We start from the raw sequence: 57671 nt of genomic DNA, 5'->3' as shown, positions 1-57671 counted from the left end.
CAAAAATTCAACAAAAAAATAGCGAATTGCCTTTTTCAAAATTGCGAACTGCAATGTCAGCACTTTACCCAAGTGAACAAAACGAACTTAATGAACAAAGTGCCGAACAGCGCATGAGCAGTTTAGCAACTATAGATCAAAATAACGGTCCTGTTTTTATGCGCAGTTATAGTAATTTGATTCCTGCAACCTGTAGTGAAGTCAGTGTGGCTAGATTAGAGAAAGCACTCGTTGAATTAACGAGTTTATCCGCTAGCACCCAACGTAGCTTATTGATAAAGAATCAAGAGGATAAGCGTTGTTTGATGATTAAGAATAATTTATCACGGTAACTAGCACGCATAAAGACTAGAACGCGTTATACTAAAAGACTGAACAAGATGCTTGTTCAGTCTTTTTTATATCAATAGGAATGCTGATGAAAAAAACACGCCAATTTTCCATACTATTCATGACATCTCTTAGTATTACAGCCTGTGCGAATTCAACGACAAACAAATTAGATAATGACGCTGTTCGATGGGATTTTGATCACCAAATTCAATTCAGGCAAACTGAGTTAACAAAAAATAGCTACCGGCTTGAAATAATTCCTAATAACAGAGTCAACTTTACCCGTATGTCTGCTTTTTTATTACGTCAATCCTACTTACTTTGTCGCCAATACCCTTATCAGTTAGAGATATTACAAGGTATTGAAGGTTATGATGATAAACGAGCAATGCCAAACTATATTGCTCGATCATTAATCGCTAAAGTAAAATGCTAGCGTACCTTCAACTGGCCTAATCTATATTGAATTAGGTTAATCGGATATTGATAACACACTAATTGACGCTATTAAATGGGTGTTACTCTTAAGTAGCTGAAGTCATTTTACACTGCGTTAAAGCACCTTATCAAAATACCGCTTATTAACACGGCGAGTTAAGCCACAGAATAAGGCATAAGCAATAGTTTCAGAACATTTAGCAACATTATTTGCTAAAATATTATCTCCCCAAAGCTCTACATCAAAACCAATACAGTTTTGTTTGTCAAACATCGATAGATCAACCATCATCATATCCATCGATACCCTGCCTAATATTTGACTTTTCTTACCATTAATATACACCGGAGTGCCATTAGCAGCATGTCTAGGGTAACCATCTGCATAACCAATTGACACTGTGCCTACTTGTGTTGTTTTTTTCGCTTTCCATAGAGCGTTATAACCAACACTTTCTCCTTCAGTAATAGTACGTTGTGAAATAACTTTAGTTATAAAGGTCATCGCAGGTATTAGCGTTTGTGTAAACGTCTCATTATCAATAGGAGATGCGCCATACAGCATAATGCCAGGACGAGTCCATTGTTGTCGCGCAACTGCTTTCGTTAGAATTGCCGATGAGTTAGCTAAACTAATATCTCCGGGTAAACCACTAATAGCCTCTAGAAATAACGCCTGCTGCTGTTTGGTCGTTGGCGAATTTAGCTCATCTGCCGACGAAAAATGACTCATATGGACAATATTTTCAACTTGACTCATTTTGGATAATTGTTGCCACGCATCAAGATACTTTTCAGGCAAAAAACCTAAGCGGTGCATACCCGTGTCCATTTTTAACCAAGCTGTAATTGGTTTTGTCAGTTTTGTTCTTTGAAGTGCTTCGAGCTGAAATTGACTATGTATGACACACCATAAATTATTTTCATTGATATACTCTAATTCGTCAGTACTAAAAAAGCCCTCAAGTAATAAAATTGGTTGTTTAATTCCTATATCGCGTAATTCTTTTGCTTCTTCAAGGCAAGCGACGCCAAATGCATCAGCTACATCGGCTAATGCCTTGGCCACTTCTATCGCGCCATGACCATAAGCATTTGCTTTAATGATTGCTATCGCTTTCGCGGGTTTTGAGAGTGATTTTGCATACAGGTAATTTTGTTTAATCGCATTTAAGGTAATAATTGCTGTTGCTGCTCTAGCCATGTTATATCCCCTTAATGCGTGTAGCGATCAATAGACAAACCAAGATCATCAATATCTGGCGGTTTACAACTAATAATATCGCTAACAAATTTTGCCGATCCTAAAGACATTGTCCAACCTAGCGTACCGTGACCTGTATTAAGGAATAAGTTATCAATCTTTGGTTTTGCCTAAAATTGGTGTACCGTCTGGTGTCATTGGTCGTAAACCTGTCCAAAATTCGGCTTTGCCCAAATCAGCGGCATGAGGGAATAAATCTGCAATTGAAAATTCTATATTTTTACGGCGCTTTTCTAATAATGCTAAATTATAAGCACTAATCTCTGCTGTGCCACCGACTCTTATTTTATCTCCTAAACGAGTAATCGCCACTTTGTAGGTTTCATCCATAACGGTTGACTCGGGAGCTGCGGTAAAATCATCAATAGGAATTGTAAGAGAATAACCTTTAACAGGGTAAACAGGCACTCTAATGCCAATATTGGCAAGCATGTGCGTAGAGTATGAACCTAGCGCCATTAAATAAGCATCTGCAGTGAATTCACCTTTACTGGTAGAAACACTGACAATCTCGTTACCTTGTTCATTTAATTGCTGAATAGTGGTGTCCATAACAAATTTAACACCTAGATTTTCACATTCTTTTGCTAATTTAGTCACAAAAGTATGGCAATTACCTGTTTCATCATTAGGTAATTGAAGACCACCAACAATTTTATGAATAGTATGATGAAGTGCTTGGCTCATAGGCTAAACAATCATCTGGCGTAAGTACTTTATGGTCTATACCACATTCATTTAATACTTGAATGTCTTTTTTAGCGCTTTTAACTTGGCTTTGGGTACGAAATAATTGCAATGTACCTTGTGTTCTATGATCATATTCAATATTTATTTCTGCTCGAAGCGCCTGCAAACAGTAGCGACTATATTCGGCTACTCTCATCATTCTTGACTTATTAATATGATAATCTTTGCCATTGCAATTAGCGACCAATTTAGTCATCCACACCAATGTTTCAGCGTCTAAATCTTTCATATTGATTTTTAAAGGGGCAAGTTCTTGCACAAGCCACTTCATTGCTTTTATTGGAATACCCGGTGCTGCCCAAGGTGCAGAATAACCTGGAGATATTTGCCCAAGATTAGCAAAGCTTGTTTCATTAGCAACAGTTGATTGCCTATCAACTACCGTTACATCATGACCAGACTTAGCTAAATACCAAGCACTTGTCACCCCAATAACACCAGAGCCTAAAACTAAAACCTTCATTTTTCACCTCAAAATAAATTTACATTTTAAAAGGCTATAATAGATGACATTTGTAATTATTAAAGATTGTATTTATGAGTGTTGCAGAATAAAAAACTAGAACTAAATAAAGAATCAGCACTTTATACCATCTATTAATTTATTTTTCACTCAGCGAGAAATATTGAATAGAATTAATAGTATTAGTGAGAGTAGTATCAGCAATAATAACGCGCTAATGAAAATAAAAAAGGGCCACTTTTTAGTTGACTGTAAGTTTCACCTCACGTAAACAAAAAAGTAACCCTTCAAATTTTATTGTTTTTTCATCTTTTTATCTGATAAAAATGACAAATTTCACTTACTATTATACCACGTTAATAGGTACTGCTTGAGCAGTGTACTTAGTCGTCATTTCTTGTGTAGGTGGAGCAAAACGAGTTAAATCGATGCCTTCTACTGCTGACTTATACTCTTCAAGTGTTGGAAAACGACCAAGCATTGTTGAAAGTACAACTAACGGTGTAGAGCCAAGGAGTGATTCACCTTTTTTCTCAGTTGTATCGGCAACAACACGACCTTGGAATAAACGCGTTGACGTTGCAATAACCGTGTCACCAGGTTCTGCTTTTTCTTGGTTACCCATACATAAATTACAGCCTGGGCGTTCAAGATACATAATATTTTCGTATTTAGTACGTGCAGTGTTTTTAGGTACCGCATCATCAAATTCAAAACCTGAGTATTTTTGTAAAATTTCCCAGTCACCTTCAGCTTTAAGCTCATCAACAATGTTATATGTTGGTGGCGCAATAACTAATGGTGCTTTGAACGATATGCTACCGTTTTGTTTTTCAATATTACGGAACATTTGTGCAATGATTTGCATATCACCTTTGTGAACCATACATGAACCAATAAAGCCTAAATCTACTGACTTGCCATCGTAGTATGAAACAGGGCGAATAACATCATGGGTGTAACGTTTAGACGCGTCTTCGTTGTTTACATCTGGATCGGCAATCATTGGCTCACTAATCGCGTCTAGGTCTACTACTACTTCTGCATAGTATTTAGCATTATCATCCGGTGCTAAAGCAGGGTTAGTGCCAGACTTAATTTCTTCAATACGCTTATCAGCTAAGGCGATTAAACCATTTAATGTTTTCGCTTCGTTTTCCATACCCTTGTTGATCATGATTTGGATACGGCTCTTAGCAAGTTCAAGTGATTGAATTAACGTTTCATCTTGCGAAATACAGATTGAAGCCTTAGCTTTCATTTCTGCAGTCCAGTCAGTGAATGTGAAGGCTTGGTCAGCTAATAAAGTACCGATATGTACCTCAATTATACGACCTTGGAATACATTTTCACCACCAAATTGTTTAAGCATTTGCGCTTGAGTTGAGTGAACAACGTCACGGAAATCCATGTAGCTTTTCATGTTACCTTTAAAGGTAACTTTAACTGATTCAGGAATGGGCATGGCAGATTCACCAGTCGCTAGTGCAATGGCAACCGTACCAGAATCGGCACCGAATGCGACGCCTTTAGACATACGTGTATGAGAGTCACCACCAATAATAATAGCACGATCATCCACCGTAATATCATTCAATACTTTATGGATAACATCGGTCATTGCAGGGTATACACCCTTAGGATCACGTGCGGTGATTAAACCAAATTTATTCATGAAGCTCATTAACTTAGGAATGTTTGCCTTCGCTTTGCTATCCCATACTGATGCTGTGTGACAACCAGACTGATAAGCACCGTCAACTAATGGAGAAATAGTAGAAGCAGCCATTGCTTCTAGCTCTTGGCATGTCATCGGCCCTGTTGTATCTTGTGATCCAACAATGTTTACTCTAACGCGAACATCAGAACCTGCGTGAAGTGCTGTTTCAGATGTAACACCGACAGCATTTCTGTTAAATATTTTCTCAACAGCTGTTAAGCCTTGACCTTCATGAGAAATTTCTTTAGAAGGTGCGTATACCTGAGGCGCTTCAATACCTAGCGTTTCTGCTGCAAGCGTTTGTAGTTTCTTACCGAATGTCACCGCGTAAGAGCCTCCACTTTTCATAAACTCCACTTTTTGAGGAGTGAAAGCTGAAGAAATATCAACTAGCTCTTTATCACCGTTTAGTAGCTTTTTAGCTTTTGTATCAATTGTTAATACAGTGCCCGTAGCAACTGAGTATGCTTCTTCAAGTACAACATCGCCATTTTCATCAACAACAGTATTACCGTTTGCATCGACTTTCTTAACCCAATTTTTAAGGTCAAGACCAATACCACCAGTGACATCAACAGTAGTTAAGAAGATAGGAGAAATACCATTAGTACCGAACAACGGGAGCGATGTTAATGAATGGAATGTACGGACTCGCTTGTTTTCCCGCCCAAAGTGCAACGTTATTCACACCAGACATACGAGAAGAACCAACACCCATAGTACCTTTTTCAGCAATAAGCATTACTTTTGCGTTAGGGTGCTTAGCTTGTAATGCTTGGATCTCATCTTGAGCTTCTGGCGATATCATACATTTACCGTGTAGTTCACGGTCTGCACGTGAATGTGCTTGGTTACCAGGAGAAAGTAAATCAGTTGAAATATCACCTTCGCCGGCAATATAAGTAACTACTTCAATTTTTTCGTCGATATCAGGTAGTTTGGTAAAAAATTCAGCGTTAGCGTAACTTTGTAAAAGATCTTTAGCAACAGCATTACCTGCTTTGTAAGCAGCTTCAAGGCGAGCTGTATCAGCATCGTATAAAAATACTTGTGTTTTTAGCACATCAGATGCTTGGAGCAGATAACTCAGCATTGTCACTTAACGCTAGGTCAAGTAAAACACCGATAGATGCGCCACCTTTCATGTGTGCTAGCAATTCGTATGCGAATTCAGGTGTTATTTCAGCTACGATTTCTTCACCTAAAATAATTTTTTTCAAAAATGCAGCTTTTTCACCCGCAGCACTTGTTGTACCCGGTAAGGTGTTATAGATGAAAAAATTAAGAGAATTTTCTCTGTGCTCATTTCCTAAATCTTTAATTTGTGCAATGATTTCAGCTAATAATTCAGCATTATCAATTGGCAAAGGAGCCAATCCAAGATCGTTTTTACGACGTTCAATTTCTTTAATGTACTCTAAATACAGGCTCATTTGATACTCTCTCTAGCTATTAATGGTAAAAATCTAATGGGAAGGATAAATTTTTGTTTCTATTTTACCTGATTTTCAGCTAACTACTAATCATTTGCTTAAATAAGGACTATTCATATAAATAATGGCAACTAGAAAATATAGTTATGTGACTTATAATGGGTTATTCGTTATATTAAAAATACTATATTCTGAGTTCTTATCTGCGTTGATTTAGTACTAAAATCAACTTATCTGTGAAAAAATGCGATTACCCCACAAGCCATTGCAAAAATGTAAAGCACCTAGTCGCTCAAAGTTATTTTATCTCCTATACTATCAATCGAGCTGCTTACCTCTACTTCACAATTGGGGATAGTTAGCGACCATTTTGATGTGTCTGATTTGCATTATATAACCTTAAGCAAAATTAAGGTATTTCCGACAATATTGAAACAATAAAAAACTGACTAGTATTATAGTCGTACAAAAAAAATAGATTAAAACTTTAATCCATTGAAAAAACTACACTATAAACAATTAACATATTGAAAATAAACACCATGACTACCATCAAACAACAAAAAGTGTCGACAATATCGTATTATTACAGTGTTTTTTTTAATCCTAGATACTTAAAAACTTTGTCCTAAATTGGCTCTATATTTCCGAGCCACTCTAAAGTAACTAGTGTCTCCAAATAAAAAGGTGAATGTCGTGCTTCAAGAATATCGCAACCACGTAGCAGAACGTGCCGCTGAAGGTATTGTACCTAAGGCTTTAAACGCTGAACAAACAGCAGCATTAGTTGAATTAGTTAAAACCCCACCTGTCGGTGAAGAGGCCTTTTTAATTGATTTGTTAACAAACCGTGTGCCTGCAGGTGTTGATGATGCAGCTTACATTAAAGCTCGGTTTTTTAGCTGCTATCACAAAAGGTGAAACAACATCACCTATACTAACACCTGAAGAAGCCACTGAATTATTAGGTACTATGTTAGGTGGCTATAATATTCAACCCATGATCGACTTATTAGACTCTGATAAATTAGCACCAATCGCAGCTAAAGGTTTATCAAATACGTTATTAATGTTTGATGCATTTCATGATGTACAAGAAAAAGCCGAAGCGGGTAATGCAGCGGCTAAACAAGTATTACAATCTTGGGCTGATGGCGAATGGTTTACTTCAAAAGAAAAAGTTGCGACAAAAATCACGGTTAAAGTGTTTAAAGTAACCGGTGAAACCAACACAGATGATTTATCTCCTGCACCTGATGCTTGGTCACGCCCTGATATTCCTTTACACGCAAAAGCCATGTTAAAAATTGCCCGTGAAGGTATCACGCCTGATGAAGATGGCGTTATCGGCCCAATATCTCAGATTGAAGAGTTACAAAAAGACGGTATTCCACTCGCTTATGTTGGTGATGTTGTTGGTACTGGCTCTTCACGTAAATCTGCAACTAACTCTGTTTTATGGTTCATGGGGGATGATATCCCTTGTATCCCTAATAAACGCGGCGGTGGTGTTTGTTTAGGTGGCAAAATAGCCCCTATTTTTTACAACACAATGGAAGACTCAGGCGCATTACCCATTGAACTAGACGTTCAAAAAATGAATATGGGCGATATCATTGATATTTACCCATATGAAGGCGTTGTTAAAAATGCAGCCGGTGAAGTGATTTCTGAGTTTACACTTAACCCAGTTTTATTAGACGAGGTTCGTGCAGGTGGACGTATTCCTCTTATCATCGGTCGTGGTTTAACTACGCGTGCTTGTGAAGCCTTAGGTTTACCGGCTCCTCAACTATTTTCTCAACAAGCAACAGTGACTTCATCAACAAAAGGTTTTACCCTAGCACAAAAAATGGTGGGTAAAGCCTGTGGTATTGATGGTGTTCGTGCAGGTCAATACTGTGAACCCAAAATGACTACAGTAGGCTCGCAAGATACAACTGGGCCAATGACACGTGATGAGCTTAAAGATTTGGCTTGTTTAGGTTTTTCTGCCGATTTAACCATGCAGTCATTCTGTCATACTTCTGCTTATCCTAAACCTGTTGATGTTATCACGCATCACACATTACCTGATTTTATGATGAATCGTGGTGGTGTTTCACTTCGTCCAGGTGATGGTGTGATTCACTCATGGTTAAACCGTATGCTATTACCAGATACCGTTGGTACGGGCGGCGATTCTCATACCCGTTTTCCGTTAGGTATCTCATTCCCTGCGGGTTCTGGTTTAGTTGCCTTTGCAGCTGCAACAGGAGTTATGCCGCTTGATATGCCTGAATCTGTATTAGTGCGTTTTAAAGGCGAAATGCAACCAGGCATTACCTTGCGTGATCTCGTGCATTCTATTCCTTATTACGCAATCAAAAAGGGCTTATTGACCGTTGAAAAAGCGGGGAAAATCAACGAGTTTTCTGGTCGTGTACTAGAGATTGAAGGTCTTAAAGGTTTGTCAGTTGAACAAGCATTTGAATTATCTGATGCCTCTGCTGAACGAAGTGCTGTCGGTTGTACTATTAAATTAGAAGAAGATGCCGTTGCTGAATACCTAAACTCTAACATTGTTATGCTTAAATGGATGATCAGTGAAGGTTACGGTGATGTTCGTACCATTACTCGTCGTATAAAAGGTATGGAAGCATGGTTAGCGAATCCGTCATTAATGGAAGCTGACTCTGACGCTGAATATGCTCAAGTCATTGAAATCGATTTAAATGAAATCAAAGAACCTATCGTATGTTGTCCTAACGACCCTGATGATGCAAAATTATTGTCAGAAGTTGCCGGCGTTGCTATTGATGAAGTATTCATTGGTTCATGTATGACTAATATTGGCCATTTCCGTGCAGCAGGTAAGCTGATTGAGAAATTCAACGGTACATTGCCAACACGTTTATGGGTTGCGCCGCCGACTAAGATGGATCGTGATCAATTAACTGATGAGGGTTACTACAGTATTTATGGTAAAGCCGGTGCTCGAATGGAAACTCCTGGCTGCTCACTATGTATGGGTAACCAAGCACGTGTTGCTGAAAAGTCTACCGTACTTTCAACCTCTACACGTAACTTCCCAAACCGTTTAGGTAATGGTGCAAATGTTTACCTAACCTCGGCTGAATTGGCGGGTGTTGGTGCTATTTTAGGTAGATTACCAACCGTTGAAGAGTACATGGACTATGCGAAGCAAATTAATGCTACCGCTGCTGATACTTACCGTTACTTAAATTTTGATAAAATGGAAAGCTATACATCAAAAGCAGATAAAGTGATTTTGCAAGTAGAAGCGTAGTTAAATAAAACGCCCGTTGATATTTACATTAACGGGCGTTTTTTATTGGCGATTATCAGAAAAAATTAAGGCCGAATATAGCAAGTCTTTGAATTTTCTCTATTGCCAATATAACCTTCGATTGTAGAATGTGATATGTCATATTGCTCAATAAGCATTTGCTTAACTTGCTCCACCCCTTTGTTAGCCCATCTACTTGTAAAGAGACATGGGCTTCTAAAAACTTATCATTATCATCAAGCTGCCAAACATGAATATGATGCACTTTATTTACACAGGAGAGTGATTCAATGTCAGTACATAAAGTATCAATATCAATATTATCAGGGACTGCCTGCATTAAAATATTAATGCTTTGTTTAGCTAATGATAAGCCATGATAGATTACATAAATGGAAATAAAAATAGTTGCGACTAAATCAACAACATACCACTGATATAAAATAATGAGTGTTCCAAAAAGAACAATCACAACGATAGATGCAAACGCATCTGATAAATTATGTATAAATGCTGCTTTCAAATTAAGATTATTTTTCGCACCCGCTTTATAAGTTAACCATGCGGTGCCTGCATCTATCACCAAAGCGATAGCAGCAACCCAGACAACAATCCAACCATCTATCGGTTCTGGATTAAAATATTTAGAAATCGCTTCATAGATCAAATAAATACCAACAATAATTAATGTAGTACTGTTAATTAACGCCCCTAAAATTTCAGCACGTTTAAAACCATATGTCATCCGACTACTGGCGGGTTTACGGGCAATTTTTCTCGCCACAATTGCAATTACAATTGCCCCTGCATCACTTAAGTTATGTAAAGCATCAGCAATCAGTGACAAACTACCAGAGACTAAACCTGCAATAATTTGTACTATTGTTAATAAAATATTAATAAACACTGCCAAACTTAACTTGCCGTCATGAGTATGGCTATGCCCGTGGTGATGGTCATGATGACCCATAATAGTTTCCTTTGTTAATTATTATCATTAGCCCTACCAAACATTATATTGTTTTTATATTGAACAAACTTGTCCAATAACTAAGTGATTAACGGTTAAATTTCTGCTGTTACTAAGCATCATACCTCAGTATTAATCGACAAAATGCCTACCGTCATAATAATTCTTACTACCATATAAGTCAGTAAAATAATAAGTCATTACGTTGGTTTCTTCTCCGCCCTGAGGTGAAATAGTAGTAAGAGGGTCAGTAAAAAAACATCATTAGTCTAGCGTTTTCTTAAAGCGAAGTGCTGCTACCATCAAGCCTATTATGGTGAAACCAATAAGCCAAATCATATCAAATGTCATATCTACCACTGCAACATCACGAAGAACGACACCACGAATCAAACGAATAAAATGTGTCGCGGGCAGTGCTTCAGCGATGTATTGAGCTGTTTCAGGCATGCCTTCATACGGAAACATAAAACCTGACAGCAATATTGATGGAAGCAAAATAAATATCGTCATTTGCGTCGATTGTAATTGGTTTGTTGCTAAGGTAGAAATAACCAAGCCTAAAACTAGGCTAGCGCAAATAAAGAGCAAGGTTGCTAATGCCAATTGCCATCCTGTGCCATTAATTGGTACATTAAAAAAAAGTACCCCAAACTTAAAATAATAATAACTTGAATAGCACCAATAAAAATATAAGGAATTATTTTACCTATCATTAGCTCAATAGAAGCTAGAGGTGTTGTGATAAGCAACTCCATATTACCCCGCTCTCGTTCACGTACAATGGCGCCTGAGGTGAACATGATCATGGTCATAGTTAAAATGATACCAACAAGCCCCGGCACTATATTAACAACACTGCGTTGCTCTGGGTTATATAATAAAGTGACTTCAAAAGTAGGTACATTACGATTAGTAGGTTTATCTAATAATTCAGTTAAAGGCATATTTCGTAAACCTTTAATACTGCCGGCAATAGCCGAATCAGATCCATCAACTAACCACTGGGCTATAGGTCGACTAGTTTCTTCATCACTCGCGGTCAAACCAAAACCTACCGTTGCGTGTCTCACTAAACGCTGACTCACGTCATGAGGAATAATTAACACCGCGCGAACCTCACTCCGTTCAATAGCCGATTGTGCTTCGATTATCGAGTCATAATGTTGAGTAAACTTAACGGTGCTCGTAGCAGAGATTGTTTGTTGTAAAACACGACTAAGCCCAGTTTGGCTTTGATCTAATACGCCTACAGGAATATGACGGATATTAGTGTTAATCGCAAAAGCAAATAATAACAACTGTACTAAAGGGATCATTATGACCATACCAAAGGTCATTCTATCGCGTTTTAGTTGGATTAATTCCTTGGTAATAATTGCTTGAATTCTTAATAAAGATCTCATGGTTTTACCTGATGGACCTCTGATTGATGGCTCAAGTTACTACTTGTTGATAGCACAAAAACATCTTCGAGACTGGCTCTAACAGTCTGCATTTCCGTTTTAGCATTTATCATTTTAGTGCTATTTAAAAAAGCCATTGGATCCACAATGTCATTAGTTAATAATACCCGTAAATGTGCGCCGAGCTGTGATGCTGATACCACCTCAGGCAAGATTATTAATTGCTGCTTCAATTGTCTAAGGTTATTACTTGAGACTTCAACAACCTTTGCGGGCATATTTGTCATCAACCTATCTGGTGAATCATCAGCGCATTTAACGCCATTTTTTAAAATAGCTAATTTATGACATCGCTCAGCTTCATCCATGTAATGAGTTGAAACTAAGATAGTGATACCCTGATCACATAAATCAAATAATTGCTCCCAAAATTCCCGGCGATTTTCAGGATCTACCGCCGAGGTTGGTTCATCTAAAAACAATAACTTAGGTTTGTGCATAACCGCACAAGCAAGCGCCAAACGTTGCTTTTGTCCGCCACTTAAACTACCACTCAGTTGTTGGTTAAGTTTGGTCAATTGATAAATACTCATTAATTCATCATGTCGTGCTTTTTGCTCTTTAGGGGTTAACCCATAGATACGAGCGATAAATTGCATATTCTCTTTAACAGTTAAATCATCATATAAAGAAAACTTTTGTGTCATATAACCTATTTGTCTACGGAGTTTTTCTGCATCTCCCGGCAAGTTACAGCCTAAGACATTAACCTCGCCTGCAGTTGGTTTTAATAACCCTGTCAGCAAGCGGATAACCGTCGTTTTCCCTGAGCCATTCGGCCCAAGAAATCCATAAATCATTTGCTTATCCACTTGCAAGTTCAGCGATGAAACCGCTGTCATTGCGCCAAATTTTCGGGTTAAATTACTCGCCTCTATTGCTAACTCAGTCATTAGTTTGACTTGTTAAGGTATTTAATAAAGGATTTTTAGCATCTAACGTCGGTAAAAGTACTTGGGTAGGAATACCACTCGGTAATTCAGCAGCACTGTCAGGCAAAACAACTTCTGCCAAATACATAAGATTAGCTCGCTCAGCTTGATTGAGGGCATAATATGGGGTAAATGCAGGCTCTGTCGCTATCCGCACTGTGCCTAATAAAGGTTGTGCTAAGCCGTCAACCTGCACCGTTAATTTATCACCTACTTTTATTTGAACTCTGTATGGTTCAGGAATATAAACACGCGCAAAAGGCACTTTACCGCCTAGCACGATCGCGACAGGGCTACCTGCAGTAACCCGTTCTCCTAAGTTCCATGGTAAGTTATCCAAAATACCATCGCGTTTTGCCGTAATGGTTAAATTATCCAACTTTTTTTGTTCACTGGTTAACATAGCAACATTGGTCGCTAAAATGGCTTCAGCAATGGCTAAGTCTTCAATACGCGTACCATTAACTAATTGTCTGAGTTGTTCTTGGGCACTCTGAAGATAAGATAGACTTTCATCTCTTGCTGCTAAAGTACTATCGAAGCTAGACTGACTAGTTAAATTAGACTTTATTAAACGATCCTCTCTGGCAAAATTTGCCTTACTTTTTACAAGAGCGGCTTGGGCACCTGCAACTTTTGCTTGTGCTGCTGCAACTTCTTCAGCACGAGCGCCGTTGTGTGCTTTGTCTAAATTTGCTTGCGCTTGTTGTACTTGTGCTAACGCCTTAGCAACTAAAGCTTTTTGTAATTCATCATCGAGTTTAACAAGGACGGTACCTTTACTTACCTTACTACCTGCTTCAACCGGAAGTGCAACAATGACTTCACTCACAGTAGCGGTGTGAGCAATACGATCTCGCTCTAATGTACCTAGCGCAATGTTAGGCTTATCGTTACTACAAGCCGTTAACAATATAAAAATAAAAAACAAGCAAATTTTACTAAGCATAATAGACATCTTTACGTTGTACCAATTGAGTTAAACCGTGGTATTTCAATGAATAATTTTCAGTCTACTCTTACAAAGGTGAAGTTCAAGAGTTTTTCTTTACATATTCAAGTTTATACCAAGTTGATTAAGTTCTTTCCCACTCAGCGAGAATTAAAAGGCATAGAGGCAAGGCATTGATTGAAGAGAATGGTTATTCAGGAGAATATGCTCCTGCATTCTCTAATAAGCTACATCCATGTAGCGTCCTTGTCAAAATCAATAACGCCGCATATAAGCCTTTTAAACTCGCCCTTCGGGAGCTCATTAGCAACCTGATAACATCGCAAAATTGAAGAAATATAGAATAACTATGTTTAATCAATTTTGCTTGTTCTAAGCTCGCTAATGAAGCTCTGAGTTGGGAAGAAATTTAATCAAATTGGTATTATTCACTGGGTGAAAATAGACTTCATAACGACTTTTCTGCTAGAATTTGCAGCCCAAAATATAAGTCCTTTTATATTTTGATTTATCTTTTATCTATAGCGCTAGATTTACGTTCTAGTGAGCTCAATGGAGAACATAATGACAACCAAGAACACCTTGGGGACAATAACTATTTGTGCCCTTTATAAATTCGTACGTTTAGAGAACTATCGTGAATTACGAGCCCCTCTCTTAGCAACAATGACCGAATTAGAAGTAAAAGGTACGCTGCTATTAGCCGCAGAAGGCATCAACGGAACAATTGCAGGTTCTCAAGCAGGTATTGATGCAGTACTCGATTATCTAGACAAACAACCTGGATTAACAAATATTTCGCATAAAGAGTCTTACGCTGATGAAAACCCTTTTCATCGCACCAAAGTAAAGTTAAAAAAAGAAATTGTGACCATGGGTGTTGAAGGTATCGACCCTAATCAAGTGGTAGGTACGTATGTAAAGCCACAAGATTGGAATGCACTTATCTCTGATCCTGAGGTTTTATTGGTTGACACTCGTAACGATTACGAAGTTGAAATTGGGACATTTAAAGGTGCTTTAAACCCCGATACGGAAACGTTTCGAGAATTCCCTGCCTATGTGGAAAAAAATCTAGATAAAAACAAACATAAAAAAGTTGCCATGTTTTGTACCGGGGGAATTCGTTGCGAAAAATCTACTGCTTATCTGAAAGAGCAAGGTTTTGAAGAAGTGTATCACCTTGAAGGAGGAATTTTAAAATACCTCGAAGAAGTTCCTAAAACTGATACTATGTGGGAAGGTGAGTGTTTTGTTTTTGACGGTCGCGTTGCCGTAAATCATGGTTTAGAACAAGGCCAATACGATCAATGTTTTGCATGTCGTTTTCCATTAACAGAACAAGAAAAGCAACATGAGCATTATGTTAAAGGGGTTAGTTGTCACCGTTGTCATGACAAAGTAAGTGAAAAACAACGACACCGCTTTGCTGAACGTGAGCGGCAAATAGCGTTAGCCGCTGAACGTGGTGAAAGCCATATTGGTGGTGATGTGCAAGACGTGATAAATGAACGTCGTCTAGAAAAATCTATTAAAAAAAGGCGCAATCTAAGAAATAATAACACAGTGTAAATGAAGTGGGACTTTGATCGGGTGAATTTGTTGAAATTCTAAAACTCGATTAAATTCCCACTTACACTAGCTTTAATAATTAACCTCAGCTCAGGTTAATTAAAGAGATAATATTAGCCGCACCAATATTATTGGCAAATATTTTTAAAATCACTTTGATAAAGACTCTAATTTCTTTTCGAGCTGTTCTAATTTTTGATGAATTTTTATGTTTTGGGCAAATATTTCTGCATTTTGTCTTCTTAACTCCCTGTTTTTAATACTGGTATCAGCAAAACCAAATATTTTATTGGCAAATACTGCGCCTACTCCACCTAAGATACCTACACCTAAAATAAACATGATAAAAACAGCAGCTCTGCCAACAAAGGTTATGGGGTATACATCACCAAACCCGATCGTAGTTGAAGACATCAACATCAACCACAGTGCATCAACATAGTTTTGTACGGGAGAATTGGCAACGCTTGTTTCAGCCAAAAAAGTAACGTAGCCTAAGGAAATATTCAATATCGCAAACAGCGCCAAAGATAAAAATCCTACCACACCATAATTATAGTTTTTAACGCCAAACTCGTCTATTTTATAAAGTTGACTTTTTTCCATCGCATTCTGTAATACAATCATATTTCACTCTGTTTATAATGTTGGTCTAACGTCATTCAGGTAATTAGTAAAACACTTTTTTGATGGCATTCTGTTTTCAGGACTGCGATCAAATTATGTTATCGAGCTTCTTTGAATATTATAATGACGTGCAAATTCACTCAATAATAGAATAAAAAAACCATAAATACATTTATTCTCAAATAAGTTAAAGAAAATAATACTGATAATTATAGAAAAATTCAAAAACTGATTGAATAAATAATAAATTTGCCCTAAGTTAATTTATCTGTGTAAAACGCTTATAGCAAAGAACAAATAACTCATTAGTTGCAAAGGAATATATATGTATCGTCGAAATTTAGTCGCCGTTGGATTATGGTGTGCTGTTACTTTTAGTATGAATGTCATAGCAAAAGATATTGCGATATATCGTTGGCTTGATGAAAATAATGTTGTTCATTATAGTCAGCAACAGCCACAAAATGTTGATTATACTCAATTGACCACGGTCTCTTCTTTTCAAGCAAAAGAAAAAGTGCCACCAGGGACTACCAATAAACCAACACTAGATGAACAAATGTCTCAATATGAAAAAGAAAAAGCAGAAGTGTTTGCTAAAAATGCAGAAATTGCTAAGAAAAACTGCAAGGCCGCTCAGCTCAACCAACAAATGCTTAATTCTTTTGATAAGGTCATGATGACTGATGCTGATGGCACTAACAGAGCAATGTCAGACAAAGAGAAAAAAGCGCAACTTGTGATTACGAAGAAACAAATCAGTATGTACTGTACAACAGACAGTAATGATAATAATTAATCATAAAAAAACGCTCTTTGCCAACTAAAACAAAGAGCGCCCTATTTATCAGTGTTAACCCGTTAAAAAATTATCATGATGTTACTCAAATGATAACTTCCCCGCTTTCACTGTAACATTTATGGTAGACCCTTTTGCAAAAGTCCCCGCTAATAATCGTTGTGCCAATGGGTTTTCTATTTCTTGCTGAATAACCCGTTTTAATGGTCTAGCACCAAAAATTGGATCAAATCCAGTTTGTGAAATTAAAGCTAAAGCTTCCTCACTAATATCTAAGCTTAGTTCTTGTTGTGTTAAACGATCGGCCAATGCTTGGATCTGAATCTTGGCAATTTTTTCAATTTGTGTCGATAATAATGGGTGGAAAACAACTGACTCATCAATTCTGTTGATAAACTCAGGTTTAAAATGATGACTTACTTCATTCATAACTTGTGTTTTCATCGCTTGATATTGACTGTCATCACCAAACGACTGAATAATATCTGAGCCGAGGTTAGAGGTCATGATAATCACGGTATTTTTAAAATCAACTGTTCTTCCTTGCCCATCAGTTAAACGTCCATCATCAAGCACTTGTAGTAATATGTTAAATACATCACCATGTGCTTTTTCCACTTCATCCAATAATATAACGGAGTAAGGTTTACGGCGAACCGCTTCAGTTAAGTAACCACCTTCTTCATATCCTACATAACCAGGAGGTGCCCCAACTAAACGCGCGACCGAATGTTTCTCCATAAATTCTGACATGTCGATACGAATCAACGAGTCTTCACTATCAAAAAGGAAGTAAGCAAGTGCTTTCGTTAACTCAGTTTTACCGACACCTGTTGGTCCTAAAAATAAAAAAGAACCTATTGGTTGATTTGGATCGGCTAACCCGACGCGAGAACGTCGAATAGCATTGGACACTGACGTTACAGCCTCACTTTGACCAATAACACGTTGATGCAACGCCTCTTCCATATTGAGCAATTTATCACGCTCTTGCTCTAACATCTTAGAAATTGGAATTCCTGTCGAACGGCTAAGCACCTCGGCAATTTCGACATCAGTGACTTTATTGGCTAATAAACTCATTTCTTGCATTTCAGCCTGACTTGCTAAATCGAGTTGTTTTTCAAGCTCGGGTAATCGGCCGTATTGTAGTTCTGACATACGATTAAGATCCCCAACGCGTTTTGCCGCTTCCAATTCAATGCGCGCTTGCTCCAATTCTTCCTTGATCGTTTGAGTGCCATACAGTGCCGCTTTCTCTGTTGTCCACACCTCATCAAGCTCATCATATTCTTGCTGCCTTTCATTTATTTGTTCTGAAATATCAGCCAAACGTTTTTTCGATGCATCATCAGCATCTTTTTCTAAGGCTTTCTGCTCTAATTTAAGTTGAATAAGTCGGCGCTCAAGGCGATCTAAATCCTCAGGTTTAGAGTCCATTTGCAAACGAATACTTGATGCAGCTTCATCAATTAAATCAATCGCTTTATCTGGTAACTGCCTATCACTGATATAGCGATGAGATAAAGTAGCAGCTGCAACAATCGCAGGGTCAGTTATGACTACGTTATGATGAAGTTCATAACGCTCTTTTAAGCCTCGTAGAATGGCAATAGTGTCTTCAACACTTGGCTCATCTACTATAACCTTTTGAAAACGACGCTCAAGCGCAGCATCTTTTTCAATATACTTACGATATTCATCTAACGTAGTTGCCCCAACACAATGCAAGTCACCTCGAGCAAGCGCAGGTTTTAGCATATTACCTGCATCCATTGCACCATCGGTTTTTCCTGCACCTACCATGGTGTGTAATTCATCAATAAATAAAATCACCTGACCTTCTTCTTGGGCTAGCTCATTTAATACTGCTTTTAAACGTTCTTCAAATTCACCTCTATATTTTGCACCCGCGATTAAAGCGCCCATATCCAAGGACAAAACTCGTTTATTTTTAAGACCTTCGGGTACTTCATGGTCAACAATACGTTGTGCTAAGCCTTCAACAATGGCTGTTTTACCAACACCAGGTTGACCGATTAATACAGGGTTATTTTTAGTTCTGCGTTGCAATACTTGCAATGTACGTCTAATTTCATCGTCGCGGCCAATCACAGGATCTAATTTTCCTTGTTCAGCACGCTCAGTTAAATCAACTGTATATTTATTTAATGCTTGTCTAACATCTTCAGCATTTTGATCATCAACTGTTTGCCCACCACGTACATGCTCAACAGCCGCTTTAATACGTTGATCGTTGGCCCCCAATTCTTTGAGTATATTGCCTAACACTCCTTTGTCTTCTAAAGCCGCGAGCAAAAACATTTCAGATGAAATAAATTTATCTGACATTTTTTGCGCATGCTTATCACATAAATTAAGTAGCTTTCCTGACGCAGAAGAAAGCTGAACATCGCCATCAGAGCCTTCAACTTGCGCTAATGACTGTAGTGCTTGCTCAACTTTCGTTCGTAAAGTTCGTACATCAATACCCGCACTTTTTAATAAGGGAATAACAGAGTTTCCATTTTGATTTAACAACGCTAACATCAAATGAACAGGTTCAATAAATTGATGATCACGCCCTAATGCCAATGATTGAGCATCGGCAATGGATTCTTGGAATGATTGAGTAAATCTGTCTAAACGCATAAATATTCTCCTGCCATATTACTGGACTTATGAATTAGTGATATCTAAAAGAGTTACCTATAACATTAGGGTTAATGTGGTCTTTTTCAATAGATAAAAAATTTATTTAGTTGATTTAGAACAAAGAATAAACTGATAATGGCTACTATTACTTAAGACAAATAACAGTAGCCATTCGTCCGGTAACTGCATTTTTTCGGTAAGAGTAATATTTATCAGTATTAGCATAAGTACACTCTGGCAAGGTACTTATTTGCTGAATACCTAAATTTTCTAGCTGTAAGCGGGCAATGTGGTGTAAGTCAGCGAGATATTTACCGTTAACACTCACTTTGAAGGCTAAAGAAAAACCTTCATCCTGTTCAACAAACTGAGCTTTAACTTCATGACCCACTTCAAAATTTTTTTGTGAAATACAAGGCCCAAGCCAAGCATAAAGATCCGTCGGTTTGGTTTTCATTTTTTCAAGGGTATTGTTAATAATATTAGCCACTAATGGCCGCCAACCACCATGAATAGCCGCTATTTCATCCCCTAATTTTGAGACTAATAAAATAGGTAAGCAATCAGCCGTCATAATAGCTAAACCAATATCCTTTTCCCTTGTCACCGCAGCATCAGCAGTAATATTGTGTGATGACACTTGGCTTACTTCAGCCACCTCATTGCCATGCACTTGTTTAAACCATTGAATCTTAATATTTGTAGGAAATAGGGTTTGTATATATTGGCGATTTTTCTCTACGTGTTTCGCGCAATCGCCAACATGTAAACCCAAATTGAAATAGCGGTAAGGTGAAGATAAATCATTAACATATTCTTTTGGCGATACACGGGTAGTTTGCAGTGCAAACACATGGTCATTTATTCTTTTTTTATCACGTAAAGAGCAAATAGGCCATTGAACTTGTTCAATGGCGGAATCTACTTCTTGCTGCATGTTATAGTTAATACTCTTCTGACGCATTCAGTTTCGTATCTGCTTGTAATAACTCAACTAACTCAACAAAATCCTCAGGTAAATCAGCATGCCATGTCATTAACTCCCCTGTAATGGGGTGATAAAGCGACAACATTGCTGCATGCAAGGCTTGGCGTTTAAAACCACGCAGTTTAGTGAGTAATTCAGGCGTCGCATTTTTGGGTGGTCTTGGTCGTCCGCCATAAACAGGGTCACCAATAAGTGGATGAGTTATATGCGCCATATGCACACGAATTTGATGTGTACGACCTGTTTCAAGACGTAAACGCAAACGAGTATGCAAACGGTACTTTTCCATCACTCGATAATGAGTCACAGAGGGTCTACCCGAAAAGGTTACTGCCATATGAGTACGCTTAGTGGCATGACGACCAATCGGCTCATCGACTACCCCTCCGGCTGTCATTAAACCGTTGGCTACCGCTTCATATTCCCGTGTAATTTCTCTTAACTGTAATGCTTCTACTAAATTGGTTTGTGCTGCAATAGTTTTTGCAACAACCATTAAACCAGTAGTATCTTTATCTAAACGATGAACAATACCAAGACGTGGTACTACTTCGATAGCAGGGAAATAATGCAATAAAGCATTCAATACCGTGCCATCAGGGTTCCCTGCACCAGGGTGAACAACTAAGCCAAATTTGGTTTATTAATTACTAAGATATGATCATCTTCATAAACTATATCTAATGCTATATTTTGTGCTTCAAAGCGCCGCTCGGCTTCAACTTCTGCATTGATGGTAATAATTTCCCCACCATACATTTTCTCTCGAGCTCGGGCTAACACTTCGTTATTCACCATCACGCAACCGGCTAAAATCCAATCTTTTAACCTTGAACGTGAATAATCTGGAAACATTATCGCCAAAGTTTGGTCTAAACGTTTACCTAAACACGAATCTGGTACAGTATCTTTATGTTGAATTATTTCTGACATTAAACTCTCTTTAAATTTTTAACGTTGTGTAACTAATGATTGCTAGGTTAGAATGCTAATACTCAAGTATGCACTAACAAGTATGCACTAGGTATAATAGTTTCATTTTACCCTTTTTATGATATCCATGCTATACGGGTGTGAAGGGTTTCATACTTATTTAATTTTAAACTAAGGCGTAATTGCAAATTCCATGGAAAAAATGACAATAAAAGTAATATTTATCACCCTAGCATTAATGTTAGCCGGTTGTTCATCTTCAGACATTGAAAATGATATAGATAAAGTCCCAGATAAATCAGCCCAAGCGCTCTTTGTAGATGCTCGAGATGCCTTAGATAATGGTTTATATCAAAAAGCGATTCAAATTCTTGGCGCTATTGATTCGCGTTTTCCTTTTGGGCCAATCTCACATCAAGTACAGCTTGATTTGATTTATGCCTATTACAAAGTAGGGGACGCAGCACAGGGCATAGCGTTAACCGATCGATTTTTGCGATTAAATCCGAACAACCCTAATACTGATTATGTTTATTACATGCGAGCTTTAATCAATTTATCCACAGAAGAGAATTTATTCCAAGATCTAGCCGGAATAGATAGATCAGATAGAGATCCAACAGCATCACGTGATGCTTTTAATGATTTAAAACGCATAGTAACTGATTTCCCAGAAAGTAAATATGCTGCCGACGCACAAAAAAGAATGATTGATATTAAGTCTCGACTTGCAAAATATGAATTATCTATAGCAAACTTTTATTTAAAGCGTGAAGCCTATGCGTCTGCAGCCAATAGAGGGAGATACATTGTTGAATATTTCTCACCAAGCCCAGAGTTAGAGCCGGCATTAGAAATAATGATCGAATGTTATGATAAACTTGGATTGCTTGAGTTAAAGAAAAATGCCTTGTTAGTATTAGCGGCAAATTACCCTAATAATTCGTTGGTAAGATAGTCGTTAAGAACATAATTATTTATTAGCAGTTACGAGTCGCACAGCGTGCTACTCGTAACGCATATATTTAATAACTTAATGATTTAAATTGCTTCTTTATTTTCTTCGCCTGTTCTTATGCGAACAATACGCTCTACATCAGTGATAAATACTTTACCATCACCAATCTTACCTGTTTGCGCAGTTTCTAAAATCGCATTAACACAGCGCTCTACATCTTCTTTAGCAATCACTATTTCTAATTTCACTTTTGGTAAAAAATCAACCATGTATTCTGCGCCACGATACAACTCTGTATGGCCTTTTTGTCTACCAAAACCTTTTACTTCAGAGACTGTCATACCGGTAACGCCAATTTCACCTAATGCTTCTCTTACATCATCCAGTTTGAATGGTTTTATAATCGCTTCAATTTTTTTCATTGTTTCTCTCTGTATAGTTAAATATCCGTATGACTTTCTTTAATATTACAACGCGTTTATTACCAAATCACGCTTTTATTTTGTTAGACTGTTGATTTAATATAACACCCTATTGATTAAGTTTTTAGTTCTATGTTGGAAATAAGCTTTTTCAAATGTGTATTTTCGCTTAAAACAGGATCCCCAATGGAACAGCAAGCTATTATTGATAAAATGAAAGTTCTACCTGAAATAGATGTTGCGTTTGAAATTCGTCGTCGTATTGATTTTATTAAATCAACATTAAAAAATTCAGGCTTAAAAACGTTAGTACTCGGTATCAGTGGAGGGGTTGACTCTTCAACTTGTGGTCGGTTAGCTCAACTCGCTGTTACTGAACTTAATAGTGAGTTGCAACAAATATCGAAAACTAACGGTAACAAAAAAGCTAACAGCGAATTTAAATTCATTGCGGTCAGACTTCCCTATGGTGTGCAAGCTGATGAAGATGATGCTCAACAGGCCTTAAACTTTATACAACCTAGCCATTGTGTAACAACCAATGTATTTGATGGTGTAAATGGCATACATCAAGAGGTGATATCAGCTTTGTCTGATGCAAAGTTATTAAACGCTTCGGATAGCCAAATAGATTTTTCTAAAGGGAATGTAAAAGCCCGCGCCCGCATGGTAGCGCAATATCATATTGCAGGGATATTAGGTGCTTTAGTACTGGGAACGGATCACAGCGCAGAAAACATTACAGGTTTCTTCACTAAATGGGGGGATGGTGCATGTGATTTAGCTCCTCTGTTTGGTCTTTCAAAAAGACAAGTTAGACAGTTGGCAAAACACTTAGGTGCACCGGCTATTTTAGTTGAAAAAGCACCAACAGCTGATTTAGAGGATTTAGAGCCAGGTAAGACTGATGAAGATGCTTTAGGTATTAGTTATGAACAGCTTGACGACTTTCTTGAAGGAAAAACAGTTTCAGCAAAAATAAGCCAACATATCATTGATATCTATAAAAAAACACAGCATAAACGTCAGTCTATACCAACAATTTACGATTAGGCTACTTTCTAAAGTCAACCATGTATTCACAAACTTAAAAAAATCTTAAAAAAACTTTAATAATAATTAGCAAAATCTGTTCTTAATAGCTATACCTAGTTTACAAGGAAGTTAATTTAAAAATGGATTTTTTATGTTTAAACTGATTGACTCTATCGCTTGGCGAGCCATTGTTAAAAGCAACAAAAGTATTAAAATTACTAGGGGATTTACTCTCTTAGAATTGATGGTTGCACTCACTATTGTATCGATACTTGCGGGTATCGCCATACCTAATTTTAATGATTTTATAGTAAAGATGCGTGTAGATAATGAGATTTATCACTTACACCGAATGCTACTTATTGCACGAAACGCAGCCATCAACCATGGACAAAAAACAATACTATGCCCGTTAGATAATGGGTCACAATGTACGACTCAGTGGCAAAATGAACTCAGCGTATTTACTGATTTCAATAATAATAAAATACTTGATGCAAACGAAAAAATTATTATTAAAAGACCAACCATAACAAAAGATGATGAACTTATTTATGGGAAAGGCAGAAATAAGGTAACATTTAAACCAACAGGACAACTAAGCGGGCTAGCAAATGGCACGTTTAGATACTGTCCTAAAGACTATGAAAATCATTCGAGAGGCATTATTGTGGCACGCTCTGGTAGAATTTATCAATCAAGTGACATAGATCATGATGGCTTAGATGAAAACAGAGGAAACAAAGAAATCCATTGCAACTAAGTAATACTTTATTTTAAAAGAATAGCAGACGATGTTTACCGCAATATTAATACACTTCCATAGCTATAATTTCACATAAAAGTTGTGTGTGATTAAAAAACAAGCACTAGCGAGTTAAGCAATAAAGTGATATAAATACAATAACCTCAAAGCAGTAGATTATGGGTATATTATGGATAACTTATCAAGCACTTCGTCTTTTTCACCAACATATCGAAAACAAGGATTTACATTAATTGAGATTATGGTTGCTATTAGCATTGTGGCGATTATGACCACAATTGCTTTACCTAGCTTAAATACTTTTATTGTAAAAATGCGTGTTGATAATGAAATAAGCGAACTGCAACGGTTATTATTAACTGCAAGAAATCTAGCGATAAATACAGGTAAAAATACGACTGTTTGTCCACTTGCTTGGTAATGCCTGTAGTACAAACTGGCAAAATCAAATTAGTGTATTCACAAATGATGACAATTTACTTGCAACCAGTAATACATATGCACTACCCGATGAACTGATTAAAATAAAAAATCCAGTGAAATCAGGTGACAGATTGCAATATGCTCAAACAAGTGTGATATATGCACCAACAGGTCGTCTAATAACCCCTGCGGCTAGTTTTCGTTATTGTCCCAAAGACGAGGAAGGTAGCTCTAGAGGTATTGATGTTTCGGTTTCAGGTCGAACTTATATCAGTTCAGATATTGATGATGACGATAAAGATGAAGATAGAACAGGTGGTGAAATTGTTTGCATCTAAATATGGTAGTGTTCAAAAATCTGTGTCATTTCGGTAAAATGGTAAAAACAGGAATGACACATGACAAATCAATTCAACTTCGAAGATGCAGTTAAAGCACTTCAATCAGGTAAAAAGCTTAATGGTAAAGATGGTGTATTAACATCACTTATCAAACAATTAACTGAGTCAGCACTTCAGGCTGAGCTTGAGCAACACCTTTCTAATGAGCAAGAGCCTAACCGAAAAAATGGCTCTAGCACTAAAACTGTTAAATCATCCGTTGGTAGTTTTGAACTAGATACCCCAAGAGATCGAAGTGGTAGTTTTGATCCTCAACTCGTTAAGAAAAACCAAACCACGCTCAGTGATGAAATAGACTCAAAAATCCTATCCATGTTCAGTATGGGTATGAGTTATCGAGATATTAACAAACACATTGAAGATATGTACGGTATGAACATTGCCACAGGCACCATAAGCGCTGTTACCGATAAATTAATTCCTGAGCTTAAAGCATGGCAACAACGGCCTCTAGATAGCCATTATCCGATTGTTTGGCTTGATGCTATTCATTACAAAGTGAAAGAAGATGGGCGCTATATCAGCAAAGCGGTTTACACCTTACTCGGCTTAGATATTCACGGCAAAAAGGAAATCCTTGGTTTACATCTATCTGAAAATGAAGGCGCTAATTACTGGCTAACTGTGCTGACCGATCTAAATAATCGAGGCGTTAAAGATATTCTTATTGCCTGTGTTGACGGGCTTACGGGTTTCCCTGAAGCTATTGCCGCCATTTTTCCTGAGACCGAAGTGCAATTGTGTATCGTTCATCAGATACGAAATTCAATGAAGTATGTCGCTTCTAAAAATCAAAAAGCGTTCATGGCTGATTTAAAGCCTGTCTATCGAGCAGCAACGAAGGAGGCTGCAGAGTCAGCCCTTGATGAACTTGATGCTAAATGGGGCAGCTCTTATCCACTGGTGATTAATTCCTGGCGTAATAAATGGCATAATCTATCAGCTTACTTCAAGTATCCTGAGCAAATCCGCAAGGTGATTTATACGACGAACGCCGTTGAGGCCGTACATCGTCAGTTTAGAAAGCTGACGAAAACTAAAGGCGCGTTCCCGAATGAAAATAGCTTGTTGAAGCTACTTTATCTTTGGCATATTAAACGCATCCGAGAAATGGACAATGCCCATTCACAATTGGAGCTTGTGTTTATCTCAGTTAGCGATTTATTTTGATGGGCGCTTAGACAGCGTACTCGATATTTAAAAATTTAAGCTGACACAGAATTTTGAACGCCCTCTAAAATATGGTTAATACCAATATCACTAACTATGTGATCATTTCTACATGCTAAAATCACCAACTACACCGTTATTTAATAATTAATTAAACGAGTGTTACTTAGCTTATACCAAGTCCATTTAGTGATTTTCCACACAGCGAGAATTCAAAAGTTATAAGCAATATATTATTTGCTCAAATGATTATTCTGGGGAAAATTTACCTTTATTCTCCAACAACTACAACTATCTAGTGTCCCAGACAAAACTAATAACGCGGAAAATTTTTATAACTTCATCATTAAATTTACTTGTAATAGAGCAGCTATTAAAACAAAGTTTTCCTTGAAGTAAGAAAAACTATCAAACAAGAATATAATTTAATAGAAGTGAACGACATTATCGTGCTACTTTTTCATCCACTATTTTAGCTTTGCTTCCAGAAAAATCATCTTGTAATAAAACACATTCATGCGCTTTATAAATCGTTTCCTTCTGCTTGGAATGTGGAATTGATACCTGGCGTCCTGTAATAGAATTAACTAAATTCGATACTTGACTGGATGGTATATACCAAAAACTAATAGTTTCTCTCCCACCAATAAGTTCAACAAAACATTTTACATCTACTTTTTTATCTTCTGTAGCTGTAGATTTTGCATTAGTAATTAAACTACAGGTTATTAGCGTTAATATAGATATATTTTTAATAATGGTATTTATATAAATTTTCATATTAGTTCTCCCAACAATCTCTTGGTGTTTTTGTTCCTAACTGATCTATATTTAAGGTAACACAACCAACATCCTTTACTTGATTATTTTTTCCTGTCGCTCTTAAAGTAAAGGTGGTAGCGGTTTGATTTAAAACTTGAATTTCATAATTTGTTGATTCAGTTGTTATCGTTGCTGAGCTTTCACCTAAACCAACCATATTAGCAGCATAAGCTCTCGTATCTACAAACACTTGCTCTTGAAGATTTGCAAATCTCATAAGCTCTCGTTGCGCTTCACTCCGATTAGAACGTAACACAAATTCCACATAAGATGGATATGCTATTCCCGCTAAGATGCCTATGATTGCAACAGTTATCATTAGTTCCATCAGAGTAAAACCGCTGCTTTTTTTAAGTTTATTCATGATACCCCTTTCGCAATATTATATTTTTATTACTCATGCGATCACTCTTCCGTTACATATAGGTAAGTACGCATGGTTTTGAACCATGAGTTTAAAGGATTACTTAACTCAATCCCAACCCCTAACCTAATCGTTGTATCTGATTTAGGATCGGTTGGATCATCAGGTAATACAATCATAGTTGGCGTGCCAAGATATTGATTTTCAAACGGTCCATAAATTCTATCGTCGCCTCTTTCTGAGCTATCAGCCCAGTTATAACGTTTTGTTCCTAACGCTAAATCAACACCATACAACCATCCATTACCTGTGGGTGGTTTACAATCAACTAATACCCCGGCAAATTCTGGCGGTGTATAAGTAGTAAAATAAACAATACCATTTAACACTATTGCCGCAGAAGTACTCTTTTCACCTGTTTGGTTATAATCAATAAACCATCCTGACTTTTCAGAAACGTCCTTTTCAAGTTGCGTTTTTTCTTCGGTAGTTAAGTTTGCAGCAAAGCGATCGGTGCTAAAATCAAATAAGTCTGATTTAGTTAAAACGGCAGGTGTTGGCGGCGTACTTGTTGCTGAAAAGGTTTGTGTCTTTATATTTTCATCTTTAATCATAAAGAAACTATCCGCAGTATCAGTCCCTAAAGGATTACTTCTATCACCACTACCAATTAATATCGCATCATAGGGATTTTCTTGATGTGCAGTCACCGTAGTAGTTACACCATTATGATCAGTAACATTTGTTTCTATTGTCTCATCAATAAAGGCTCTAACAATCGGTTCATAAAAGAAACGTCTGTCAGCAGAATTACTCGCTTCATCACCTAAGCTTGCTAATCTAAACACTGAGAAATCGGATTTGCTACTTCCTGGCATATCTATACGCCAAATATTACCACCCGTATCACCCGTATATAATCGGTCGATCAAACCATTGCCATTGCTGTCTAGTAAGCCAATCGCGGAAGGAATGCTATCCGTACCTGTAAAATCTGTGTCTCCGCCTGTGGGTGCCATACTCCATAATAACGAGCCTGTTTTAGCATCCACCATATAAACAGAATGTCCTTTACTATCGGCAGTCCCTACACCACCAGTATCTTTATTTGTATCATACCCTCCACCAAAGAACAGCACAGGACTAGCCTCATCACCACTTAAATTTAGTTTAGAAAATCCTATTGTAGGTTGCGACCATGTTTGTCCTAAATTTTCGAAACCAGTAGTACCGACTTTAATATGCCACAATAATTTAGGTGAATCTTTGTTAGATACATCTAACGCATAATATGAATCTCCACCTCGCCTTAAACCAAAGAATATCCATGCTGTATCACCGGATTCGATGACTCCATCACCATTTTTGTCATCAATATAAGAAGTAATTTGGCCATCAACACCGTATATTTTATTCGCTGTAGAATAGTTATCCCTTAACCCCGTGATATTTGGAAACAGCTCGGTTGGCATGAAAGCCCATTTTTCAGAAACAGTGGTACCACCATCTTCAAACATGTGTAACGCACCTGCATTAGTACCAACCAAAACACGTATGCTTGTTCCATAATTAATCACTAAAGGTTTTGAATGTAGTGGGTCACCAAAAACGTCAACACGCATATCCGTTTTAAGACCATCCTTATCTTCATCATCAACATCCATGCCTAGACTCCAATTAAAATAATCAACAGCATCTTCTTCTGCAATCTTTAATTCTGCGGCATAGGCAGACTCGTGCCCATTTAACGCATTTATGTCTAATATCTTGAGTGAATCATCATCTTCATCAGACATGTCAGAGCCAATATTGCTATACACGACACGATCACCGACTGCCTTTTTAGCAAACCAATCAACTACCCCGCCTTTTGACACTAAATTACCATCAACACTAGATGACCAAAAACTTTGAACAGATGAAGAAAACTTTCCTGTACTTTCATCAATAGCAGGTAAGTCATTAGCGCCTATTTGAACACCATCAACCACCTTGTATTTCTTTAAATTTCCCTGCCGAGAGGTCCATTTTGCGGGTCAAACATTGCGTAATAAACAGAATCTAACGTTTCTGTTCTATCAAAATTATTAGCCGCAACAGAAACAGAAGTTAATGTGTTATTAGCAGGGGTTAAACTACGTAACGTACTTTGCAGCGCAGACGTTAACTCAGATTCACTTTTAGTGGAAAGTATTTCCCACCACCACGATTAGCCGTTTCGGTTAATAAGCCTTTCGCATCATTTGCACCGTCACTAAACCCAATAGTGTGGGTTGAAACAGTTTGAACACCATCAATAGATAAATTAACATCGTAAGTATTCATCCGGCCACTAAAAGGCCGGTAAATAACTGGCGGTACTAAGGTCAGCATCATTATATGTTGAATTATTAAAATTTTCATGAGTTCCCGTAAAGGTAATATCTTTATAAACAGGATTACCGTCCCCATCAACCCCATTTAACTCCTTGGACTTCAGTGCAGTAATTTTGGTATTTGCTGCAGTATCATAAGTAGGTTCACCATCAGTAATTAAAATAATGTACGCTTTGTCGGTACACTCATCAAATGGTGCTTCATAATTCCCGCCCTTTACAATAGTACTATCAGTTTTAGGTCTCGCTGAACTTTTTGCATCATCACCATAATCAACAGCCTTTCCACCAAAATACTGTGATGCTTCATAAGTCGATTCGCATAACGGGGTCCATGTGTATGGTGTAAGATCATCGTCAATCATATTAACAAGGCTTGCTTCATTTGCCGGAATCATTTGACTAATACCAGAAACGATGCGACCACCATTATGGTTTGATTTTTTATTACCATCGTTGTAATTAAAAACTTCCAAACCAAAATCAACACCATCCGTTGATTCAATAACGTTAGTAATACTCCTTACCGCGGTCTCAAAACGTGTTTCCCAAATATCACCCACTGTAGTGCTGTGGTGCCAACGTAGGTATTTCGCCGTATATAAAGTCACTCGAGGACCCGACCAACTAACATTTAACTCACTTTCATCTGTAGTATGATATACAGGTGCCGCTTTCGTACCTAAATTGTCAGCAGGATAACCTTTAGGGAGGCTACTGATATTTTCTACACTACCAGGGTTATCATCTGTTTTTACATCTTCTTCACAATCTATAACCTTAATATTTAAGCCATTATTGTCCGGCAATTCATCCCAAGTACCGCTATTACCTTTAATGTTGTACTCACGTATATGTCCAGTGTAAAAGCCTTTTTCTTCTAAAGAATCTTTTGAACTTTCACAACTATTAATCGCAGCTAAAAAACGACGCCCATCACTCGGATTATTAGGAATTGAATTAGTGCCATCGGTTTCACCTTTATTAAAATATATCGCATTATCATTATAAGCATGTGCCGCCCCTTCAGGTGGGTACGATTGATTATTATCAAAAGGTTCTTTTACTTGATGAGATGTACTCATACTCCCTGAGTTATCAAAAATAATCAGAACTTTTGAATTTTTCGCCGTATCTTTGACTGAGTCACTTATATACATTTCAATGTCTTCGGCATATGTCAAAGATACCGAGAGTAGTGCCGATATAGTCAGTAAACCTAACGTTATAAACTTATTCATAATAAAATCCCAATATAAACATGACTAAATAGTTCATCCTTTATTTAACACTCTTGTACATCATTATTTAATAACTTCTTGTACTATGCCTGAGTTCACTTCCACAGTACTCGTTTTATGACGACCGTATTTTTTACTTATTTGTATACGTAATATATTACATCCAACACTACTTGAGGATGGAGTTCTTGAACGTGGACAAGGTAGTTCACGTTGAAATTGATTATTGGCCAGGTCAAGTAAGGCGGTATCAATATCCCCCTGCTTATTAGTGTTGACTAAGTCTGCTTTTATATCGATTGCGCCACCTTGAAAAGTTGCTACAGGCTGAGCAAATATATTATTACCTCCGCCTCCTGTAACCTCATTAAAAACAAACTCATCTATAGCACTAACAACTTCTTGATCAGCAACAACTTTTTCTTCGGCGGCACCTGACATTTTCATATCTGTAGTCGTATTTTGCATTAGTGCCGCAGCAACAGCAGTTAATGCCACTAAAAAAACCAATGAAACAATCAATACGACGCCACTTTCCTTGTTGTGTCTAAAAGTGCCGTTCTTTACATCATTTACCATATGTCAACCCTCGCATTATATAATGTTACCGTTGAACTAAATAAGAGGCGACGATAATTATCATTAAAAGTCATCGGTAGATCACCTAATTGGTAGGTGTTATTATTTGTATAGTCATTATCTGGTAATATATTTCTCGCTAACACATAAACTTTAACGGCTATAATACGAGAACCGCCCGCATTATCCCAAAGGGCGTCATTCATATTATCAGCAGATATAAACGCATCTACGACTCCATAACCAGGTAAAGGCTGGATCAGTATCTGCGTCATATCCGTACATAAAACGAATCATTTCAATACCGTCAACCACTGGAGCGAAAGACATTTGTGTAGTTAATTGTCCCTGCATTAACACTGGTACGGTGTTATTACCTTGTGCTTCTTCTCTGATATAATATACATGATGTTGATATTGCCAAACTCGAGCGTTATCAACAACGGGCAAAGCACCACTTTGAAATAAAATGCCATCATTATTATTCGCAATTAAATGAAAATTTCCTGCGGGTGCATTTTGTGTAGGTGCACTTGCAATCGATGTTCCATCAGCTTTAACAAGATCTGAAGCTAAAACTCTTTTTAACTGAATAACATCTGAGCCAATCTTAGCATCCGCAAAACACCCCATAGGGTTTGCATTTGTGACTGTATCGCCCCAGAGTGTTCTAAAATGCCCTACAGCTATAGGAAACGATGCATTATTTACTCCTGCGCCAGTACAATCATTTCCGGGAGCAGCAAGAGTATGACTAATACCAAAAATATTAAATGTTCCTGTATAATCCCCCCAGAAGTCTTGTTTTGAAATATCATCGGTAAGTAAACTCATTGCAAAACGACCATTTTCTTGCAATTCACCATGACTTGTTGTTTCGCTCGTTGTAGTACGCATGCCAACAAAAATACCTAACACACCGGCAAAAATAACTAAGCCAATGACTAAAGTAAGAAATACTTCTAGTAAGCTAAAACCTTGTTGATGTTTATATTTAACTAGCTTCATATATAACTTATGCTCTCATTCTTTTTATTATTCTGGAATTCACCGAGATTAAAAGACAAATGCTTCAACCGATACCTGTCTACGTTGACTACCAGTAGTACCACACCCTTCGGTACTTCCATTAATTAACTCTGTTCTACCTTCCCAAGTTATCACAACCGTTACCGCATTATTATTAACACTTACGCAGGCTCTAGCATTAACCAAACCACCTGCACTATCACCACCATTTGTTACATCAGCTCCCATTAAGGCCAATTCCCATTCATATTGGTCATTAATTGCCATTTCTGCTGCAGAGCACAATCCTGCACTCGTACGACAACGTTTAGTGGGAACAGCATTTAAAGTAGCGCCATAATCTGTACCGATAAGCGCCAATCGTATTAAAATCATTACTGCGCATGCGTTCAATAATATCCTGCGTCAAACTAGACGCTAATGAACGTTGCATTGCATCAAAACTGCCTTTTTTAGCATTGGCTTGCATAGCAACAGCACCTAAGATACCTGTTACCATAATAAAAAGAGAGACCAAAACTTCGATAAAAGTCATGCCTCTTTGTTTCTTCGTGCTTTTCTTGTTATTGGCATTAAAGTTTTTATTATTAATACGTTGATGCATTGATTTCTCTCTTTATAAGTTGCTTTTTCATCTGATCTTTTATTTTTTTAATAAAAAACATGAAAGCTAACTGTAAAAAAACAGGTTTGAAAAGAGTGATTTTCAGTTGGGGGGATGTGAAAAAAGTTCTTTTAATCTTTTTGCTATTAAAGTAACCAAGGGTAAAACTATTCCATTTATTCAACCATTTTTTTGACATAAAAGGACTGTGAGTCAATGTTGTAATTACTAAAGACCCTAAAAAAAATCCACATGTGCTAAAAATCACTTGCGTGAACAACATTAACCCATATCCCTTTTGTCTGTTTAGCTTCCATAAAATACATTCGGACCATAGATTAATATAACATAAATATAGTCCTTTGCTTACTACCCCCTTTTCTCCATATATCCTTGGGGATAGTGTTCATCTTGCCATGGTTAATTTATAGGCAAACTTAGATTAGCGCAATTCGGCGGGAACTGCAAATACAATATTTTCTTCGCGACCAGGATATTCTACAACCTCTTGACCACCATGGTTTTTTAGTGCTTCAATCACCTGTCTCACGAGTATTCTTTGGAGCTGAAGCTCCGGCTGTTACGCCTATTTTATTTACACCTTCAAGCCATGAAATCTCAATATTATCGGCTGTATCAATTAAATAGGACGTTGTGCCTATTTTCTCAGATACTTCTCTCAAACGATTTGAGTTTGAGCTATTTTTTGCGCCTACAACTAATAAGAGATCCACTTCGGCAATAGCTCGCACCGCATCTTGTCGATTTTGTGTTGCATAACAAATATCGTCTTTCCTCGGTCCTTCAATTTTAGGAAATTTTGCTTTTAGCGCATCAATCACGTTTGAAGTATCATCAACTGACAGGGTTGTTTGACTACAATAGTAAAGTCTGTCTGGATTTTTGACCTCAAGGTTAGAGACATCATTAGCTGACTCAACAAGGTAGATTCCCGCAGTTTCACTATCATACTGCCCCATAGTACCTTCTACTTCAGGGTGGCCTTCGTGACCAATAAGAATACATTCAATATTCTTCCGGCTAACACGAGACACTTCCATATGAACCTTAGTAACAAGCGGACAGGTTGCGTCAAAAACTTTCAATGCGCGTGATTTAGCTTCTTGGCGAACTGTTTTAGAGACGCCATGCGCGCTAAAAATAACAGTGCTGTCATCAGGCACTTCATTAATTTCATCAACAAAAATGGCTCCACGACTTTTCAGGCCATCAACCACAAATTTGTTATGCACGACTTCATGGCGCACATAAATAGGCGCACCAAATAAATCTAGTGCACGGTCAACAATGCTAATAGCGCGGTCAACACCGGCACAAAAACCACGAGGATTTGCTAAAATAATTTCCATAATATTCTCATTGCTAATTAGCGTTATAGTATTTCTACTAAATCAATCACAAAAGTAACTGCTTGACCGGCAAGAGGATGATTAAAGTCAATCGTAACTGAATTACCATTGACCTCTTTTATCATACCAGGCAATTCACCGCCAGGTTGTGAAAAGGTAATGATATTACCCACTTTTCTTTGGAACTTCAGCCGAAAACTTATCAATATCCATATAATGGATATTATCAGGATTTGATTCACCAAAGGCGTCAATTGCCTCAAGTGTAAACTCTTTACTCGTCCCGACAGACATGCCCAATAATTGAGCTTCAAAAGCCGAAGAAATACTTTGATCGCCCATGATTATTTTAGCCGGTTTATTGTTAACCTTTGTACTGTCAGCAGCAGAGCCATCACTTAATTTCATGGTAATATGCACTAAAATACTAGAGTCTGCTTGAATTGTTTTATCAATTGTCATTATTTATCTTCTATTTATCTTTGTTAACACGTTGTAGGAACATACTCAACTTACTTAGCGTCTTTAGACTCACCCATAAACGAGTCTAAAACCATAAAGGCTGCGCCAATAAAAATCATAGAATCTGCTATATTGAAGGCCGGAAAATGTTTTCCTGACCAATGAAAGTCCAAAAAATCAATTACATAACCAAAAAGTATTCTGTCTATCAAATTTCCCATTGCACCACTTAACATTAAAGCAAAAGCAATACCTAATAAGGTGTGCGATTTAGGCGTTTTAGTGAGCCATATAACAAAGACAATACTCGCAATGGCAGCGATCGCAGTAAAAAACCAACGTTGCCCGACCTCCTTGATCTGCTAGAAAGCTAAAAGCTGCACCTAAGTTATGTACGTACGTAATATTAAAAATGGGTAATACTTCAAATGATTCATAGAGATTAAATGCACCAACAACCCATTGCTTAGTTACTTGATCAAGCACTAAACAAAGTAGCGTTAGCCAAAGCCAACGCAAACCTGTATCCGTGAAAAGCTTATTCAATTTAAATATTCTCTTTTCTGATTTCTTAAACAATAAATAACAAATAGCTATTGTTCAAAGTCATTGACTGTAAAAGTAAATAGAATACACAGAGCCTATAATTATAGGCGAGTACATTCGACGTAGTTATTGCAGAAAATGGCAAAGAACACACGTTATTTAAGCATATTTTCTCTGCTCACCTTCACCATCAACATTTGTAATACAACGACCACAAAGATCAGGATGCGTTTCGTGGCTGCCCACATCTTCGGTTACATGCCAACAACGTTCACATTTTTGACCTGTCGCTGCTGAAACGGATAACCATAACCCATCAATATCGGTGGATTCTGCATCCGCCGGCACTTGTCCTTCATCCGTAACTACTTCAACGCCGGCTTTTGAGGTAATTAGCACAAAACGTAACTCCTCACCTAATTGCGTTAATTTTTCAGCGAAATTTACTGTGGTATATAAAGTAACTTGTGCCTCTAACGCTTTTCCTACCGTTTTTTCTTTACGAGCAAGCTCTAACGCACGGTTAACTTCTGTACGAACTAATAACAATTCGCTCCAGTAGTCGTTTCCTAATGCTGTGTCCGCAGGCATAGTAACTAAACCGTCAAACCAAACACCAGTGAAAACAAACTCATCACGTTCACCTGTTGCCGGTGTTGGTAATGCTTGCCAAATTTCTTGTGCAGTAAAAGATAATATTGGTGCCATCCAAGCCGTCATTGCTTCGGCAATTAAGTACATTGCCGTTTGACATGAGCGACGGGCATTTGAGTCTGCTTTGGCTGTGTATTGTCTGTCTTTAATAATATCTAAATAAAATCCACCAAGCTCAGTAGTACAGAAATTCATTAACTTATGAACAACAACATGAAATTCATATTCATTGTAGGCGTTGATAATTTCTTCTTGCAAATGTGCCGCTTTATCCACTACCCGGGTCTAACGCCACCATATCTTCAAAAGCAACTGAATGTTGTCTTGGTTCAAAGCCGTTTAAGTTTGAAAGTAAGAAACGTGAGGTATTACGAATACGGCGATAAGCATCGGCCTGACGTTTAAATATTTCATCTGAAACCGTGATTTCTTGCGTGTAATTAACCGACGCCGTCCATAAACGTAAAATATCAGCACCTAAGTTATTGGTAATCTCTGATGGTGTAACCACATTACCTAATGACTTTGACATTTTGTGACCATTAACGTCAACGGTGAAACCGTGAGTAAGTACTTGCCTATAAGGCGCTTTGCCTGTCATGGCAACAGATGACATCATTGACGACATAAACCAACCACGATGTTGATCAGAGCCTTCAAGATACAAATCGGCGATATCATCAAATTCTTCGCGAGCATTAATGACAGAGTAATGTGTTGTTCCCGAATCAAACCAAACATCTAAGGTATCTGGCACTTTAATAAAGTCATTAGCATCATCCCCTATTAGTTCACTCGCTTCGAGATCGAACCACGCTTGAATACCTTCTTTTTCAACACGCTGTGCAACTTCTTCTATCAGCTCGATACTTCGTGGGTGTAATGCCCCGGTATCTTTATGGATAAATAAAGCAATAGGTACACCCCACGTACGTTGGCGAGAAATACACCAGTCAGGGCGTCCTTCAACCATTTTTTCAATACGACTTTGCCCCCAATCAGGGATCCATTGTGTTTTTTCAATCTCTTTTAACGAATCAGCACGTAAACCTTTTTTGTCCATGCTAATAAACCATTGTGGTGTAGCACGAAAAATAATCGGTGTTTTATGACGCCGGCAATGCGGATAAGAATGCTCAAATGCGTGATGATGCATTAATGCACCTCTTTCTTGTAGAACATCAACAACACTCGCATTCGCTTTGAATACATGTTGTCCTGCAAATAAAGGGGTATCTTCTAGATAAACACCGTTAGCACCTACTGGGTTGGCAATTTCTAAATTATACTGTTTACCTACCACAAAATCGTCTACACCATGTCCTGGTGCAGTATGAACACAACCTGTACCTGAATCAGTAGTCACGTGTTCACCTAAAATAACCGGTACAGTAAAGTCGTAAAAAGGATGTTGTAATTGAACTAGCTCTAATTCACTACCTTTACAAAAACCTAAGGCATGATACTTTTCAATGCCATACCTATCCATGCACGAAGTAACCAAGTCAGACGCAATAACTAAACGTAATTTGCCTGCTTCACCCTGCGGTAAAGTATCACACTGTACTAAGGTATATTCAACGTCGGCATTTACCGAAACGGCACGGTTTGTCGGTAACGTCCATGGTGTGGTGGTCCAGATAACCATCCCTATTTGACCTTCACCACTGTGATTTTCTGGATGAGAAAATTTATCTGCAACACTTTCGTCATTAATATCAAATTTCACATCAATGGTCGGAGAGTGTTTATCTTTGTATTCAACTTCAGCCTCAGCTAAAGCCGAGCCGCAATCTGTACACCAATGCACAGGTTTAAAGCCTTGTTGTAAATGGCCATTTTCGGCAATTTTACCTAAAGCGCGAATAATGTTCGCTTCAGTACCAAAATCCATAGTTAAGTATGGATTTTCCCAATCAGCAAAAACACCTAAGCGCTTAAAATCCTCACGTTGGCCATCAACTTGCTTAATCGCATACTCACGACACTTTTGACGAAATTGCGACGCGGTCACTTTATGACCTGGCTTACCCACTTTTTTCTCAACCATTAATTCAATTGGCAAACCATGACAATCCCAACCCGGCACATAGGGCGAGTTAAAATCTGACAAAGTTTTTGATTTAACAATAATGTCTTTTAAAATTTTATTTACCGCATGACCTAAGTGAATACTTCCATTAGCGTATGGAGGTCCATCATGTAAAATGAATGATTTTTTACCTTTTTTTGCTGCACGAATTTTTCCGTACAAGTCTTTAGCTGCCCATTCTTTGAGCATATTAGGTTCACGGTTTGCCATGTTGCCTTTCATCGCAAAGGATGTTGGCCGGCAGGTTTAAGGTTTGTTTATAATCACTCATTAAAATCATTATCCGGTTGTTTAATTTGTTCAAATTGTCAGGCAATTGCCTAACCTACATTATGTCATACTGTTTAATACTTGTTTCGCTTGTTCGCTATCTAACTTAATTTGCGCCGTTAACGCTTCTAAACTATCAAACTTCATCACTTGACGAAGCTTTTTCTTAATAACCACTTCAATACATTGACCATATATGTTGTCTTCGAAGTTAAAAATATGAACTTCTAACTGCTGCCTGTCACCATTAATTGTTGGTCTAGCACCAATATTAGCAACACCATTAAAAATGCCATTTTTTGTTTTTATTTTTACAGCAAAAACACCATTTAAAGGTGATTTTTGTCTTTTCAATAAAACATTCGCAGTAGGGAAACCTAATTGTCGACCACGTTTATCGCCATGAAACACCTTACCAATGATTGAATAAGGTCTGCCGAGCATATTCTCGACCTCTAATAAATTATCTTTGGCCAAAGCTTGTCTAATGGCTGTACTACTAACTCGGCAATTGGACATTTTGCAACTAGCCGTATCAGTTACTTCAAAACCAAACTTGCTTCCTGCTTCGGTCAACATAGTAAAATCACCTTTGCGATTTTTACCAAAGTGAAAATCATCACCCACAATTAAGTGCTTAATACCAAGCTTTTCAACTAATAAATTTTCTATAAATTGCTCAGCACTTTGACTCGCAAATTTTCGAGTGAAATTAACACATATTAAGCGCTGCACACCTAACTCAGCCAAAAGCGCATATTTATCACGTAAACGACATAACCTAGCAGGTGCTTTATCTGCTGCAAAAAGCTCCTGCGGCTGAGGCTCAAAAACTAACACAGCGGCCACACAATTTAGCATTTTTGCTTTAGCGACTAAAGCAGAGATAACACGTTGGTGCCCTTTATGAACACCATCAAAATTACCAATACTCAGCACACAACCATGATCGTCTGGCTGAATATTATGTATACCGCGAACTAACTGCATTACTATTTAAAACACCTTTTAACGGCCGGAATCGGACGACTAATCGAATGACAACTAACACACCCATAAAGATCAGTACACACTATAAAATTAATTTAAGAAACTATTATAATCTTATAATATATGCAGCGAATTATGCGCACTAAACACAACACGAAGAAAGAATAAAAAACTTTATCTTAACTTTGTATAAAAATAAATCGCCGAATTATATATTAAAGCGCAATAATAATCAGTATTTCAGCGGTTTTTTTTTAGATTTTTCTATTGAGTTAATTTTCAGTTTTTTACTTTAAAGTCACTTAGTCGAATACCTAATAAAAAGATCATAATAAAGTAACTCAAACAACCAACACCAATACAAAATACCAACTGCACTATTTGGGTAACAAAATCCATAGCAAGCCAAACATTAAAGTCCGCTGATAACTCATAAACAACGAGTGCCATAACACTTGCTGCTAATACCAACTTAGCAATAAATACTTTGGTATCAGAAGATATTTGATAGATATTAGCCTGTTTCAAACCACGGTATAATAACCATGCATTTAACGTGGCTGACATCGTTGTAGCGATTGCCAAGCCAACATAACCAAAAAATGGCGCTAAAATTAGATTAAATAACATATTGGCTACCATAGCTTTAATACCTATTTTTACAGGTGTTTTAGTATCTTGCCTAGCGTAATACCCTGGCGCTAATATTTTAATAAACATAAAACTTAACAAACCAGAAAGGTAGGCAAATAAAGCCATAGAAACCTGCATTACATCCGTCTGACTAAATTCCCCCCGCATAAAAAGTACCATAATAATGGGTTGTGCTAACACCATTAATCCTGCCAATGCAGGCCATCCAAATAGGCTAATAACTTTAATCCCCCAATCAAGGGTGGCACGAAACTGTTTAGGATCATTTTTACTATGTAACTTTGATAAACTGGGCAACACGACCGTAGCAATACCAATACCGAATAACCCTAAGGGGAATTCTAACAATCGATCAGCGTAATAAAGCCAACTTATTGAGCCAGTAATCAAAAAACTCGCGATTAAAGTATCAAGTAACAAATTAATTTGCGTTACAGAAACCCCAAATAACGCAGGTACAATTAACTTCCTAATTTTAGTTACACCTTCACTGTGCCAAGACCAACACGGTTTAACTAAAACATTCGCACGATATAAAAAAGGTATTTGAAAAAGAAACTGAATCAAGCCTCCAAAAAAAACGCCCCAAGCTAAAGCATAAGCGGGACTTTCAGTGTAATCAGCACCATAAATTGCCATTAAGATTATCGCAACATTGAGTAAAACAGGAGTAAACGCCGCAACAGCAAATCGTCCTAATGTGTTGAGCACAGCACCGGCAAGCGCAGTAAAACTGATAAACCATAAGTAAGGAAAAGTAATTTTTAATAAACTGGCCGCCAATTCAAACTTTTCACCACCAACACTTGTCGAGCCATTGTTTAGCCACTCAACAAACCAACCACCACCAAATAACATAACAAATAAGGGGGAAGCCACCATACCAAATAAGGTTACGACAGAAATGACGACTCCTAAAGTTCCTGAAACCTGTGCAATTAACCGTCGAGTTTCAGCCAGGGAATTTTCTTGGCTGTTTTGAATTGTGTTTGTATCGTTTTCTGCATTTTTTTCATCGCGTGTATGATATTCACTCAATACGGGAACAAAAGCCTGTGCAAAAGCACCTTCAGCAAAAAGACGTCTAAAAAAATTTGGGATTTTATTGGCAAACAAAAATACATCTGCCATTACCCCTGCGCCCATAACATTGGCTATAACCACATCACGTACTAGTCCTAAAATACGTGAAATCAACGTCATCGCGCTAACAATGAGCCCTGATTTAATTAACTTTTTACTCAAAAAAATCCTTAAAAAATGGCGCGAAAAAATAATTACTATTATGTGATGATTTTACCTATTTAAACAATGTATACTTGCACCGTTCACAACATACTTGGTTAACTTTATTTGTTAATGTTAATGTTAATAAGACAGAGTGATACCAACGATATTCCTTGTAGTTGCTTTCTCTATACTTTTATTAGAAATTTTTATTAGGTATTTTGTGACAAAGCAATTAAATCATTTGACAATCAGCTAAAAAACAGGCATATTTTGTCGCCTTAAATTTAAGCTTACATATTACACACTTTAGGAGTTCACCTTGGCTAACTCAAAGCAAGCTAAGAAGCGCGCAACACAATCTGAAAAGCGCCGTCAAAATAATGCAAGTCGTCGCTCAATGATGCGTACTTTAGTTAAAAAAGTAATCGCAGCTATTGAAGGCTGGTGACAAAGAAGTAGCAACGAAAGAATTAACTGCTGCTACACCAATTTTAGATCGTTACGCAAGTAAAGGTCTTATTCATAAAAACAAAGCTGCTCGTAGTAAGAGCCGTTTGAATGCAGCAATCAAAGCTTTATAAGATTTAATCTTATAACTCATGCTCATTTTATGAAAATGTTCTTACCTATTAGGTAAACGTAAAAACCGACTTCTGTCGGTTTTTTTATCTCCAACTATCCATTTTTATCAAAGATATTAACGATAGGTTTACACTATCGTCATTTTTTATTTACCAATTCTATTGCACTTTCCGGTAATTTTTTTTAGTCTCATTAGCATTAATAAAGCCAATCACCATTGAGAACTATCATGACTTTTCTTAAAGTAACGCCATTTAAAGCAAAACGAACAAAAATTGCAGCGATAATTTTAACAACTATAGCCGCACTAACCGCCTGTAATAATGAACCCGCTAATACAAACGGTCAGGACGCTTCATATAAAAAAATCAACAAACTTCCCCTCAATTAATCCCTGAGTTTACTAGTCGGTTAGACATATATAAAGAAGTAACACTTTCAGCTGATCTAAGTCACTTTTCTGCAAAACAAAAAAAAATGCTAGCCCTCCTAATTGATGCCTCTAAAATAATGGATGATTTATTTTGGAAGCAGGCATTCTCACAAGATAAAAAAGCATTCTTAGCTTCAATTAATGAAGAAAAAATTCGTCGCTTTGCTGAAATAAACTATGGCCCATGGGATAGACTCGATGGCGATAAAGTATTTTTAACGCAAAATAATGCTAAAGCACATGGCGCAGAGTTCTATCCTAAAGATATGACAAAAGAAGAATTCGAAAAAAGCATGTTAACTGAAAAGAACGGATTATACTCAATAATTAGCCGCAACGACGACGGGCAGCTTATGACTATTGCCTACTCAGAAATATATAGTGACGAAATTAATCGAGCAGCAGCCATATTAGAAAAAGCATCTACCTTTGCTGAAGATAAAGAGTTTGCAAACTATCTCAACATGCGAGCTGACGCATTGCGTACAGATGAATATCAAGCATCTGACCTCGCCTGGATGGATATGAAAAACAACCCCATCGATGTGGTTATTGGTCCTATTGAAACTTATGAAGATCAACTTTTTGGGTATCGAGCTGCTTTCGAAGCTTATGTATTAATTAAAGATTTATCCTGGAGCGACAAATTAGCCAAATACGCCCAATATTTACCAGAATTACAAAAAGAGCTGCCGGTTTCCAAAAAATATAAAGCAGAAGTACCGGGTTCTGATGCCGATTTAAATGCTTATGATGTTATTTATTATGGCGGCCACTCCAATGTTTAGGCAGTAAAACAATCGCCATAAACCTACCGAATGACGAACAAGTACAATTAGAAAAAGGTACACGTCGATTACAGCTTAAAAATGCGATGCGTGCCAAATTTGACACTATTATGCTCCCTATCGCTAACGAACTAATAGTACCTGAACAACGTAACAATGTAACCTTCACAGGTTTCTTTGCTAACACTATGTTCCACGAAGTTGCTCACGGTTTAGGTATCAAAAATACATTAAATAATAAAGGAACGGTGCGACAATCATTAAAAGAACACGCCAGTGCCTTAGAAGAAGGTAAAGCTGATATTCTTGGTTTATACATGATACGTCAACTACTTGATAAAAAGGTCATAACTGAAGGAAAACTAGAAGAGTATTATACTACTTTTATGGCGGGCATATTCCGTTCAGTTCGCTTTGGTGCAAGTTCAGCACATGGTAAAGCTAACATGGTTCGCTTTAATTATTTTCAAGAAAAAGGGGCTTTTAGCCGAAACGAACAAGGCTTATATAGCGTTAACATGGAGAAAATGAGCGAAGCCATTGATTCACTTTCAAAACTTATTTTAACATTACAAGGTAATGGTGATTATCAAGGTGTTGATGATTTAGTCGCCCAAAAAGGCGTGATCACTGAAACATTAGCCGCTGATTTAGCACGATTAGAAACCGCTAATATCCCAGTAGATATTGTATTTAAGCAAGGTAAGAAAGTGTTAGGCTTATAAACATACAATTTAATCAATATTTCGAAAACGCTTATTAATTCATTTTGATAAGCGTTTTTTATTGCGCTATTGAAATATAGCAGCAGATAATCCATAGTTGGTGGTCGGACTTGTGGGTATTCTAATATAGGATGGAAATACAATGAACAATTTTGACTTTATTATTATTGGCGGTGGTTCAGCGGGTTGTGTATTAGCAGACAAGTTGTCCGCCTGTGGTAATTATCAGGTTTGTTTATTAGAAGCAGGTCCTAAAGACAAACACTGGAGCATTCATATGCCACTAGGTGTTATAGAATTAATGAAGGATAAAATCCTTAATTGGCAATTTAACTCCGTGCCAGAGGCTACTCAAAACAATCGCAGAATCTTTAATCCGAGAGGAAGAACGTTAGGTGGTAGTAGCTCGGTTAATGCCATGTTGTATATTCGCGGCCAAAAAGAGGATTACGACCATTGGCGTGACCTTGGTAATGATGGGCGGTCTTTTGAAGACGTATTACCCTACTTTAAAAGCACACAACACCAAGAACGTGGTGAAGATGATTTTCATGGTATAAACGGCCCTTTGAACGTTGCAGATTCATCGTCAAAACCACCTGTTCATGATAGTTTCATCTCATCAGCTCAGCAGGTCTACCCATTGAATAATGACTTCAATAGCGAGAGTCAAGAGGGCGTTGGTTATTATCAAGTAACCCAAATAAATGGTCAACGTTGCAGTGCTGCTAAAGCGTTTTTAACCCCTAATTTACATCGCAGTAATTTAACCGTTATTACCGATGCGCATGTACAAAAAATACTAATTAACGATAAAATAGCCACAGGCGTGTGTTATAAAGTCAAAGGCAAAAAACATAATATTTTCGCTAAAAAAGAAGTCTTATTAAGTGTTTGGGGCTTTCAATTCTCCTCAACTTTTAATGCTATCAGGCATAGGTCCGGCGGATGAATTAACTAAACATGATATTGCTTTAGTACATGAATTACCCGGTGTTGGGCAAAATCTCCAAGATCACCCTGATACCGTTGTAGTGACGCATCACAAGCGCGATGATTTACTGGCAATCCGCCCTAAAGCAGCGTGGTGGCTATTCAAACAAGCATTGAAGTATTTTCCATTATCACTAAATAAAACATCAGCGGAGAAAAAACGCAGTGGTATTTTAACGTCTGTAGTGGCAGAATCTGGCGGTTTTATCAAATCCAAACCTAACTTATCTCGCCCCAATTTACAGTTACACTTTATTCCCGCAGCCTTTGATAATCATGGACGAGATTTAAAAATGTTACTTAATTATGGTGTATCAATTCACACCTGTCTATTACGCCCTAAAAGCCGTGGCAGTGTCGCTTTGTATGGCAATACAGCAAGCTTACACCCAAAAATAACCTTAAATATGCTTGCTCATGAAGATGATCAAAAAGATATGATCCAAGCGGTTAAAATTGCCCGATCTATTTTAGCTCAGCCCCCGTTAAGTGAAAATAATGGCCGGGAAATATTTCCAGGTAACGCAACCCAAAGTGACGAAGAAATTTTAGAATTTTTGAGAAACAAAGCCAATACTATTTATCATCCTGTCGGCACATGCAAAATGGGTAATGATGACATGGCTGTTGTCGATAGCACATTGAAAGTACATGGCATCGAACATTTACGGGTAATAGACGCTTCTATTATGCCTACGCTGATTAGCGGTAATACTAATGCGCCAACTATCATGATTGCGGCTAAAATTGCCGATGTGATTTTGGCTGACTATGCTTAATGGTTCAGTGACTACCGATAAGTGACCGTACTACAACTGAGCCAAGCTATATAGTTTATATTTATATTGCTTACGTTGCTCTATTTCATAAGTCCACTCGAGTGCTTTTTTTAACATGATTTTGGCATTAGTTAATTGTCTTTTTTCACGATATATATGATAAAGCCCAAGGTAAGCTTCTTTTAAATAAGGAGCACGATTTAGAGCTTTGTTATAATAATGTATAGCCGCCCTAATTTTATTATTGTTTTGTGCTGTATAGGCTTGCTCAAGCCAGTGGTACGGATTAGGATCATCTAATTGATCTAACTGTGCTTGATAACTTTGTGCCTCCGTATAACGCTGTTCTTTTCTAAGCAACATTATATAATTACTAATTAAAGCAAGACTAGATTGCTCTAATTGTAAGCCTGCTTTATAAATATTTTCTGCACCTTTTATATCACCTGCTCGTCGATGAATAACCGCAAGTAAATTTATCACTTCAACATTCTGTTTATTGTAATTATAGGCCTTCTCAGTGAGCAGAAAAGCTTTAACTAAATCATCTTCAACCAAGGCATCTGCAGCAAGATTTCTATAATACATTGAGGTAAAAGTAGCCTCATTAAAATACTTACCCACCTTATTATTTTTACTTGGAAAATAATCAATAACAATCCCGGGTTTAGATATATATACTGTATTTTTATCTTCAACAAAATCGGCATCATAAATAATTGTTTGCACGTGTGATGAGGAAAGAACTATATCATGCTCTCTTTTATACACAGGAATGGTACTCACTTCACGATAAGAAAACTTCAAACCGAGTAATTTCGCATAAGCTGTTGTTAAAATAGCCAAACTCATACAATTCCCCTTATTTAATCTCATCGCGGTTGATGCATTGTATGTTTCACCATAATAGGTAAAATTGTCTAACCTCGTATTGAATACAGCCTCTAACGCTTTATGAAGCTTCATACCTTGTGCTTGTTTTTCTTGTACTAAAGATAAGATAGTACTTTCTTTGTAGGGAGTTAATTTAAAAATATCATCATAAGTATCAGTCACCTTCTGTGCATCAGAAAATAACATATTGTTGATAGGAATACTGACGTTTAGATGAGTGCTATTTTCATAAGCATCTTTGTTAGCACAAGCGGAAATTGTTACAAGAAGTATAACAAGATAAATCCATTTTATAAGTTTTTTCATAGAAACATCCTAGTAGTACGAAATAATTCATAGAAAAAGATAACATATACAAAACTAAAAATAAATTTATTGTAATGCAACTTGAGTTTTCAAGGTCATATAGTAAACACTCCATTGCTAAAGACCAGAAATGAAAATTTTAACACTTCTAAAATCAGCGCCATATCTTCTGTTAATCTGCATATTGTGGGGATTTAGCGCTAATTCAACAGATTATCCAACCGCGCCGACCTGGCAATTACACACTCAAAATGGCGAGAACATCTCACTGAGTGATTATCAAGGTAAACCCGTTATTTTGCACTTTTGGGCCACTTGGTGTCCCTATTGTAAGAAGCTTCAACCTAAATTAGTGGCACTAGAAGAAAAATACCAAAAATCGGGAATAAAGCTAATTGCCATTAGTTTTAACGAAGATGAAGATGCACAACCTCAAGATGAAATAAATGCCCGAGGTTACCACTTTATCACCGCTGTAAATGGTGAATCCGTCGCCATGTTATACGGTGTGAGAGGCACGCCAACAACTTTTTTTATTAATCGCCAAGGGAAAGCTATCTATAAATCAACAAGCTCTGATATTAATAACCCTAAATTAATGTTAGCGGTTGAAGAGATAATTAAGCCCTAATTATCTGATTGCTAGTCACAAAAAAGGGAAGTAAATCACTTCCCTATTTATATTTATAGCTCTCTGTTAATAACTAAAAAACAAAGTCATCAGCATCAAGCGCCATCATTGAATCAGCACCATTTGCTACACAAGCTGCATGACCATTAGCTCTTGGTAAAATACGTTGAAAATAGAATCGTGCGGTTTTAATTTTAGCTTCATAGAATGCTTTGTCGTCATCACCGGCAGCCAATTTTTCCTGTGCTACTTTAACCATTTTCGCCCAAAAGTAAGCCAACGTTAAATAACCTGAATACATTAAGTAGTCTACTGATGCTGCACCTATTTCGTCTGGATTTTGCATCGCTTTCAATCCTAATGTTTCAGTCATTTTTTGCCAATCTCCACCAAAGGTCATTATAGGTTGAATGAACTCTTGCATCGCTTCATTACCGGCATTTTCAACACAGAATGCTGTTACTTCAGCGCCAAAAGGTTTTAATATCGCACCTTTTGAACCTAAAATCTTACGCGCTAATAAATCAAGTGCTTGTATACCAGTGGTACCTTCATACAAACAGCTAATTTTAGTGTCACGCATCAACTGTTCCATGCCCCACTCTTTAATAAATCCATGGCCACCAAACACTTGAACACCATGGCTAGTACACTCTAGCCCAAGTTCAGTTAAAAAAGCTTTAGCGATAGGCGTTAATAAGGCCATTTTTGTTTCAGCATTCGCTTTTTCAGTTTCATCAGTACTGGCATGGCCAATATCAACTAACTGCGCTAAATAACCAATTAACGCACGACCGCCCTCAGCAATCGACTTTTGTGTTAATAGCATACGACGAACATCAGGATGAACAATAATAGCATCCGCAGGCCCGTCTGGGTTTTTAACACCTGATAAAGAGCGCATTTGTAAACGGTCTTTCGCATAAGCTAACGCACCTTGGAAAGAGGCTTCTGCGGCTGCGACCCCTTCCGAGGCAACACCTAAGCGCGCTGCATTCATAAAGGTAAACATACAGTTTAAACCACGATTTACCTCGCCAATTAAATAACCTTTGGCACCATCAAAATTGATAACACACGTTGCATTAGCATTGATACCCATTTTATGTTCAATTGACCCACAAGAAACAGCGTTTCTATCACTCACTTCACCGACTTCTGTTACGTTAAATTTAGGCACAATAAAGAGTGAAATACCACGGCTACCTTCTGGAGAGCCAGGAATTCTAGCAATAACAATGTGTACAATATTGTCAGATAAGTCATGCTCACCCGCTGAAATGAAAATTTTAGTTCCTGTTAATGAGTAACTACCGTCATCATTAAGCTCAGCTTTTGTACGTAACATGCCTAAGTCAGTACCACAATGCGGCTCAGTTAAGCACATAGTACCTGTCCATGTACCTTCAACTAATTTAGGCATAAAGGTATTTTTTTGTTGCTCACTACCATGAGCTTCAATGGTTGCTAATGCCCCGTGACTTAAACCTGGATACATAGCAAAACTGTGGTTAGCTGCTGATGTTAATTCACCAATAGCAATATTTAATGAATGTGGTAAACCTTGACCACCAAATTTTTCGGATTGAGATAGTGTCGGCTGACCGCCTTCCACATATTGTTGGTAAGCTTCTTTAAAACCGTCTGGTGTTGTTACAACGCCATCGTTCCAGGTACAACCTTGTGCATCACCACTTTGATTTATTGGGGCTATTACTTGTTCAGTAAATTTCGCTGCTTCACTGATAATAGCGTCAACCATATCTAGGCTTGCATCTTCATAACCTAATTTTTGATAGTGGCTATCACAATCAAGTAATTCTTGCATGACAAACTTCATGTCTCTAATCGGCGCTTTATATTCTGGCATAGGGTTCTCCAATAGTTAATTGAGTTGTTTTACGAAAATCAACACAACTGGTCAGTGGTCAGACTTTCAAACAGGTGTTTGATTAAATCATGTTCCTTGTATTTTTAAAAGAATTTTTTTAATAGAATTAGTATTAGTGTAGATATAAAAAGCAAAAAAAGGAGCAAAGATGCTCCTTTTTATTTTATGAATAGCCCATTAAAAGCCCGAAGAAAGACAGAGTACTACTGCGATATTGTTACAATCTCAACTTGCGATTCAAGCGTTTCGTCAGTAGAGGCATCCACATTAATAATTACACGCTGAGCATCACCTGATAATTTAACACGCGTTGGCAACCTTCCTTCTGTATAAGTTGTTGAAGTAATATTTTGATTCGAATCATAAGTAGCTAAATAAATCCCAAGCGCATTCGCTCCATCAAATCTTAAATAATTTGGATTGCCTTCACTGTTTTTTTCCAAAAACAAAGTTACCACCGAAGCACTAGCTTCGAGTAAACCATTGTCCACAAAATCATCACCATCAAAACTAATCCACTCACTAGACTCACTAATTGCATAAATATTTTGTTCATCATTAGAGACCATAAAATCAATAATACGCTTACCTTCTGCCAATAATGCAGGATGATATTCATGTGTTAATGAGACAGAAATTTTATCATCACCAAAATCGTTAACTTGTGGTAGGTATCGTTTGAAGCTTGCGGCATCGTAATCTAAGGCAAACAGTGTGTTTTTTTGTGTGGCGACATCAACCTTACTAGCAAAAAAAGCATTAGCACCATCTAAAAACAATACTTGTAGGTTTTCGTCTGCAAATTCTAATACTTGTGTAATAACGAAGTAACGCCCTGAAAGCCGCACTATATCGATAGGCTCAGATACAATATCCCCTGTCAATAATTCAGTGATCACATTATCAGCAAGATTTACTCTATAACGATGCACCAACTCGGAAGTCGTTTCATCATCTGGATTAACCACTGTTTCAACAGCTTTCGCTAATAAATAATCACCTGCCGGATGCATGATTAATTGCTCTAACACTGTGTTATCTGGTGATACTGCTAAGGTAGATTCAAGCACCCCAGTGTACTGATGGTAAGTCTTTAATTGGTTATCCACCGCGACGTAAAATTTAGGAAATAAAGGAGAGGGAAGTATTTCATTGCTATTGATTTCTAAATTTTCCAATACTTTATTTTCAACAACCTGATCACTATTGTAAAAATTAACATTGATCGCTTCACTAACTACACCAGTCTCTTCACTAGCAGCAATAGTCACTTGAGCTAAAGAACTTGTATTCATCGGCGCAACTGTTGGATCAGCAGCAATTTTCAATTGGGTATTATTAATTGGCGTTAAAGTAAGCCAATCCGCCTCTGTAGATGCCTGCCAATCTATAGTTTCAGCAGTATTATTGCTAATCGTTACTGTTCGCTCTAATACTGAGTTACTACTTGTTGACGTTAATGAAATACTGGGTTGCTCAGCTAACATGTAAACATTGTCAAGCGCCAACTCCACAGGGACAAGTTTAGTATCACCTGACGCTATTTCAGTTAAAACAATATTACCTTGTTGCAAGCCAGGGGTACGGTAAATGCAGTAATATCAGGGGTTACTTCAATTTCTGTCTCACCGCTACCTGATGTTATGTCTAATGACAACCAATCAACGTCAGTAGTAGCTGTCCACTCACTAACTTCGGCAATAGTGATACGTTGGGAAGGCAAACTTTCAACACCAAAAGTACCATTATATTTTACTTTTTGAGTGTCAACGGCCAACTCCCATACTAATAATGAAACCTCAATGTCATGTGATGAGTATTGAGTAAAATCTTCATTGCTTGTCGCTAATCGTAACGTTGTTGTATAGGTATCAGCTGCATAAAATTGTGCGTTGATAACATCTATGTAAATCGTTGCTGAAGTGTCTGTGACATTTTCAGTGCGATACTCTAACCAAGCAACAGGACTTTCATCGGGTGCATAGCCTACTAACAAGCCTTCTCCAAAGAAAAGTTCACGTTTACCGCAATGGTACTGGTTGATTCCTGCGAAATTTCGTTACTAAAATGTGCTTCACTAACATCAGCAGAAATAGACAAAACTTCTTCATCGTCTGAGCCACCACATGCTTGCAGCATAAGGGTAGTAACCGGAATAGTACTTTATAGAGTTGACGCATCGATTCCTTCATAACTATTCCTAAAGATAATACCTAAAATTAATACCTAAAATTAACACCTAAAATTAATACTTAAAATGAGCAACTCATCATAATTGATTTTATGTTGTTATTTGAATTTTAATAACAAAAGTTATCATAGTCTTATGACAAGAACACTATTTAATGCCTTCTAAAGAACACTATTTAATGCCTTCTAAATATGCAAACACAGTGTCAAATGCTTGTTCTTGATATTGCTTTAGTCCTGTATCACGAAAATCAATATCAATTTGGCTTTTGGCTAATTCTTTTTTGATAAAACTTCCTGCTAAAATTTCAACCTGTAATTCTTTGATCAACTGAATAGCCGCTTCAACTTTAAAGCCTATTGGACCACCTGCAAACTTACCTTTTAGCGCTCTACCTCGAATAATGACATGGGTTACTTGATAATCTTCCATTAATTTAGCAAAGGTGAACTGAAACTTCTGCACTTGCTCTGCATCACCCGCATTATCTAAACCAACCTTTTGAACCCGCGTATGAGGAATATCATACAAATTATTTTCTTTTGACATAATACAAATTATGGCTTCATTACTCTTTATCTCTACACCGCATGCTTTCATGAAAAAATCTCTTTAAACTAAGTGAATACATTATATACTTAATCCTTCTTTTTTTCATAATTTTTATACTCGGAGAAAACATGACACAACGCGTTTATGTTTTAGCACAATTTCAGCCTAAGGCAGGCAAAGAGCAAGCGCTTTTCGATACGCTTAAGGCATTAGAGCCGGATTCTTATCGCGAACAAGGCTGTATTCAATACACGGTTACGAGACAAATAGCGCACGAAAGTGCAACAAGCAATAAGCATACAATCGTTTTTAATGAAATTTGGGCAACCGCTGCGGATTGGGCTGCACATGGACGTCGCCAACAGATACAACAATTTTTTGACAATGAAGTCAGTAACCCAAATGGCTTAGTTGCTGATGTTATCGTAACTGCCTACAGTGATGAAGGCGTTAATTATGATGCGCCAGTTTATTAGTCACACGTGACATGAATATGATAAAATCCCTTTCTGTTAACTTTTAAGTAACGTTTCAAGAGAATTACTATGCCATTATTAGACAGTTTTACCGTAGATCACACTATCATGAATGCCCCGACGGTACGTGTAGCTAAGAAAATGAGTACACCAAGCGGTGATAATATTACCGTATTTGATTTACGTTTTTGTAAACCCAACATGGAAATCATTAGCGAAAAATCTATTCATACCCTTGAACATCTTTTCGCAGGGTTTATTCGTCAGCACCTTAACAGTGATAACATTGAAATTATTGATTTATCACCTATGGGCTGTCGTACGGGCTTTTATATGAGTGTGATTGGTACACCTACAGAACAACAAGTCGCTGACGCATGGCTTAAATCAATGCAAGATGTTTTAGAGGTTACCAGTCAAGATGAAATTCCTGAACTGAATTTACATCAATGTGGCACCGCAGTAATGCACTCGTTAGAGCAAGCTAAAGAGACAGCTTCATTAATTATTGAGCAAGGTGTTGGTATTAATTACAACGAAGATATTTTATTAAGCGAAGAGCAACTAAAGCAACTTGCGCACTAAATATCATAATTGAATTAAAGCGCTAAGCTAAATAAGCATGTGTATTTTATTTTTTGCTATTAACCAACACCCCAAATATCCAGTGGTCATTTGTGCTAATCGCGATGAATTTCATCAAAGACCAACACAAATGATGCATTGGTGGCCTGAGCTTGAAGATCAAAGCCGTTTACTAGCAGGCAAAGATTTGCAAGCAGGTGGTACTTGGCTTGGTTTAAATCAACTAGGACGGTTTGGCGCCTTAACCAATTTTCGTCAGCCACAGCTTCTTGATAAAAATAAAAAATCTCGTGGTGACATAGTACTGCAAGCTTTAGTTAAAACAGATCAAAAAATATCTGCTCAACTAAATGAATCAGCTCATTTGTATAACGGTTTTAATATCGTCTTTGGCCAACTCAATAAGTTAATCTGTTTCGACAGTGTTTCCCAAAAAACACAAGTGTTAACCACTGGGTTTCATAGCTTATGCAATGGTGCCCTTGATGATATTTGGCCAAAAATGGCTTTAGGACAACAGCAACTTACCGACACTATTAAACTCAGTGCCAATGCAGAAAACCCTCTCCCCATTAATGATTTATTTGCCATCATGCAAAACAACCAACAAGCACCAGTAGAAACCTTACCAAATACAGGACTATCATTAGACTGGGAACAAAAACTAAGTTCAATTTTTATTGTTTCACCCGAATATGGCACGCGCACAACCAATATTATTGTTCAGGATAACCATGGCAATATTACCGTGTATGACAGAAGTTATAATGTAAAAGGAAAATGCAGCCATGAACAACACTTTGAGATCACTCCTTCTATCAACTAAATTACTAATGCAAGGTTGTTGAATAATATTGTCAATCAAATCAATTTGTCAAAACAACCACATTTTATTTAAAATGACTAAGTATTAGTATCACATCTTCAGGCGTAATATCTTCCCTTTGATAACATACTGAAAAAACTATATATTTATAATGGCATTCTCTTTGCTATTACTTCCTTGTAATGACGAATAAACAAATATTAGAAAAGGAAAATAGTATGAATAACGATGACAACAAACTTACATCACAACAAGAGCCTAGCCAAAATACGAATTCTGACAATGAATTTCCTGTAGAAAATAATATTGAAAGCAACGTGAAAGCCGGGGCTGAACATAATACAAAACAAGAAAGCTCAGTTGATGCTGCAAAAAATACAGAAACTAATACAGAAAATAATACCAAATTGAATACTGAGACCCAAACAAGCGATAGTACTCAATCAGCTAAACATGAATCTTCACAAGAACAGTCTGCCAATAATAATGAAGAGGTTAATAAGCCCACGCCCGAAACACAAACTGAAACTGAAACTGAAAAAACTTGGCATAATAAAAATGCCATAAAACGTGGTATTGCTATGTTAGGTTACGGTTTTATTGCAGGCTTTGTTCGTTTAGGAATAACATTGATCGCAATTTTTCAATTTTTCTCATTATTATTATCAGAAAAGCCAAATCAGCCTTTGGTAAAATTTGGCCAAAACTTAAATACGTATCAATACCAAATCAACCAATTCCTGACTGTTAATTCAGAAGCATATCCGTTTCCTTTTGCTGATTGGCCAGATTGTAGCGTGGCGGAATCTACACCTAAATAACTTAATATAATTGTAAAATACTAAATTAACTCTTTAACAATAGCAGCAAGCAACAAAACGAACACTAAAATCCGACTTACTTTACTGAATTTTGCTTGCTGCTCTTCACTCATGGGTTTACCGAACCGCTCGCCTAAAATGACCATCAAAGCAACAACGCCAAACACACAGGCCAAAATAATTAATAAAGTCATCTTTTTCCCTGAAAAAATTTACAAATGCTAAAAATACATTAACATAGCATACAAGTTTGATTCTCCCCTTATTTATTGTACCTTATATGAAACATGCCGATGACTTTTATCAGAAACGTCGATTTATTATTGAGCTTGGTAAAGCCTTACATAAGCTTGGCTCTACAGCCTATCGTTTAGAAGATAATTTACTTTCTATCGCGCATTTTTTAGATCTTCGTGCTTCTTTTATTATCACCCCTACCGCATTAACTTTTATTTTATCAGACGATGAAGACGACCAACAATATAACCACTTAATGCGAGTGACTCCAGGAGAGATAGATTTAGGCTCTTTAGCACGCATAGATGAATTGGTAGACGAATTAATCAATGGTGAAAGAACCTTAGAGGAAGCTATTGCACGGTTAAAAGAAGTCAATGCAAAGCCCCCGCCTTACGGCGCATTTTTAACCTTTTTAGCTTTTGGTGCGTCGAGCGGTGCCTTTGCCATGTTAATGCATACCAGTTGGCATGATGTTTTTTGGTCAACCATTTTAGGTTTTGTCGTCTTTATTTTTGTGGTCTGGGCAGAACATTCACGCCGTGTTACTGAAATGCTTGAACCAATTGCCGCAATTACCACCTCAATGTTAGCCTCACTTATTTCAATGTATGATCCTAGTATCAACATACCCATGGTTATACTGTCCAGTATCATTGCATTCATCCCAGGGCTATCATTAACCGTAGGATTATCTGAATTAGCTGCTCGGCATTTAATGTCAGGTACTGCGAGAATAATGGACAGTATCATGGTGCTGTTTAAAATTTACTTTGGTGCAGTTTTAGGTATGGCCTTGGGTAAACTGATATGGGGCGAAGTGAGCTTTGTACCACCCGAAACTATGCCTGTTTGGACCTCGTGGCTTGCCGTAACAACCTTAACTATATCTTTAGTTATTTTATTCAAAGTACGTTTAAAAGATGCCCCTTGGGGCATGATTGCCGGCTATATATCATTTAGCGCTAGTATCTGGGCTAGCAGCTACTTAGGTGTTGCCTTAGGTGCCTTTGTCGGCGCTTTTGCCCTAGGTATTTACAGTAATTTATTCTCTCGAATTATGAACTTACCCTCATCCATTGTACGTTTGTTAGGTATGGTTGTTTTAGTACCTGGAAGTAAGGTTTACATTGGACTAAACAGCTTGGTATCAGGGCAACAAATGTTGGCTGTTACTGATTTAGGTTCACAAACATTCCTTATTTTTATGTCGTTAGTTGTTTGGTATTATATTTTCTAATGTTGCTATACCTCATAGAAAAACACTTTAATTATGCCCACTATAAAGAAAGTAATGAAAAAAACACCCGCGACTAACGCATCAGCTAAACAATCAAGTTATCACCATGGTGATTTACAAGCGAGCTTACTTTCAACAGCAACCGCAATGATTACAGAACAAGGCATAGAAGCCTTATCATTAAGAAAGCTTGCTGAGCGCATAGGTGTTTCTCGCACTGCGGCCTACCATCACTTTAAAGATAAAAATGATTTACTTTGTGCGATTGCCGCACAAGGTTTTACCTCTTGGCAAAAAGAAGCAGAGCAAATTTTTAATCATAATGAGTTAACTGATCAAGAAAAATACCGCGACTTTGTTCACTTTTATGTACAATTTGCCACAAAAAATGCGGCTATATATAAACTGATGTTTGGGAGTACATTGTGGAAGCAATACAAAACGGAGAGTAATAATGAGAAAAAAATTAGCGCTAGCGGAACATCAACTAGCTCACAAGCACTAATTGATGTGGCTTATCCTAGTTTTCAATATCAAGTAGAAATGACTCAAGCTTGGCAACAAAAAGGCATACTCCCCAAATCTCAGAACTCCCTCAGGCTAGCACAGGTAACTTGGGCAACCTTACACGGAATAGCACAACTGGTTATCGATGGAATTTATGGTGATGCCAGTCAAAT

At 37.4% G+C, this 57671-nt stretch carries 46 protein-coding genes and 12 pseudogenes (1 of these 58 running past the window's edge); 22 read left to right on the top strand and 36 right to left on the bottom strand.

Annotation, left to right across the window (positions count from 1 at the left end):
* Positions 1 to 53: 53 nt before the first annotated feature.
* Positions 54 to 332, top strand: coding sequence for a hypothetical protein (locus L3081_RS06840; RefSeq protein WP_242284401.1), 279 nt, complete (start codon positions 54 to 56; stop codon positions 330 to 332).
* A gap of 86 nt (positions 333 to 418) precedes the next feature.
* A complete protein-coding gene (locus tag L3081_RS06835; RefSeq protein ID WP_242284399.1) occupies positions 419 to 769 on the top strand; it encodes a hypothetical protein in 351 nt (116 codons plus the stop codon).
* A gap of 117 nt (positions 770 to 886) precedes the next feature.
* Here the strand turns inward: L3081_RS06835 and alr are convergent, their stop codons facing one another.
* From alr to L3081_RS06820, 4 genes and pseudogenes are all read right to left on the bottom strand, one after another.
* Entirely contained in the window at positions 887 to 1975 is a 1089-nt protein-coding gene (gene alr / locus L3081_RS06830; RefSeq protein ID WP_242284398.1) for an alanine racemase, read from the bottom strand.
* Positions 1976 to 2128: 153 nt separating this feature from the next.
* Positions 2129 to 2722, bottom strand: coding sequence for an FAD-dependent oxidoreductase (locus L3081_RS26525; RefSeq protein WP_274620354.1), 594 nt, complete (start codon positions 2720 to 2722; stop codon positions 2129 to 2131).
* Positions 2691 to 3248: an FAD-dependent oxidoreductase gene (locus tag L3081_RS26520; protein ID WP_274620353.1), complete on the bottom strand. Its 558-nt coding sequence runs from the start codon at positions 3246 to 3248 to the stop codon at positions 2691 to 2693. The genes L3081_RS26525 and L3081_RS26520 overlap by 32 nt, the downstream gene beginning before the upstream one ends.
* A 346-nt stretch (positions 3249 to 3594) precedes the next feature.
* Positions 3595 to 6401: pseudogene (locus L3081_RS06820) on the bottom strand (bifunctional aconitate hydratase 2/2-methylisocitrate dehydratase).
* Positions 6402 to 7097: 696 nt separating this feature from the next.
* Between L3081_RS06820 and acnB the strand changes: the two are divergent.
* Positions 7098 to 9690, top strand: a pseudogene (gene acnB / locus L3081_RS06815) (bifunctional aconitate hydratase 2/2-methylisocitrate dehydratase).
* Between the two features lie 55 nt (positions 9691 to 9745).
* Here acnB and L3081_RS06810 read toward each other — a convergent pair.
* The 4 genes and pseudogenes from L3081_RS06810 to L3081_RS06795 form a co-directional block, all read right to left on the bottom strand.
* Positions 9746 to 10660: a cation diffusion facilitator family transporter gene (locus L3081_RS06810; protein WP_242284396.1), complete on the bottom strand. Its 915-nt coding sequence runs from the start codon at positions 10658 to 10660 to the stop codon at positions 9746 to 9748.
* 264 nt (positions 10661 to 10924) lie between these two features.
* Positions 10925 to 12066: pseudogene (locus L3081_RS06805) on the bottom strand (ABC transporter permease).
* Positions 12063 to 13019 carry an ABC transporter ATP-binding protein gene (locus L3081_RS06800; RefSeq protein WP_242284394.1) on the bottom strand — a complete coding sequence of 319 codons (957 nt, stop codon included), beginning with the start codon at positions 13017 to 13019 and terminating at the stop codon, positions 12063 to 12065. Before L3081_RS06800 ends, L3081_RS06805 begins: the two are co-directional and overlap by 4 nt.
* Positions 13012 to 14016, bottom strand: coding sequence for an HlyD family secretion protein (locus L3081_RS06795; RefSeq protein ID WP_242284393.1), 1005 nt, complete (start codon positions 14014 to 14016; stop codon positions 13012 to 13014). Before L3081_RS06795 ends, L3081_RS06800 begins: the two co-directional genes overlap by 8 nt.
* A gap of 558 nt (positions 14017 to 14574) precedes the next feature.
* Between L3081_RS06795 and trhO the strand changes: the two genes are divergently transcribed.
* The gene (gene trhO, locus L3081_RS06790) at positions 14575 to 15582 is read left to right on the top strand and encodes an oxygen-dependent tRNA uridine(34) hydroxylase TrhO (RefSeq protein WP_420839703.1); all 1008 of its coding nucleotides are present in this window, start codon (positions 14575 to 14577) and stop codon (positions 15580 to 15582) included.
* 150 nt (positions 15583 to 15732) lie between these two features.
* On the opposite strand, the gene L3081_RS06785 is transcribed toward trhO, so the two are convergent.
* On the bottom strand, positions 15733 to 16209 hold the full coding sequence (locus tag L3081_RS06785) for an ion channel (RefSeq protein ID WP_242284390.1): 477 nt from the start codon (positions 16207 to 16209) through the stop codon (positions 15733 to 15735).
* Between the two features lie 325 nt (positions 16210 to 16534).
* Between L3081_RS06785 and L3081_RS06780 the strand changes: the two genes are divergently transcribed.
* Positions 16535 to 17008, top strand: coding sequence for a DUF4124 domain-containing protein (locus L3081_RS06780; protein WP_242284388.1), 474 nt, complete (start codon positions 16535 to 16537; stop codon positions 17006 to 17008).
* Between the two features lie 81 nt (positions 17009 to 17089).
* On the opposite strand, the gene clpB is transcribed toward L3081_RS06780, so the two are convergent.
* The 3 genes and pseudogenes from clpB to rluD form a co-directional block, all read right to left on the bottom strand.
* Positions 17090 to 19660 carry an ATP-dependent chaperone ClpB gene (clpB, locus tag L3081_RS06775; protein WP_242284386.1) on the bottom strand — a complete coding sequence of 857 codons (2571 nt, stop codon included), beginning with the start codon at positions 19658 to 19660 and terminating at the stop codon, positions 17090 to 17092.
* A 148-nt stretch (positions 19661 to 19808) separates the two neighbouring features.
* Entirely contained in the window at positions 19809 to 20627 is an 819-nt protein-coding gene (gene pgeF / locus L3081_RS06770; protein WP_242284384.1) for a peptidoglycan editing factor PgeF, read from the bottom strand.
* A pseudogene (gene rluD / locus L3081_RS06765) lies at positions 20608 to 21584 on the bottom strand (23S rRNA pseudouridine(1911/1915/1917) synthase RluD). The gene pgeF and the pseudogene rluD overlap by 20 nt, the downstream one beginning before the upstream one ends.
* Before the next feature lie 193 nt (positions 21585 to 21777).
* Here rluD and L3081_RS06760 point away from each other — a divergent pair.
* Positions 21778 to 22542 (top strand): outer membrane protein assembly factor BamD, encoded by a 765-nt coding sequence (locus L3081_RS06760; RefSeq protein ID WP_242284383.1) that lies wholly within the window; start codon positions 21778 to 21780, stop codon positions 22540 to 22542.
* Between the two features lie 83 nt (positions 22543 to 22625).
* Here the strand turns inward: L3081_RS06760 and glnB are convergent, their stop codons facing one another.
* Positions 22626 to 22964, bottom strand: a complete 339-nt coding sequence (gene glnB / locus L3081_RS06755; protein WP_242284381.1) for a nitrogen regulatory protein P-II — start codon at positions 22962 to 22964, stop codon at positions 22626 to 22628.
* Positions 22965 to 23150: 186 nt separating this feature from the next.
* On the opposite strand from glnB, the gene nadE reads away from it, so the two are divergent.
* The 5 genes and pseudogenes from nadE to L3081_RS06730 all read left to right on the top strand — a co-directional run bounded on the left by nadE (position 23151) and on the right by L3081_RS06730 (position 26790).
* Positions 23151 to 24017, top strand: coding sequence for an ammonia-dependent NAD(+) synthetase (gene nadE, locus L3081_RS06750; RefSeq protein WP_242284379.1), 867 nt, complete (start codon positions 23151 to 23153; stop codon positions 24015 to 24017).
* A 133-nt stretch (positions 24018 to 24150) separates the two neighbouring features.
* The gene (locus L3081_RS06745; RefSeq protein ID WP_242284374.1) at positions 24151 to 24762 is read left to right on the top strand and encodes a GspH/FimT family pseudopilin; all 612 of its coding nucleotides are present in this window, start codon (positions 24151 to 24153) and stop codon (positions 24760 to 24762) included.
* A 172-nt stretch (positions 24763 to 24934) separates the two neighbouring features.
* A complete protein-coding gene (locus L3081_RS06740) occupies positions 24935 to 25186 on the top strand; it encodes a pilus assembly FimT family protein (RefSeq protein WP_242284373.1) in 252 nt (83 codons plus the stop codon).
* Positions 25176 to 25526, top strand: coding sequence for a GspH/FimT family pseudopilin (locus L3081_RS06735; RefSeq protein ID WP_242284371.1), 351 nt, complete (start codon positions 25176 to 25178; stop codon positions 25524 to 25526). Before L3081_RS06740 ends, L3081_RS06735 begins: the two co-directional genes overlap by 11 nt.
* A gap of 60 nt (positions 25527 to 25586) precedes the next feature.
* Positions 25587 to 26790: pseudogene (locus L3081_RS06730) on the top strand (IS256 family transposase).
* A 413-nt stretch (positions 26791 to 27203) separates the two neighbouring features.
* Here the strand turns inward: L3081_RS06730 and L3081_RS06725 are convergent.
* From L3081_RS06725 to murJ, 16 genes and pseudogenes are all read right to left on the bottom strand, one after another.
* Positions 27204 to 27539 carry a TapY2 family type IVa secretion system protein gene (locus L3081_RS06725; protein WP_242284369.1) on the bottom strand — a complete coding sequence of 112 codons (336 nt, stop codon included), beginning with the start codon at positions 27537 to 27539 and terminating at the stop codon, positions 27204 to 27206.
* 1 nt (position 27540) lies between these two features.
* Positions 27541 to 27945 (bottom strand): type IV pilin protein, encoded by a 405-nt coding sequence (locus L3081_RS26515; RefSeq protein WP_274620352.1) that lies wholly within the window; start codon positions 27943 to 27945, stop codon positions 27541 to 27543.
* A 41-nt stretch (positions 27946 to 27986) separates the two neighbouring features.
* On the bottom strand, positions 27987 to 29936 hold the full coding sequence (locus L3081_RS06710) for a pilus assembly protein (RefSeq protein WP_242284367.1): 1950 nt from the start codon (positions 29934 to 29936) through the stop codon (positions 27987 to 27989).
* A gap of 172 nt (positions 29937 to 30108) precedes the next feature.
* Positions 30109 to 30270, bottom strand: a complete 162-nt coding sequence (locus L3081_RS06705) for a hypothetical protein (RefSeq protein WP_242284365.1) — start codon at positions 30268 to 30270, stop codon at positions 30109 to 30111.
* Positions 30271 to 30277: 7 nt separating this feature from the next.
* Positions 30278 to 31561, bottom strand: a complete 1284-nt coding sequence (locus tag L3081_RS06700) for a hypothetical protein (RefSeq protein WP_242284364.1) — start codon at positions 31559 to 31561, stop codon at positions 30278 to 30280.
* Between the two features lie 63 nt (positions 31562 to 31624).
* Positions 31625 to 32140: a PilX N-terminal domain-containing pilus assembly protein gene (locus L3081_RS06695; protein ID WP_242284362.1), complete on the bottom strand. Its 516-nt coding sequence runs from the start codon at positions 32138 to 32140 to the stop codon at positions 31625 to 31627.
* Positions 32134 to 32346: a PilW family protein gene (locus L3081_RS26510; RefSeq protein ID WP_274620351.1), complete on the bottom strand. Its 213-nt coding sequence runs from the start codon at positions 32344 to 32346 to the stop codon at positions 32134 to 32136. The genes L3081_RS06695 and L3081_RS26510 overlap by 7 nt, the downstream gene beginning before the upstream one ends.
* A 4-nt stretch (positions 32347 to 32350) precedes the next feature.
* Entirely contained in the window at positions 32351 to 33148 is a 798-nt protein-coding gene (locus L3081_RS26505) for a PilW family protein (protein ID WP_274620350.1), read from the bottom strand.
* A 48-nt stretch (positions 33149 to 33196) separates the two neighbouring features.
* A complete protein-coding gene (locus L3081_RS06685) occupies positions 33197 to 33544 on the bottom strand; it encodes a hypothetical protein (RefSeq protein WP_242284356.1) in 348 nt (115 codons plus the stop codon).
* Positions 33477 to 33773: a type IV pilus modification protein PilV gene (gene pilV / locus L3081_RS06680; protein ID WP_242284354.1), complete on the bottom strand. Its 297-nt coding sequence runs from the start codon at positions 33771 to 33773 to the stop codon at positions 33477 to 33479. Before pilV ends, L3081_RS06685 begins: the two co-directional genes overlap by 68 nt.
* 442 nt (positions 33774 to 34215) lie before the next feature.
* A pseudogene (ispH, locus tag L3081_RS06675) lies at positions 34216 to 35143 on the bottom strand (4-hydroxy-3-methylbut-2-enyl diphosphate reductase).
* Between the two features lie 23 nt (positions 35144 to 35166).
* Positions 35167 to 35605: pseudogene (gene fkpB, locus L3081_RS06670) on the bottom strand (FKBP-type peptidyl-prolyl cis-trans isomerase).
* A gap of 50 nt (positions 35606 to 35655) precedes the next feature.
* Positions 35656 to 36151 (bottom strand): annotated as a pseudogene (gene lspA, locus L3081_RS06665) (signal peptidase II).
* A 159-nt stretch (positions 36152 to 36310) separates the two neighbouring features.
* Positions 36311 to 39168 (bottom strand): annotated as a pseudogene (gene ileS / locus L3081_RS06660) (isoleucine--tRNA ligase).
* 59 nt (positions 39169 to 39227) lie between these two features.
* Positions 39228 to 40157 carry a bifunctional riboflavin kinase/FAD synthetase gene (ribF, locus tag L3081_RS06655; protein WP_242284353.1) on the bottom strand — a complete coding sequence of 310 codons (930 nt, stop codon included), beginning with the start codon at positions 40155 to 40157 and terminating at the stop codon, positions 39228 to 39230.
* Between the two features lie 279 nt (positions 40158 to 40436).
* The gene (gene murJ, locus L3081_RS06650; protein WP_242284351.1) at positions 40437 to 42056 is read right to left on the bottom strand and encodes a murein biosynthesis integral membrane protein MurJ; all 1620 of its coding nucleotides are present in this window, start codon (positions 42054 to 42056) and stop codon (positions 40437 to 40439) included.
* A 304-nt stretch (positions 42057 to 42360) separates the two neighbouring features.
* Between murJ and rpsT the strand changes: the two are divergent.
* The 4 genes and pseudogenes from rpsT (at position 42361) to L3081_RS06630 (ending at position 46341) form a co-directional block, all read left to right on the top strand.
* A pseudogene (rpsT, locus tag L3081_RS06645) lies at positions 42361 to 42622 on the top strand (30S ribosomal protein S20).
* Positions 42623 to 42852: 230 nt separating this feature from the next.
* Positions 42853 to 44569, top strand: a pseudogene (locus L3081_RS06640) (dipeptidyl-peptidase 3 family protein).
* Positions 44570 to 44711: 142 nt separating this feature from the next.
* The gene (locus L3081_RS06635) at positions 44712 to 45521 is read left to right on the top strand and encodes a GMC family oxidoreductase (RefSeq protein ID WP_242284349.1); all 810 of its coding nucleotides are present in this window, start codon (positions 44712 to 44714) and stop codon (positions 45519 to 45521) included.
* Complete coding sequence (locus L3081_RS06630) at positions 45460 to 46341, top strand: GMC family oxidoreductase (protein ID WP_242284347.1); 882 nt, start codon at positions 45460 to 45462, stop codon at positions 46339 to 46341. Before L3081_RS06635 ends, L3081_RS06630 begins: the two co-directional genes overlap by 62 nt.
* Positions 46342 to 46371: 30 nt before the next feature.
* Here L3081_RS06630 and L3081_RS06625 read toward each other — a convergent pair whose 3' ends face one another.
* A complete protein-coding gene (locus L3081_RS06625) occupies positions 46372 to 47541 on the bottom strand; it encodes a tetratricopeptide repeat protein (protein ID WP_242284346.1) in 1170 nt (389 codons plus the stop codon).
* Positions 47542 to 47671: 130 nt separating this feature from the next.
* Between L3081_RS06625 and L3081_RS06620 the strand changes: the two genes are divergently transcribed.
* Positions 47672 to 48172: a peroxiredoxin family protein gene (locus L3081_RS06620; RefSeq protein WP_242284344.1), complete on the top strand. Its 501-nt coding sequence runs from the start codon at positions 47672 to 47674 to the stop codon at positions 48170 to 48172.
* 73 nt (positions 48173 to 48245) lie between these two features.
* On the opposite strand, the gene L3081_RS06615 is transcribed toward L3081_RS06620, so the two are convergent.
* The 5 genes from L3081_RS06615 to L3081_RS06595 form a co-directional block, all read right to left on the bottom strand.
* Complete coding sequence (locus L3081_RS06615; RefSeq protein ID WP_242284335.1) at positions 48246 to 50042, bottom strand: acyl-CoA dehydrogenase C-terminal domain-containing protein; 1797 nt, start codon at positions 50040 to 50042, stop codon at positions 48246 to 48248.
* Positions 50043 to 50266: 224 nt separating this feature from the next.
* On the bottom strand, positions 50267 to 51637 hold the full coding sequence (locus L3081_RS06610) for a hypothetical protein (protein ID WP_242284334.1): 1371 nt from the start codon (positions 51635 to 51637) through the stop codon (positions 50267 to 50269).
* Entirely contained in the window at positions 51613 to 52059 is a 447-nt protein-coding gene (locus L3081_RS06605; RefSeq protein WP_242284332.1) for a hypothetical protein, read from the bottom strand. Before L3081_RS06605 ends, L3081_RS06610 begins: the two co-directional genes overlap by 25 nt.
* Positions 52053 to 52202, bottom strand: a complete 150-nt coding sequence (locus L3081_RS06600; RefSeq protein ID WP_242284330.1) for a hypothetical protein — start codon at positions 52200 to 52202, stop codon at positions 52053 to 52055. Before L3081_RS06600 ends, L3081_RS06605 begins: the two co-directional genes overlap by 7 nt.
* 223 nt (positions 52203 to 52425) lie before the next feature.
* The gene (locus L3081_RS06595; RefSeq protein ID WP_242284328.1) at positions 52426 to 52854 is read right to left on the bottom strand and encodes a DUF3010 family protein; all 429 of its coding nucleotides are present in this window, start codon (positions 52852 to 52854) and stop codon (positions 52426 to 52428) included.
* 80 nt (positions 52855 to 52934) lie between these two features.
* On the opposite strand from L3081_RS06595, the gene L3081_RS06590 reads away from it, so the two are divergent.
* The 4 genes from L3081_RS06590 (at position 52935) to L3081_RS06575 (ending at position 55514) form a co-directional block, all read left to right on the top strand.
* A complete protein-coding gene (locus L3081_RS06590) occupies positions 52935 to 53282 on the top strand; it encodes a putative quinol monooxygenase (protein ID WP_242284326.1) in 348 nt (115 codons plus the stop codon).
* Between the two features lie 69 nt (positions 53283 to 53351).
* Positions 53352 to 53867, top strand: a complete 516-nt coding sequence (gene luxS, locus L3081_RS06585) for an S-ribosylhomocysteine lyase (protein ID WP_242284324.1) — start codon at positions 53352 to 53354, stop codon at positions 53865 to 53867.
* Positions 53868 to 53904: 37 nt separating this feature from the next.
* A complete protein-coding gene (locus tag L3081_RS06580) occupies positions 53905 to 54693 on the top strand; it encodes an NRDE family protein (RefSeq protein WP_242284323.1) in 789 nt (262 codons plus the stop codon).
* A 218-nt stretch (positions 54694 to 54911) separates the two neighbouring features.
* Entirely contained in the window at positions 54912 to 55514 is a 603-nt protein-coding gene (locus L3081_RS06575) for a DUF4389 domain-containing protein (protein ID WP_242284321.1), read from the top strand.
* Positions 55515 to 55534: 20 nt separating this feature from the next.
* Here the strand turns inward: L3081_RS06575 and L3081_RS06570 are convergent, their stop codons facing one another.
* Positions 55535 to 55708 (bottom strand): hypothetical protein, encoded by a 174-nt coding sequence (locus L3081_RS06570; RefSeq protein ID WP_242284320.1) that lies wholly within the window; start codon positions 55706 to 55708, stop codon positions 55535 to 55537.
* Between the two features lie 86 nt (positions 55709 to 55794).
* Here L3081_RS06570 and L3081_RS06565 point away from each other — a divergent pair.
* Both L3081_RS06565 and L3081_RS06560 read left to right on the top strand, forming a co-directional pair.
* Positions 55795 to 57022 (top strand): annotated as a pseudogene (locus L3081_RS06565) (threonine/serine exporter family protein).
* 23 nt (positions 57023 to 57045) lie between these two features.
* On the top strand, positions 57046 to 57671 hold the 5' portion of the coding sequence (locus L3081_RS06560; protein WP_242284318.1) for a TetR/AcrR family transcriptional regulator. The gene runs 55 nt beyond the window's last position; the window shows 626 of its 681 coding nt (coding positions 1-626); it begins with the start codon at positions 57046 to 57048; its stop codon lies beyond the right edge, outside the window.

The organism is Colwellia maritima, assembly GCF_022669015.1.
Lineage (GTDB): Bacteria > Pseudomonadota > Gammaproteobacteria > Enterobacterales > Alteromonadaceae > Colwellia > Colwellia maritima.
The sequence above is the reverse complement of the archived record's forward strand: the minus strand, read 5'-3'. Positions and strand labels throughout refer to the sequence as shown.

Coding starts and splice junctions, on each gene's coding strand:
- L3081_RS06840 (WP_242284401.1), top strand. CDS start 54: ATGTCAGCACTTTACCCAAGTGAACAAAACGAACTTAATGAACAAAGT.
- L3081_RS06835 (WP_242284399.1), top strand. CDS start 419: ATGAAAAAAACACGCCAATTTTCCATACTATTCATGACATCTCTTAGT.
- alr (WP_242284398.1), bottom strand. CDS start 1,975: ATGGCTAGAGCAGCAACAGCAATTATTACCTTAAATGCGATTAAACAA.
- L3081_RS26525 (WP_274620354.1), bottom strand. CDS start 2,722: ATGAGCCAAGCACTTCATCATACTATTCATAAAATTGTTGGTGGTCTT.
- L3081_RS26520 (WP_274620353.1), bottom strand. CDS start 3,248: ATGAAGGTTTTAGTTTTAGGCTCTGGTGTTATTGGGGTGACAAGTGCT.
- L3081_RS06810 (WP_242284396.1), bottom strand. CDS start 10,660: ATGGGTCATCATGACCATCACCACGGGCATAGCCATACTCATGACGGC.
- L3081_RS06800 (WP_242284394.1), bottom strand. CDS start 13,019: ATGACTGAGTTAGCAATAGAGGCGAGTAATTTAACCCGAAAATTTGGC.
- L3081_RS06795 (WP_242284393.1), bottom strand. CDS start 14,016: ATGTCTATTATGCTTAGTAAAATTTGCTTGTTTTTTATTTTTATATTG.
- trhO (WP_420839703.1), top strand. CDS start 14,575: ATGACAACCAAGAACACCTTGGGGACAATAACTATTTGTGCCCTTTAT.
- L3081_RS06785 (WP_242284390.1), bottom strand. CDS start 16,209: ATGATTGTATTACAGAATGCGATGGAAAAAAGTCAACTTTATAAAATA.
- L3081_RS06780 (WP_242284388.1), top strand. CDS start 16,535: ATGTATCGTCGAAATTTAGTCGCCGTTGGATTATGGTGTGCTGTTACT.
- clpB (WP_242284386.1), bottom strand. CDS start 19,660: ATGCGTTTAGACAGATTTACTCAATCATTCCAAGAATCCATTGCCGAT.
- pgeF (WP_242284384.1), bottom strand. CDS start 20,627: ATGCGTCAGAAGAGTATTAACTATAACATGCAGCAAGAAGTAGATTCC.
- L3081_RS06760 (WP_242284383.1), top strand. CDS start 21,778: ATGGAAAAAATGACAATAAAAGTAATATTTATCACCCTAGCATTAATG.
- glnB (WP_242284381.1), bottom strand. CDS start 22,964: ATGAAAAAAATTGAAGCGATTATAAAACCATTCAAACTGGATGATGTA.
- nadE (WP_242284379.1), top strand. CDS start 23,151: ATGGAACAGCAAGCTATTATTGATAAAATGAAAGTTCTACCTGAAATA.
- L3081_RS06745 (WP_242284374.1), top strand. CDS start 24,151: ATGTTTAAACTGATTGACTCTATCGCTTGGCGAGCCATTGTTAAAAGC.
- L3081_RS06740 (WP_242284373.1), top strand. CDS start 24,935: ATGGATAACTTATCAAGCACTTCGTCTTTTTCACCAACATATCGAAAA.
- L3081_RS06725 (WP_242284369.1), bottom strand. CDS start 27,539: ATGAAAATTTATATAAATACCATTATTAAAAATATATCTATATTAACG.
- L3081_RS26515 (WP_274620352.1), bottom strand. CDS start 27,945: ATGAATAAACTTAAAAAAAGCAGCGGTTTTACTCTGATGGAACTAATG.
- L3081_RS06705 (WP_242284365.1), bottom strand. CDS start 30,270: ATGAATACTTACGATGTTAATTTATCTATTGATGGTGTTCAAACTGTT.
- L3081_RS06700 (WP_242284364.1), bottom strand. CDS start 31,561: ATGAATAAGTTTATAACGTTAGGTTTACTGACTATATCGGCACTACTC.
- L3081_RS06695 (WP_242284362.1), bottom strand. CDS start 32,140: ATGGTAAATGATGTAAAGAACGGCACTTTTAGACACAACAAGGAAAGT.
- L3081_RS26510 (WP_274620351.1), bottom strand. CDS start 32,346: ATGAATGACGCCCTTTGGGATAATGCGGGCGGTTCTCGTATTATAGCC.
- L3081_RS26505 (WP_274620350.1), bottom strand. CDS start 33,148: ATGAAGCTAGTTAAATATAAACATCAACAAGGTTTTAGCTTACTAGAA.
- L3081_RS06685 (WP_242284356.1), bottom strand. CDS start 33,544: ATGATTTTAATACGATTGGCGCTTATCGGTACAGATTATGGCGCTACT.
- pilV (WP_242284354.1), bottom strand. CDS start 33,773: ATGCATCAACGTATTAATAATAAAAACTTTAATGCCAATAACAAGAAA.
- ribF (WP_242284353.1), bottom strand. CDS start 40,157: ATGCAGTTAGTTCGCGGTATACATAATATTCAGCCAGACGATCATGGT.
- L3081_RS06635 (WP_242284349.1), top strand. CDS start 44,712: ATGAACAATTTTGACTTTATTATTATTGGCGGTGGTTCAGCGGGTTGT.
- L3081_RS06625 (WP_242284346.1), bottom strand. CDS start 47,541: ATGAAAAAACTTATAAAATGGATTTATCTTGTTATACTTCTTGTAACA.
- L3081_RS06620 (WP_242284344.1), top strand. CDS start 47,672: ATGAAAATTTTAACACTTCTAAAATCAGCGCCATATCTTCTGTTAATC.
- L3081_RS06615 (WP_242284335.1), bottom strand. CDS start 50,042: ATGCCAGAATATAAAGCGCCGATTAGAGACATGAAGTTTGTCATGCAA.
- L3081_RS06600 (WP_242284330.1), bottom strand. CDS start 52,202: ATGCTGCAAGCATGTGGTGGCTCAGACGATGAAGAAGTTTTGTCTATT.
- L3081_RS06595 (WP_242284328.1), bottom strand. CDS start 52,854: ATGAAAGCATGCGGTGTAGAGATAAAGAGTAATGAAGCCATAATTTGT.
- L3081_RS06590 (WP_242284326.1), top strand. CDS start 52,935: ATGACACAACGCGTTTATGTTTTAGCACAATTTCAGCCTAAGGCAGGC.
- luxS (WP_242284324.1), top strand. CDS start 53,352: ATGCCATTATTAGACAGTTTTACCGTAGATCACACTATCATGAATGCC.
- L3081_RS06580 (WP_242284323.1), top strand. CDS start 53,905: ATGTGTATTTTATTTTTTGCTATTAACCAACACCCCAAATATCCAGTG.
- L3081_RS06575 (WP_242284321.1), top strand. CDS start 54,912: ATGAATAACGATGACAACAAACTTACATCACAACAAGAGCCTAGCCAA.
- L3081_RS06570 (WP_242284320.1), bottom strand. CDS start 55,708: ATGACTTTATTAATTATTTTGGCCTGTGTGTTTGGCGTTGTTGCTTTG.